Source organism: Pseudarthrobacter sp. AG30 (assembly GCF_003116525.1).
GTDB lineage: Bacteria > Actinomycetota > Actinomycetes > Actinomycetales > Micrococcaceae > Arthrobacter.
On record NZ_QEHL01000008.1, the window covers coordinates 116,128 to 172,904 of the forward strand.

54 protein-coding genes (1 of these 54 running past the window's edge) are annotated in these 56,777 nt (G+C 67.0%); 9 read left to right on the plus strand and 45 right to left on the minus strand.

The features are described 5' to 3' along the window. The first annotated feature begins 42 nt into the window (after positions 1-42). Positions 43-777, plus strand: coding sequence for an IclR family transcriptional regulator (locus tag DC347_RS08305; RefSeq protein ID WP_018760082.1), 735 nt, complete (start codon positions 43-45; stop codon positions 775-777). Between the two features lie 31 nt (positions 778-808). Here the strand turns inward: DC347_RS08305 and DC347_RS08310 are convergent, their stop codons facing one another. The 4 genes from DC347_RS08310 to DC347_RS08325 all read right to left on the minus strand — a co-directional run bounded on the left by DC347_RS08310 (position 809) and on the right by DC347_RS08325 (position 7,583). Then, a complete protein-coding gene (locus DC347_RS08310; protein ID WP_109045039.1) occupies positions 809-2,149 on the minus strand; it encodes an MFS transporter in 1,341 nt (446 codons plus the stop codon). Positions 2,150-2,232: 83 nt separating this feature from the next. Further along, the gene (locus DC347_RS08315) at positions 2,233-5,334 is read right to left on the minus strand and encodes an AAA family ATPase (RefSeq protein ID WP_109045040.1); all 3,102 of its coding nucleotides are present in this window, start codon (positions 5,332-5,334) and stop codon (positions 2,233-2,235) included. Then, positions 5,331-6,509, minus strand: a complete 1,179-nt coding sequence (locus DC347_RS08320) for an exonuclease SbcCD subunit D (protein WP_109045041.1) — start codon at positions 6,507-6,509, stop codon at positions 5,331-5,333. The genes DC347_RS08315 and DC347_RS08320 overlap by 4 nt, the downstream gene beginning before the upstream one ends. Before the next feature lie 57 nt (positions 6,510-6,566). After that, the gene (locus tag DC347_RS08325; protein ID WP_109045042.1) at positions 6,567-7,583 is read right to left on the minus strand and encodes an MIP/aquaporin family protein; all 1,017 of its coding nucleotides are present in this window, start codon (positions 7,581-7,583) and stop codon (positions 6,567-6,569) included. A 208-nt stretch (positions 7,584-7,791) separates the two neighbouring features. On the opposite strand from DC347_RS08325, the gene DC347_RS08330 reads away from it, so the two are divergent. After that, positions 7,792-8,871 (plus strand): ADP-ribosylglycohydrolase family protein, encoded by a 1,080-nt coding sequence (locus tag DC347_RS08330; RefSeq protein ID WP_109045043.1) that lies wholly within the window; start codon positions 7,792-7,794, stop codon positions 8,869-8,871. On the opposite strand, the gene DC347_RS08335 is transcribed toward DC347_RS08330, so the two are convergent. Together DC347_RS08335 and DC347_RS08340 are read right to left on the minus strand one after the other, a co-directional pair. Beyond that, positions 8,852-9,331, minus strand: coding sequence for a DUF4395 domain-containing protein (locus DC347_RS08335; protein ID WP_026264232.1), 480 nt, complete (start codon positions 9,329-9,331; stop codon positions 8,852-8,854). The genes DC347_RS08330 and DC347_RS08335 overlap by 20 nt on opposite strands. An 80-nt stretch (positions 9,332-9,411) precedes the next feature. Further along, positions 9,412-10,479: an exonuclease domain-containing protein gene (locus tag DC347_RS08340; protein WP_018760089.1), complete on the minus strand. Its 1,068-nt coding sequence runs from the start codon at positions 10,477-10,479 to the stop codon at positions 9,412-9,414. 98 nt (positions 10,480-10,577) lie between these two features. Here DC347_RS08340 and DC347_RS08345 point away from each other — a divergent pair, with 98 nt between their 5' ends. Next, the gene (locus DC347_RS08345; RefSeq protein ID WP_043423662.1) at positions 10,578-11,372 is read left to right on the plus strand and encodes a VTT domain-containing protein; all 795 of its coding nucleotides are present in this window, start codon (positions 10,578-10,580) and stop codon (positions 11,370-11,372) included. A 77-nt stretch (positions 11,373-11,449) separates the two neighbouring features. Here DC347_RS08345 and rdgB read toward each other — a convergent pair whose 3' ends face one another. The 6 genes from rdgB to clpS form a co-directional block, all read right to left on the minus strand. Beyond that, the gene (gene rdgB / locus DC347_RS08350) at positions 11,450-12,097 is read right to left on the minus strand and encodes an RdgB/HAM1 family non-canonical purine NTP pyrophosphatase (RefSeq protein ID WP_109045044.1); all 648 of its coding nucleotides are present in this window, start codon (positions 12,095-12,097) and stop codon (positions 11,450-11,452) included. Then, entirely contained in the window at positions 12,094-12,852 is a 759-nt protein-coding gene (gene rph / locus DC347_RS08355; RefSeq protein WP_026264233.1) for a ribonuclease PH, read from the minus strand. The genes rdgB and rph overlap by 4 nt, the downstream gene beginning before the upstream one ends. Before the next feature lie 29 nt (positions 12,853-12,881). Further along, positions 12,882-13,679, minus strand: coding sequence for an MBL fold metallo-hydrolase (locus DC347_RS08360; protein ID WP_018760093.1), 798 nt, complete (start codon positions 13,677-13,679; stop codon positions 12,882-12,884). Further along, positions 13,676-14,704 (minus strand): glutamate racemase, encoded by a 1,029-nt coding sequence (gene murI / locus DC347_RS08365; protein ID WP_240617734.1) that lies wholly within the window; start codon positions 14,702-14,704, stop codon positions 13,676-13,678. The genes DC347_RS08360 and murI overlap by 4 nt, the downstream gene beginning before the upstream one ends. Positions 14,705-14,809: 105 nt before the next feature. Continuing rightward, a complete protein-coding gene (locus tag DC347_RS08370; RefSeq protein ID WP_018760095.1) occupies positions 14,810-15,376 on the minus strand; it encodes a DUF2017 domain-containing protein in 567 nt (188 codons plus the stop codon). Then, on the minus strand, positions 15,369-15,752 hold the full coding sequence (gene clpS / locus DC347_RS08375) for an ATP-dependent Clp protease adapter ClpS (RefSeq protein ID WP_109045045.1): 384 nt from the start codon (positions 15,750-15,752) through the stop codon (positions 15,369-15,371). Before clpS ends, DC347_RS08370 begins: the two co-directional genes overlap by 8 nt. A 91-nt stretch (positions 15,753-15,843) precedes the next feature. Between clpS and DC347_RS08380 the strand changes: the two genes are divergently transcribed. Then, entirely contained in the window at positions 15,844-17,172 is a 1,329-nt protein-coding gene (locus DC347_RS08380) for a nicotinate phosphoribosyltransferase (RefSeq protein ID WP_026264234.1), read from the plus strand. 9 nt (positions 17,173-17,181) lie between these two features. Further along, positions 17,182-17,814, plus strand: coding sequence for an isochorismatase family protein (locus DC347_RS08385; RefSeq protein ID WP_109045046.1), 633 nt, complete (start codon positions 17,182-17,184; stop codon positions 17,812-17,814). 3 nt (positions 17,815-17,817) lie between these two features. Here the strand turns inward: DC347_RS08385 and DC347_RS08390 are convergent, their stop codons facing one another. From DC347_RS08390 to DC347_RS08410, 5 genes are all read right to left on the minus strand, one after another. Continuing rightward, positions 17,818-19,596: a DEAD/DEAH box helicase gene (locus tag DC347_RS08390; protein ID WP_018760099.1), complete on the minus strand. Its 1,779-nt coding sequence runs from the start codon at positions 19,594-19,596 to the stop codon at positions 17,818-17,820. Beyond that, positions 19,596-19,934 (minus strand): DUF3039 domain-containing protein, encoded by a 339-nt coding sequence (locus DC347_RS08395; protein ID WP_018760100.1) that lies wholly within the window; start codon positions 19,932-19,934, stop codon positions 19,596-19,598. Before DC347_RS08395 ends, DC347_RS08390 begins: the two co-directional genes overlap by 1 nt. Positions 19,935-20,042: 108 nt before the next feature. Further along, a complete protein-coding gene (nagB, locus tag DC347_RS08400; protein WP_109045047.1) occupies positions 20,043-20,822 on the minus strand; it encodes a glucosamine-6-phosphate deaminase in 780 nt (259 codons plus the stop codon). A 19-nt stretch (positions 20,823-20,841) separates the two neighbouring features. After that, positions 20,842-22,413, minus strand: a complete 1,572-nt coding sequence (locus DC347_RS08405; protein ID WP_109045048.1) for a transporter — start codon at positions 22,411-22,413, stop codon at positions 20,842-20,844. Next, positions 22,395-23,189, minus strand: a complete 795-nt coding sequence (locus tag DC347_RS08410) for an ABC transporter ATP-binding protein (RefSeq protein WP_018760103.1) — start codon at positions 23,187-23,189, stop codon at positions 22,395-22,397. The genes DC347_RS08405 and DC347_RS08410 overlap by 19 nt, the downstream gene beginning before the upstream one ends. A gap of 52 nt (positions 23,190-23,241) precedes the next feature. On the opposite strand from DC347_RS08410, the gene DC347_RS08415 reads away from it, so the two are divergent. Then, positions 23,242-25,119: a Na+/H+ antiporter gene (locus DC347_RS08415; RefSeq protein ID WP_109045049.1), complete on the plus strand. Its 1,878-nt coding sequence runs from the start codon at positions 23,242-23,244 to the stop codon at positions 25,117-25,119. 21 nt (positions 25,120-25,140) lie between these two features. Here the strand turns inward: DC347_RS08415 and DC347_RS08420 are convergent, their stop codons facing one another. Genes DC347_RS08420 through DC347_RS08435 form a run of 4 tightly spaced genes read right to left on the minus strand, consistent with a single transcriptional unit; the run spans position 25,141 to position 29,256 of the window. Next, entirely contained in the window at positions 25,141-25,419 is a 279-nt protein-coding gene (locus tag DC347_RS08420; RefSeq protein WP_018760105.1) for a DUF3253 domain-containing protein, read from the minus strand. A 15-nt stretch (positions 25,420-25,434) separates the two neighbouring features. After that, entirely contained in the window at positions 25,435-26,532 is a 1,098-nt protein-coding gene (locus tag DC347_RS08425) for an NADH:flavin oxidoreductase/NADH oxidase (RefSeq protein WP_109045050.1), read from the minus strand. Next, positions 26,532-27,518, minus strand: a complete 987-nt coding sequence (locus DC347_RS08430; RefSeq protein WP_026264236.1) for a tetratricopeptide repeat protein — start codon at positions 27,516-27,518, stop codon at positions 26,532-26,534. The genes DC347_RS08425 and DC347_RS08430 overlap by 1 nt, the downstream gene beginning before the upstream one ends. Positions 27,519-27,570: 52 nt before the next feature. Next, a complete protein-coding gene (locus tag DC347_RS08435) occupies positions 27,571-29,256 on the minus strand; it encodes a hypothetical protein (protein WP_026264237.1) in 1,686 nt (561 codons plus the stop codon). Positions 29,257-29,544: 288 nt separating this feature from the next. Here DC347_RS08435 and DC347_RS08440 point away from each other — a divergent pair, with 288 nt between their 5' ends. After that, entirely contained in the window at positions 29,545-30,771 is a 1,227-nt protein-coding gene (locus tag DC347_RS08440; protein ID WP_231369829.1) for an AI-2E family transporter, read from the plus strand. Between the two features lie 45 nt (positions 30,772-30,816). Here DC347_RS08440 and DC347_RS08445 read toward each other — a convergent pair whose 3' ends face one another. Together DC347_RS08445 and DC347_RS08450 are read right to left on the minus strand one after the other, a co-directional pair. Further along, a complete protein-coding gene (locus DC347_RS08445) occupies positions 30,817-31,614 on the minus strand; it encodes an alpha/beta hydrolase (RefSeq protein ID WP_109045051.1) in 798 nt (265 codons plus the stop codon). Positions 31,615-31,687: 73 nt separating this feature from the next. Next, positions 31,688-32,035 carry a hypothetical protein gene (locus tag DC347_RS08450; RefSeq protein WP_018760111.1) on the minus strand — a complete coding sequence of 116 codons (348 nt, stop codon included), beginning with the start codon at positions 32,033-32,035 and terminating at the stop codon, positions 31,688-31,690. A 103-nt stretch (positions 32,036-32,138) separates the two neighbouring features. On the opposite strand from DC347_RS08450, the gene nucS reads away from it, so the two are divergent. Further along, positions 32,139-32,834 carry an endonuclease NucS gene (gene nucS / locus DC347_RS08455; protein ID WP_026264238.1) on the plus strand — a complete coding sequence of 232 codons (696 nt, stop codon included), beginning with the start codon at positions 32,139-32,141 and terminating at the stop codon, positions 32,832-32,834. A 306-nt stretch (positions 32,835-33,140) separates the two neighbouring features. Beyond that, positions 33,141-33,344, plus strand: a complete 204-nt coding sequence (locus DC347_RS08460; RefSeq protein ID WP_011692441.1) for a cold-shock protein — start codon at positions 33,141-33,143, stop codon at positions 33,342-33,344. Positions 33,345-33,473: 129 nt separating this feature from the next. Here DC347_RS08460 and DC347_RS08465 read toward each other — a convergent pair whose 3' ends face one another. The 22 genes from DC347_RS08465 to thrB all read right to left on the minus strand — a co-directional run. Then, complete coding sequence (locus tag DC347_RS08465; protein ID WP_240617736.1) at positions 33,474-36,017, minus strand: phosphatidylglycerol lysyltransferase domain-containing protein; 2,544 nt, start codon at positions 36,015-36,017, stop codon at positions 33,474-33,476. 32 nt (positions 36,018-36,049) lie between these two features. Next, the gene (locus DC347_RS08470; RefSeq protein WP_109045053.1) at positions 36,050-37,378 is read right to left on the minus strand and encodes an esterase family protein; all 1,329 of its coding nucleotides are present in this window, start codon (positions 37,376-37,378) and stop codon (positions 36,050-36,052) included. Positions 37,379-37,382: 4 nt separating this feature from the next. Next, the gene (locus DC347_RS08475; protein ID WP_109045054.1) at positions 37,383-37,814 is read right to left on the minus strand and encodes a DUF2550 domain-containing protein; all 432 of its coding nucleotides are present in this window, start codon (positions 37,812-37,814) and stop codon (positions 37,383-37,385) included. 10 nt (positions 37,815-37,824) lie between these two features. Beyond that, positions 37,825-38,109, minus strand: a complete 285-nt coding sequence (locus tag DC347_RS08480; RefSeq protein ID WP_018760117.1) for a F0F1 ATP synthase subunit epsilon — start codon at positions 38,107-38,109, stop codon at positions 37,825-37,827. Between the two features lies 1 nt (position 38,110). Further along, positions 38,111-39,565, minus strand: a complete 1,455-nt coding sequence (atpD, locus tag DC347_RS08485; protein ID WP_018760118.1) for a F0F1 ATP synthase subunit beta — start codon at positions 39,563-39,565, stop codon at positions 38,111-38,113. 82 nt (positions 39,566-39,647) lie between these two features. Beyond that, the gene (locus DC347_RS08490; RefSeq protein WP_109045055.1) at positions 39,648-40,538 is read right to left on the minus strand and encodes a F0F1 ATP synthase subunit gamma; all 891 of its coding nucleotides are present in this window, start codon (positions 40,536-40,538) and stop codon (positions 39,648-39,650) included. A 73-nt stretch (positions 40,539-40,611) separates the two neighbouring features. After that, positions 40,612-42,249 carry a F0F1 ATP synthase subunit alpha gene (gene atpA / locus DC347_RS08495; protein WP_018760120.1) on the minus strand — a complete coding sequence of 546 codons (1,638 nt, stop codon included), beginning with the start codon at positions 42,247-42,249 and terminating at the stop codon, positions 40,612-40,614. 78 nt (positions 42,250-42,327) lie between these two features. Continuing rightward, on the minus strand, positions 42,328-43,155 hold the full coding sequence (locus tag DC347_RS08500) for a F0F1 ATP synthase subunit delta (RefSeq protein ID WP_018760121.1): 828 nt from the start codon (positions 43,153-43,155) through the stop codon (positions 42,328-42,330). Then, entirely contained in the window at positions 43,155-43,706 is a 552-nt protein-coding gene (locus tag DC347_RS08505) for a F0F1 ATP synthase subunit B (RefSeq protein ID WP_018760122.1), read from the minus strand. The genes DC347_RS08500 and DC347_RS08505 overlap by 1 nt, the downstream gene beginning before the upstream one ends. 55 nt (positions 43,707-43,761) lie before the next feature. After that, entirely contained in the window at positions 43,762-43,980 is a 219-nt protein-coding gene (atpE, locus tag DC347_RS08510; protein ID WP_003804776.1) for an ATP synthase F0 subunit C, read from the minus strand. A 109-nt stretch (positions 43,981-44,089) separates the two neighbouring features. Next, the gene (atpB, locus tag DC347_RS08515) at positions 44,090-44,890 is read right to left on the minus strand and encodes a F0F1 ATP synthase subunit A (RefSeq protein ID WP_026264239.1); all 801 of its coding nucleotides are present in this window, start codon (positions 44,888-44,890) and stop codon (positions 44,090-44,092) included. A gap of 81 nt (positions 44,891-44,971) precedes the next feature. Further along, complete coding sequence (locus DC347_RS08520) at positions 44,972-45,310, minus strand: hypothetical protein (RefSeq protein WP_109045056.1); 339 nt, start codon at positions 45,308-45,310, stop codon at positions 44,972-44,974. Beyond that, positions 45,303-45,785, minus strand: a complete 483-nt coding sequence (locus tag DC347_RS08525) for a hypothetical protein (RefSeq protein ID WP_109045057.1) — start codon at positions 45,783-45,785, stop codon at positions 45,303-45,305. Before DC347_RS08525 ends, DC347_RS08520 begins: the two co-directional genes overlap by 8 nt. A 99-nt stretch (positions 45,786-45,884) precedes the next feature. Next, the gene (locus tag DC347_RS08530; protein ID WP_018760125.1) at positions 45,885-46,910 is read right to left on the minus strand and encodes a glycosyltransferase family 4 protein; all 1,026 of its coding nucleotides are present in this window, start codon (positions 46,908-46,910) and stop codon (positions 45,885-45,887) included. Next, entirely contained in the window at positions 46,907-48,700 is a 1,794-nt protein-coding gene (locus DC347_RS08535; RefSeq protein WP_109045132.1) for a nucleoside-diphosphate sugar epimerase/dehydratase, read from the minus strand. Before DC347_RS08535 ends, DC347_RS08530 begins: the two co-directional genes overlap by 4 nt. A gap of 174 nt (positions 48,701-48,874) precedes the next feature. Next, entirely contained in the window at positions 48,875-49,837 is a 963-nt protein-coding gene (locus tag DC347_RS08540) for a glycosyltransferase (protein WP_109045058.1), read from the minus strand. Positions 49,838-49,843: 6 nt separating this feature from the next. Continuing rightward, the gene (locus DC347_RS08545) at positions 49,844-50,755 is read right to left on the minus strand and encodes a glycosyltransferase (protein WP_109045059.1); all 912 of its coding nucleotides are present in this window, start codon (positions 50,753-50,755) and stop codon (positions 49,844-49,846) included. 1 nt (position 50,756) lies between these two features. Next, on the minus strand, positions 50,757-51,509 hold the full coding sequence (locus DC347_RS08550) for an L-threonylcarbamoyladenylate synthase (protein ID WP_109045060.1): 753 nt from the start codon (positions 51,507-51,509) through the stop codon (positions 50,757-50,759). Next, a complete protein-coding gene (gene prmC / locus DC347_RS08555) occupies positions 51,506-52,405 on the minus strand; it encodes a peptide chain release factor N(5)-glutamine methyltransferase (RefSeq protein WP_109045061.1) in 900 nt (299 codons plus the stop codon). The genes DC347_RS08550 and prmC overlap by 4 nt, the downstream gene beginning before the upstream one ends. A gap of 13 nt (positions 52,406-52,418) precedes the next feature. Then, positions 52,419-53,492: a peptide chain release factor 1 gene (gene prfA, locus DC347_RS08560; RefSeq protein WP_018760131.1), complete on the minus strand. Its 1,074-nt coding sequence runs from the start codon at positions 53,490-53,492 to the stop codon at positions 52,419-52,421. A 233-nt stretch (positions 53,493-53,725) separates the two neighbouring features. After that, positions 53,726-55,852, minus strand: coding sequence for a transcription termination factor Rho (rho, locus tag DC347_RS08565; RefSeq protein ID WP_109045062.1), 2,127 nt, complete (start codon positions 55,850-55,852; stop codon positions 53,726-53,728). A 297-nt stretch (positions 55,853-56,149) separates the two neighbouring features. Beyond that, a protein-coding gene (thrB, locus tag DC347_RS08570) for a homoserine kinase (RefSeq protein WP_109045063.1) crosses the window boundary here: on the minus strand, positions 56,150-56,777 show its 3' portion. It continues 347 nt past the right edge of the window; 628 of the gene's 975 nt are visible here — the last part of the coding sequence; the start codon falls outside the window, past its right edge; the stop codon is at positions 56,150-56,152.

A 56,777-nucleotide genomic window follows, 5' to 3' on the forward strand; every position in this document is an offset into this window, starting at 1 on the left:
AAGGGTCCTGTGCCCGCAGTTTCGGCAACCTAGGATGGACACATGACTCCTCCCGCCGCAGCGCAGGCCGGAGCGGCCCTGCCGCAGGCTTCCCCGTCCCAGACCCTGTCGCGCGGTATCCGTGCCCTCGAGATCCTGGCGGCCGCTCCGGGACCGTTGACCATCGCCGAGCTTGCGGACGCCATGGGTGTCCACCGCTCGGTCGCCTACCGGATCCTGCGTACCCTGGAGGACCATTCGCTCCTGGTGCGCGACGATGCGGGCCGGGTGCAGCCCGGCCCGGGCCTCGCGGTCCTGGCCCGCGGCGTCTCCCGCAACCTGCAGAGCGCCGCGCTTCCTGAGCTGACCCAGCTGGCAAACTCGCTGAACATGACGGCCTTCGTAGCCGTGTGGGACCACCATGACTGCATCACCCTGGTCACGGTGGAACCGCGGCACTCCGGAGCCACTGTGGCCCAGCACCCGGGAACCCGGCATCCCATCAACGCCGGGGCACCCGGGATCGCCATCCAGTCCGCCCTGACGGAGGCCGAGTGGAACAGGCTGGGGACCGGGATTCCCTACCGTCCGGAGGCCACCGAGGCGCGCCGGAAGGGATACTCCGCCAGCCATGACGAGGTCATCGCCGGAGTTTCCTCCCTGGCGGCGCCTGTCCGGGTGCCCGGCGGCCGGCCGGCCGCCCTCGCCGTCGTCTACATCCGGTCGGCCCACGACCCCGAGGCCGTGGGTACCGCCATTGCCGAGAGCGCGGCCCGGATCGAGAGCCAGCTGGCCTGAGCCGGTGGACCGCCGGCCACGGGTTCGGCCGTCAGCGCCGCCGGCGGAGTGCGACGGCGGTCCCCGCACCAAGCAGCGCCAACGCTGCGGCCGCGCACACCGGGACCAGGAACGCCGCGCCGGCCCCATGGATCTGGGCCAGCTGCCCGCCAATGGCTGAGCCCACCGCCGTACCGGCGACAATGCCGCTGGCCAGGCCGGTCATCACGGTGCCCAGGCGGCCGGCGGGAGCCAAAGTGCCGCCGACGGCAAACACCGTGACCATGACCGGCCCGACCGGAAGCCCAAGGACCAGCAGGACTGCCGCCATCATGGGCAGGGACGATGGCAACAGCAGCAGGACGGCAAGCGCGGCCATGATGACTGCGCACACCACCCAGCGCAGGGCCAGGCCTGCCTTGCGCGGCCAGTAGGCAACCGAGAGCGCAGCGGCCGCAGAGCTTAGGCCCATGACCGCGTACAGCAATCCCGCGATCTCCGCACCCGCCAGGCCGGCGGAGAAAGCACTGAGGGCCGCTTGGGTGGACCCAAAGAACGTGCCCATGCAGACCATCGCCACCACGGGCAGTGCCACGGCCAAGGGCAGCTTTCGGGATGTCTCAGCGCCCGCGCCTTTCCTGCCCCGGGCGTGCCGGGTGACCGGCACGGCCCGATGGGTGGGGTGAACGGCAAACGCCGGGACAAGCGTGATGGTCAGGGCAGCGGCCAGGGCCAGCGGCAGCCAGGGCGCCACCAGGCTGGCAAGCGCCCCCACGAGCGCGGGCCCCAGGACAAAAGTCACTTCGTCAGCAGTACTTTCGTAGGAGAGCGCGGTGTCCAGGTCGCGTTGGCCGCGGACGTCGGCGCCGGCACCGGCCGCGGCACTTGTCAGTGACATCCACCGGACCCTGGCCAGCGGACCCACCTGCGGGCACGTTGCTCCGGCAGCAAAGGCCGCTGCCAGGACTCCCAGCGGGAATCCGCCGGTTTTTCCGGCGGCAAGGGCGGCCAGGACCAGCACCAGCACGGCCACTGTGTTGAGCACTGCCGATACCAGCAGCACGGGGCGTTGTCCACGCCTGTCGGCCAGTGCCCCAAGGAAGGGAGCGCCCAGTGCCGAGCCAATGCCTACTGCGCCGGCGGCCGTCCCTCCGACGGCAAAGGAGCCGCTGACGGAGGTCACCAAGGTCAGGGTGCCGACGGTCAGCATGGCCAGCGGCAGCCTGGCGAAAAGTCCCAGCGGAAGAAAAGTCTTGCCGGCGAGTTCGGGGAGGCGCGCGAAGCGGCCTGCTGCCGTTCCACCGGAATCCCGGGCAGAGTCGTCCCTGGCGGAAGGGCCCGTGCTTCGGGCCGGAGCGTCGCGGGTGGTTGAAGGGGTGGTATGAGGTGTCAATTCCGGGCTCGTTCAATCCATGCGCATCGTCCCTCCTCCCGATGCGCGCAACCCGGTAACGCGGTCCAGTATATCCGCCGGGGTCAGGAAAGTGCGTCCACGCTTTCAGATATCCGCAGCGTGGAGCCGTTCCGGCTCTTGAGCACCTGCAGTTGGGTGCCAATCCGCTGTTTCATCTCGGCCACATGGCTGACCAGCCCCACCACGCGGCCGCCGTCGCGGAGGCCTTCGAGGGCGTCCATGACTTGTTCAAGGGACTGTTCATCCAGGCTGCCGAAGCCTTCGTCAACGAACAGGGTCTCAATTTCAACGCCGCCTGACTCCTGCTGGACCACATCCGCCAGGCCCAGGGCCAGCGACAGCGACGCCATAAAGGATTCGCCGCCGGACAGTGTGGACGTGTCGCGGCGGAAGCCCGTCCACTGGTCCACCACTTCAAGGCCCAATCCCGATTTGGCACCGCGGGCCGCCTTGGCATCGGTGTGCTGCAACAGGTAGCGGCCATCGCTCATGGCCACCAGGCGCTCCGATGCGGCGAGGGCGACCTGTTCCAGCCGCGCGGCCAGGACGTAGCTGTTCAGGCTCATCCGGTAGGTGTTCTCCCCCCTGCCCGCGGCCGCTTCGGCCAGCCCGGCGAGCATCTGTGCCCGCTCGGCCGGTTCCCGGGACGAGGACGCCAGGGCCTCATATTCCGCCGCTATCGAGGTAAGGGCCGCCAGGCACCGGCGGGCCAGTCCTGCGGCGAGATCAGCCTCCCGGGCGTCATGGTGCGCGGCAGCAGCCTGGCTGCGGAGTACCTCGAGCCGTTCATCGTCGGGTAGGAAGCCGTCTCCTGCTTCGGCCATGGCCAGCACCAGGTCCTCCGACTCGAACAGCCCGGCTACCCGGGCAGCTTCTTCCCCGGCCGTGCGGACCTCAGCTTCGAGTGCTGCCACTTCCGCAGCTCCCAGCAGTTGGCTGCGAACCTCGGCGGCAGAGGCGAAACCCGCCCCCGGCAGGGCAAGCTCGAGGTTCTCCTCCGCTTCGGCGGCCTGCGCCCTGGCGGTGTCCAGCCGTAATTGCGCTTCAACAGCCTTATCCAGGACCGCCACGGCGTCTTCGAGGACCCGCAGCCGCCGGTTCAAGGTGCGGTGGTTTCCGCGCAGGCCGGCAAGGGCCCCGTCCAGTGCGGCAGCCTGTTCGGCGAGGTCGGCGAGCAGGACAGCGGTGTGGGACAGCTCAGCCTCCGCGTCTGACAGCGCGGAGCGGGCCTGTTCGATACCTGCATCGAGTGCCTCCAGCCGTTGCCGCTGTTCCTGGAGCTCTTCCGCGGCCTGTTCGGCGGCCTCTGCCGCAGCCAACGCCTCCTCGGCCCCTGTGCGGGCCTCGGCCACGGGGATGGTCCCGCCTTGTCCGGCGAGGACGGCCACCGTTTGCTCGGCTTCGGCGCGTTCGGCGCTGACAGCGCTGTGGGCTGCCTCGGCCGCTTCATAGGCGGCGTGGGCCTCTTCCTCGGCCTGGGCCAGCGACGGTCCTTCCGTGCCGGATCCCGCCGGCGCCGGATGTTCTCCGCTTCCGCAGACCGGGCAGGGCTCACCGGCCACCAGTTTGGCCGCAAGCTCGAATGCGGCATTGGCGAGCCGGACCTCCCGCAGGTCCAGCCACCGGCCTTTCGCCTCCAGCAGGCTTTCCCGTGAGTCGTCGTATCGGGCGTTCACGAGGTCCCGGCCCTTCATGGCCGTCCCGTACCGCCGGACGACGTCGAGAAGTTCCGTGGCAGCGGCCGCCTCCTTGCGGCGGAGCGCGGCGTCGGCGGCACGGAGCTCCAGCTGGCCCATGGTTCCGGCCAGCAGCTCCCGGTCCGCCAGCAACTGCGCAACCCGGCTTCCCAGCGTCTCCACGTCCAGCCTGAGTTCGTCCTGCCGGCCGGCCAGGCTGCGGTGGCGTCCATACAGCTCCTGCAGCCTCTGCTCATCCGGCAGCCGTGCTTCGACGACGGCCAGCAGCGACCGAAGCCGGGCCAGCTCCTGGGCGGCCCCCGGCACGATTTCCGCCGTATTGTGGCCTGCGGAGCCCTTGTGGGTTTGCACCGGCGGCACGGCGGCTTCATCCGCGCCCAAGTTGAGCTGGGCGAGTTCGGTACTGTCCGCGGCAGCCATCCTGAGGAGGGTCATGGCGGCCTCAGCGGCGCCCCCGGCGCTTTGCACTTTGCCGGCCGCCGCATCCACGGCGCGCAGCTGTCCCTGGAGGACTTCCGCCTCGCGGTGCCGGCCCAGCCGGGCAGCGAGTTCTTCCTGCCGTGCTGCCCCGTCCTTCACGGCCTGCTGCCGCACGGTGGCCGCTTGGAGTTTGCGGGCCCGCTCGTGCCGTGCGGTTTCCCGTTCCACGTCACTGCGGCGTTCCTGGCTGAGGGATGTCGCGCCCGCTGCGTGCTCCGTGAGCTCTGCCAGTCGCGCAGCAACAGCGGCCTGCAACCAGCCAAGCCTGCCTGCGGTATCCTCTGGCGCCGGTGCCTCGTCCTGCGGGAGCTGGAGCGGCGCGGCCTCGGCTTCGGCACGGGCCGACAGCATACCCAGCTGGCCGACCAGGGCGGCAACGTCATCCCTGGCCGCGGCGGCCTGGCGGGACAGTTCCTGTTCCAGGGCTTCAAACCGCTGCGTCCCGAAGAGTTTCTGCAGCAGGTCAAGGCGGTCCGCAGCTTTGGACCTGAGGAACGCGGCGAATTCCCCCTGCGGCAGCATGATGACCCGGGTGAACTGTTCACGGTCCATGCCCAGCAAAGCCATGATCTCTGCTCCGGCCTCGTCATTGCGGGCAGATTTTTCCACCCAGGTTCCGCCGACGCGTTCACGGAGCAGGGTTTTGGCCTGCTGGGTGGTGAAACCGTTCCTGCCCCGTGCACTGGGCTTGTCCCATGCGGGCGAGCGGGTGACCTCGAAGCGGCGCCCCTGGGCGGAGAATTCGCAGGTTACGGCCGGCTCCTGGCCGGGCTCCGCATGGTCGCTGCGGAGCCGCTTGCCGTCCTGCCGGGCACCCGGAACGGATCCGTACAGGGCAAAACAGATGGCGTCGAGGACGCTGGTCTTGCCCGCACCGGTAGGCCCGTTCAGCAGGAACAGGCCGTGGGCGCTGAGCCGGTCGAAATCGACGTCTTCTGTTCCGGCGAACGGGCCGAAGCCTGAGATGCGCAGATGGTGGATCCTCACCGCGAGGCCTCCAGCAGGCGGACGTTCTCCAACGCGGCGGCGAGCGCCTCTTGTTCATCCTGGTCCGCGCTGCGCCCGCGCACGTGGTCCAGGAAGCCGCAGCACACGGCGAGGTCGTCCGGGGCGTGGGCAAGCCTGCTGCTGTAGCTTGCCTGGTCCGGGTCGTTCCCGCCTTGCGGGTCGAAAGCCAGGACCAGGGTCTCAGGGAACCGCGCACGGAGCCGCTCCATCGCCCGCACGGGACGCTGGGCATCAGTGAGGGTGACCTGGCAGTAGGCGGTCTCGGCCCAGGCATGCCCGGGCTCATCAAGGAGCTCGGCCAGGGTGCCGCGCAGCACAGCGAGGGTTCGCGGGGCATCCCACTCGATCTCCTGCACCGAGGTGACTCCATCCGGCTCCAGGTCCACGAGCCAGGCACCTTTCCGCTGCGTGGACTCGGAAAAGGAATAGGCCAGCGGGGAGCCCGAATAGCGCACGCGCTCAGACAGCGCCTGGCGTCCGTGGAGATGGCCGAGTGCGGTGTAGCCGAATCCGTCGAACAGGTCCAGGGGAACGGCACCCACGCCGCCGATGCTGAGGTCCCGCTCGCTGTCCGAGCTGATGCCGCCGCTGGCGAAGGTGTGGGCCAGGACCACCGAATGGACGGTGGCGGCGTTTGTACGCCGTGCGATGTCGGCCCGGATAAGGGCGGTGGCCGCCCGGGTCACCTCGAAGTGGCTTGCCGTTTCCACGCCCAGCTGGTCGGCAACGAGCCGGGGTTCAAGCCAAGGAATGCCGTACAGGGCCAGGACGGCGTCCCGGCCCGCGGCGTCCTGCCCGAGCGGCAACAGCAGTGGATGGTCAAGCTCAGCCACCTTGGTGCGCAGGTGGACTCCCCCGCGTTCCAGCAGCCGCGAGGCAAAACCCAGCCGAATTGCGGAGTCGTGGTTACCACTGGTGATCACCACCTTGGCTCCGGCGGAGGTGAGCCTGACCAAGGCGTCATCGAGCAAGTGGACCACGTCAACCCCTGGCAGTGCCCGGTCGTAGACATCGCCGGCAATCAGGACGACGTCGATGCGCTCCCGTTCCACCGTTGCCACCATCTGGTCGATGAAGGCCCGCTGGGCGTCCAGCATGCCAACGCCGTGGAAGGACCGGCCCAGGTGCCAGTCCGAGGTATGAAGTAACCGCATATAACTACGCTATCGGCAGCCACTGACAGTCGCGGAAACCGCCGCGGCCCGGACTGATCAGGATCGCTTGCCCTCGAAGAACTCCTGGGCCTCGCTGACGTTGCGTGCCTGCCCCTCCGGTGCGGCAGTGCGTGCCGCCGGGAGTTTCGGCTCCGCACCCGGAGCGTCGGCGTCATCGTCGATCCGGGACTGGACCGGCGAAGACCCGGCCCCGGCGTCCCCGCCACCTGCTTCCACACTCGCGTCGTCGTGGGTGGCAGCGTCCGCCGCTGCGGCGCTGTGCGGGGCGTCAGCCGTGCCTGAAATCCGGAACACCAGGCCCGCGATGGCGGCGCCGGCCAGCGGGGCCACCAGGAATACCCACACCTGGCCCAGCGCCGCACCGGAGCTGAAAACGGCAGAGGCGAGGGCCCGGGCGGGGTTGAAAGGCAGGTTGCCGACGGACTGGCCCACCTGGAGCAGCGCCGCGAAGGACAGGCCCACGGCAACGGCGGCAACCGTCCGGCTGCTGCCCTCCACGCCGGCGTTATCGCGCAGGCCGCCGTTGTCCCGGCCGGCAGCGCCCAGGAAGATTGCCACGATGATTGCGGCTCCCAGCAATTCCAGCAGCACAACCGCGGCAAGGGGTGCCTGGATGATGGAATGGTCGCCGAAGCCGGCGGCCACCGTATCGAAGGCGGTCCGGCTGTCGGGAATGCCGGGCAGGGTACGCAGGATGCCGAACAAGGCAAGGGCACCCACCAAGGCGCCCACGAGCTGGGCGGCGGCGTACGCTGCGGCCGCCCCGGCCCGGATCCGGCCGGCCAGGAGATGGCCCAGGGTGATGGCCGGGTTGAAGTGGCCACCGGAGATATGCCCGAAAGCGAGCATGGCGGCCGTGATGGCGAGGCCGGCAGCCAGGGCCGCGGGTACCGGGCTGGACTGCGGAATGCTGAACAGCGGTACGCCCAGCCCGGCCACCGCCAGGAAGAGGCTGCCGAAAGCCTCGGCTGCCAGGCGGGGCAGCAGTGCCCGGCTGGCGGGATCCGTGCCGCCGGGCTGCAGTGCGTCGCGGGCTGGGACAGGGGTGCTCATGGCTGGACCTTTGCTCGTCGGGTGCTTTCTGGGGTTGCGGAGCCGCCCCGGCCGGCAGGGGCGGCGGGCAGCGCAGGCAACCCGAGCAGTATTCCAGCCCAGTCTGGGCGTTTGCTGGACACCTGCTGTCCACACCCGCTTCCCGGTTCCCCACCGCCGGACGCGCCCCCAACCGTTCGGTGTGCGTCCGGACGGTAAATTTGTCTCCATGAGCATCGACCACGGCACGCCCACTCCCAAGTCCCGGATCCACGGCTCCCTCTTGGGCGGGGCCCTGGGCGACGCGCTGGGCTACGCCGTGGAGTTCGATTCCATCGACGAGATCAGCCGGCGGTTCGGCGCCCACGGCCTGACAGGCTTTGAAGACCTCTCCGGCCCCTGCCATTTCTCCGACGACACGCAATTGACCCTCTACACCGTGGACGGCCTGGTGGAGGCGCTGGAGTGGGCCAACTCCGGTGTGGGCGCGGACGTGAATGCGTGTGTCTGGCTGGCCTACCTGCGCTGGCTGGCCACCCAGGGCATAGACGCCGGGCCGTCCGCACCGGCTCCCCGGCCGCGCTGGATCGACGGCAACGACGTGCTGCGGCAGCAGCGCCACCCGGAGCAGGACTGCATCAGCGGCCTGGCCACCGGTGAGATGGGAACGTCGGTGCGGCCCGTTAATCCGGACTCGAAAGGTGCCGGCACGGTGATGCGCTCGGCGCCGTTCGGGTTGATCCCGCACATCTCGCCCGAGGCGGCCTATAAGTTGAGTTCCGATGCCGCGTCACTGACCCACGGCCACCCGGCAGCACGCCAAAGTTCCGGTGTCTTCAGCCTCCTGATCCACCGCCTGGTCGCCGGAGAGGAGCTCCGGGAAGCCGCCGCCGCCGTGACCGCGCACGCGGCCGCCATCCCGCACGTGGCACCGGAGCTGCCCCACCGGCTTGAAGCGGCCCTGCGGCTCGCAGAGACGGCAGTTCTTCCGCCCGAGGAACTGATCCAGGCACTGGGCGAGGGCTGGTTCGCGGAGGAGGCTCTCGCCGTCGCACTCTACGCCGTCCTCGCCACGCTTCCGGCCGGGGGCGCCCCGGTGCTGCCGGAACAGCACTTCCGGGACGCCATGGCCGTGGCGGTGAACCACAGCGGCGGCAGCGACACCGCCGGCTCCCTGGCGGGCAACATCCTGGGCGCCTGGTACGGCGAGGACTGCCTGCCCGCCCCATGGCTCGGCGCCTTGGAAGGCCCGGAGGTGGTCCGTGGGATGGCGGATCAGCTGGTGCGCGTCACGACCGGCGAAGGCTGATGTTGCTGCAGGCCTCACAAACATCCTCGGGGATCACTCCGCGGCGCTGCAGGAAGCCGAAAATCGTGCAACCCAGGCAGAATCCGGCAAACGCTTCAAGCGATGCCGCCACTACCAGGATCCCCAGCAGCAACCACGCTGCCAGGCCCAGGCCGGACGCGAACAGCAGCAGGGCGGCCGTGGAGACGGCCGCGCCGATGCCCTGGGCAAAGCGCTTTGGCGGCCCCGGAACGAGCTTCACCTTTCCCAGCCGCGGGGTGATGACCTTCACGGAGAGGACGGCCAACGGTGAGATCCGCGGGCCGAAGAGCAGCCGCAGCCAGAACCCGACGGCGATGGCCAGCAGGCCCCACACGGAACCAGTCACTGCCGTGACCACCGAGAGCAGTACCACCAGGGCGGCTGTGGTGCGGGCCGCATACTCGTTGACCGGGTTGGGGAAAGCGAACAAGGAGCTCATCACGCAAGGCTAGGAGGGTAGCGCCCGGCGGCCAAGATTTGTTGCGCCCGATGAACCCGGGAGGATACCGCGAGGCCGCCTCAGGCGTTGAGGGCCGGCGCGAAGGCATCCGCTCCGGCGGGTGCGGTGGGGGCGTTCAAGCGGGCCCCGGGGACGGCTGCACTGCCCACCATCTGCAGGAACTCGCCCTCGGACAACACCTCGATGGCCTGCCCGCGGTCATGGAGCTCCAGGACACGCCGCGCCTTCCCGGTCAACCGTCCGGAGCGAAGGTCCGAGGCCACAAAACCATCCCCCACCACCAGGACGGTGGTGCGGCCGGTCACCCGGCTCTCGGTACGGGCACCGTGGTGGGCCGAGCGGAGTTTGGCGTCCGGGCGGCCGATGGAAAGCTGCCCGGTGAACACGACGGTCTGGCCGTACAGCGGGTGGCCGGGCTCGGCGTCGGCGTTTGGTTCGGGATTGAGCCCTTCTTCGGGCCAACCGGACTGGAACCGCCGCACCAGCGCCGCGCCGTTGCCTGAGGCGCCGGACATGGCCGCCAGGCTGGGCTTCGACACTTCGCCGGTGGCGGGATCAAACGCCTGCTGGCGCGGCATGGCCAAACCCAGGGAAAGGTACAGTTCGGCGATGCTGTTGGCACCGTTGCGGGCTGCAATGTCGATCAGGATGCCGGCGCAGGCCCGGGCATCCTCCGCAGCATCGTGGTGGTTCACCAGCGGCACGCCCGCTTCCTCTGCGGCAAAGGGAAGCGAATTGGAGACCAGCGAATAGCAACGGCGCGACAACATGACCGTGCAGACGTAGTCGTAGGCCGGGCCCGGCAGCCCTGACACTTCCAGCGCAGAGCGGATGACGCCCAGGTCGAAGGCTGCGTTGTGCGCGGCCAGTACGTCCTCGCCGATGAACGCCCCGATTTCAGGGAACAGCTCCCCGAACCGCGGCTGCACCGCAACGTCGGCAGGGGTGATTCCGTGGATCCGGACATTGTGGTGGTCAAAGTGGTCGTAGCCGGCCGGCGGCCGCATCAGCCAGGAGGCCTCGTCGACAATTTTGCCGCCCCGTACCTTTGTCAGGCCCACCGAGCAGGGGGAGCCCCGGAAGCCGTTGGCTGTTTCGAAGTCGATCGCCGTAAAGTCCAAACCCACGGCCCCCACCTTACCGCCGACGGCGGCCCCGGGCCGGGAGGGACAGGCCCGGGAGGCGCAGGCCGGTCAAGTACGCTTGAGGGGTGAACTTTCCTGTGATGAACCACCTCGCTGTGTCCATGCTGGGCGGCGCGGGTCCGGTGCAGCCGCCAATGGCCTCCTTCCTGCCCGACTGGCTGAACCCCCAGGTCTTCCTGGCCGATCCGGCGCTCGCCCCGTGGGTGGTCCTGCTGGTATGCGGCATCGTCTTCGCCGAGACCGGCCTGCTGGTGGGGTTCTTCCTTCCCGGCGACTCCATGCTGTTCACTGCCGGCCTGCTGGTTGCCACGGGCACCATCAAGTTCAACATCTGGATCCTGGCCCTGCTGATCGTGGTCTCCGCCATCATCGGCAACCAGGCGGGATACCTGATCGGTTCCAAAGCGGGCCCTGCCCTCTTCAACAAGCCCGACTCCAAACTCTTCAAGCGCGAGAACGTCGAGAGCGCGCACGCGTTCTTTGAAAAGCATGGCGGCAAGGCGCTTATCCTGGCCCGTTTCGTTCCCATCATCCGGACCTTTGTCCCCGTGATCGTCGGCGTGGCGCAGATGAGCAAGCGCAAATTCTTCATCTACAACGTCATCGGTGCGGTGCTCTGGGGTGGCGGCGTGACACTGCTCGGGTTCCTGCTGGGCGACACCGTTCCGTGGGTCCGCGACAACCTGGACATCATCTTCATCGCCATCGTGCTGGTCTCCGTCGTGCCCATCGGCATTGAACTCCTGCGCGGCATGTCAGCCAGGCGCCAGGCGCAGGCCTACGGCACCGACGCCGTCGACGAATTTATCGAGGAGCACGGACCCGAAGCGGAGCAGAAGACTCCGCGCAAGCTCCCCGGCGGCCGGCAGGAATAGTCCGGCCCCACATCCGGAAAAAGGTGCGCACCCCGGCGGGATGCGCACCTTTTCTGTTGTGCGGCGTGCCGCTGCCTTCAGCCCGCTGCTTCCAGGGCTGCCACGATGGCGGGAAGCAGGGCACGGAAGGCCTTGCCGCGGTGGCTGATGGCGTTCTTCTCGTCGGCGGAGAGCTCGGCGCAGCTGCGGTTCTCGCCGGCCGGCTGCAGCACCGGATCGTAGCCGAAGCCGCCGGCACCCCGTGGTTTGCGCAGGAGGACGCCCTCCAGCTGGCCGTACTCCACCACCTCGCGGCCCGGCCCTGCGGTGCCGGCGGGCACTGCCAGGGCAGCCGCGCAGACGAACGCCGCGCCGCGATGCTCATCGGGAACGTCCGACAGCTGGTTCAACAGCAGTTCAAGATTGGCGGCGTCGTCACCGTGCCGTCCCGCCCAGCGGGCGGAGAAGATGCCCGGCGCCCCGCCCATGACATCCACGGCAAGCCCGGAGTCGTCGGCGATGGCCACCAGGCCGGTGGCCTCGGCCACCGCCCGGGCCTTCAGCAGCGAATTCTCGGCAAAGGTCACCCCGGTTTCGACGACGTCCGGCGCACCTGCCGCCGCAGCGTCCACCACCTGGGTGTCGACGTCGAGCCCGGGCACCTGCCCGCGCAGCAGTTCACGGAGTTCGCGCAGTTTCCCGGCGTTGTGCGTGGCGAGCACGAGCTTGGGTGAGGGTGCACTCACAGGGCGTCCGCCAAGGTTTCGCGCTGGATGGCGGCCAGCTGCGTGGTGCCCAGCAGGGCCAGGTCCAGGAGCTGGTTCAGCTCCTCCCGGTCAAACGGGGCGCCTTCCGCTGTGCCCTGGACCTCGACGAATTTGCCGGAGCCGGTGACCACGACATTCATGTCTGTTTCGGCCCGGACGTCCTCCACGTACGGCAGGTCCAGCATGGGAACGCCGTCGATGATTCCGACCGAGACGGCGGCAATGGTGTCGAGGAGTGGCTGGGCGTTCTTGGCGATGAGCTTGGTGTCGCGGGCGAACCGGATGGCGTCCGCCAGCGCCACATAGGCCCCGGTGATAGCGGCGGTGCGTGTGCCGCCGTCGGCCTGCAGCACGTCGCAGTCCAGGACGATGGTGTTTTCGCCCAGCGCCTTGGTGTCGATGATGGAGCGCAGCGAACGCCCGATCAGGCGCGAGATCTCGTGGGTGCGGCCGCCAATCTTGCCCTTGACCGATTCCCGGTCCGAGCGCGTATTGGTGGCACGGGGCAGCATGGCATACTCGGCGGTGACCCAGCCGCGGCCTTCGCCTTTGAGCCAGCGGGGAACGCCGGCAGTCAGGGAGGCCGTGCACAGCACCCGGGTGTTGCCGAACTCGATCAGTGCCGATCCCTCAGCCTGGTTGGACCATCCGCGGGTGATGCTGATGGGCCTGAGCTGGTCGGGGGCACGGCCGTCGGCGCGCACGATGGGCACTGCAGTTGCTTCAGATGTCATGCCTTTAGCTTATCGAGTGCGGCCCGCCGCTAGATCGCGTAGTGGACACCGGCCACTGCCACGGCCACGTCGCCGGGAAAAACCGGCCGGGCCTCGGCCATGACGGTGGTGGGCGATGTCCACACCGGAATGTGGGTCAGCAGGAGCCGGCGGGCCCCGGCCACGGCTGCGGTCTCCCCCGCCCGCTTTCCGGTCAGGTGCACGTCCTTGATGCCGTCGTCGCGGCCCTCTTCGAAGGCTGCCTCGCACAGGAACAGGTCCGCGTCCTTGGCGGCTTCCTCAAGCCCGGCGCAGGAGTCGGTGTCGCCGGAGTACGTGAGCGTCCGGGTGACGGGGACGCCGTCCTTGCCGGGTTCCACCACCTCCACCCGCAGGGCGTAGGCCTCTTCGATGGGGTGGTTGACGGCGAAGGGCGTGACGGTAAACGGCCCCACGGTCACGGGTTCACGTTCGGTCCAGTTGCTGAAATCGAATTCCTCGTGCATGCCGGGATCCGGGTCCAGGCCGTAGGCGGTGGCCATCCGGTTGGCCGTCGCGGCAGGGCCCCACACCGGGATGCGGCCGCGGCCCCAGCCGCCGGGCTTCCAGCGGATGGCGACGTGCAGGCCGCACAGGTCCATGCAGTGGTCCGGGTGCAGGTGGGTGAGGAAGATGGCGTCGATGTCCTCCAGGTCGGTGTACCGCTGGATGGCGCCCAGCGCACCGCTGCCGAGGTCCATCACCACCTTCCAGGTCCGTTCGCCGTCGGTGGCGGTCAGCAGGTAGCACGACGCCGGGGAGCCGGGCCCGGGGAAGGAGCCAGTGCACCCCACGATGGTCAGCTTCACGGGCGGGGTCCTTCGGCTCGGCCTGCGTCGGCGAGTCCGCCGCCTACGAAATTGGAGATCCGGGGGCGTCCGCGCGCGGCCTGTGCGGCGGCAATCATTTCCGGCGTGATGCGGGCGAGGCTGCCGGTGGGGTATTGCGCGGCGACGTGGTCCACGTGCCGGACGGAGAGGACCTCGGGGCCCAGGAACCTCCGGGCGAGCGCCTCGAACTGGCCGGCGTCGCCGGTGGCCACGAAGTGGTGCTCGGGCGGGGTGCCGGACGGGCGTTGCAGGTTGTGGGTGGCCAGCGCGCGGTAGACGTCTTTGGCTGTCTCCTCGGCGCTGGAAACCAAGGTGACGTCCGCGCCCATCACGTAGGAGATGACGCCGGTCAGCAGCGGGTAGTGCGTGCAGCCCAGGACCACCGTGTCCACCCCGGCGGCCTTGAGGGGCGCCAGGTATTCCTCTGCGACGGCCAAGAGCGCCGGCCCGGTGGTGATGCCGGCCTCGACATAGCTGACGAATTCGGGGCATGCCACGGACGTGATGTCCAGGTCCGGCGCGGCGGCGAAAGTGTCCTCGTACGCGCGCGAGCCCACCGTGGCGGAGGTGCCGATCACGCCGATTTTCCCGCTGCGGGTGGCGGCGACGGCGCGGCGCACGGCGGGCTGGATGACCTCGATGACGGGGATGCCGTATTTGGCGGTGTACCGCTCGCGGGCGTCCCGAAGGACCGCGGCCGACGCCGAGTTGCAGGCGATGGTGAGCAGCTTGACACCGGAGTCCACCAGTTCGTCCATCACGCCCAGGGCGTTGGCGCGCACCTCGGCGATGGGCAGCGGGCCGTACGGTCCGTGGGCGGTATCGCCGACGTAGAGGATCGATTCGTTGGGCAGCTGGTCAATGATGGAGCGGGCCACGGTGAGCCCGCCAACACCGGAGTCGAAGACGCCGATGGGCCGGGTTTCCGGTGCGGCGGCCGGGAGGTCGCCGTCGCCGGCAGGCTGCGCATCCAACGTCGGGTCCGTGCTCGAGGCTGTTGTCATGATTATTCGAGGATAGGTCTTCCCGGAAGGCTCAGCCATCATCTTGTGTCCAGCGACTCATGTCGAATGTGTCACAACCAACGGCCTCCCCCTGGCCGCCGCAGCTCACCGGCGGGTTTCCAGGGACTGCAGCATGGCCTGGACCACGGACTCTTGAAGCCACGTGGTGAAGTTGTAAACCAGGGCCAGGTAGCTTTCCACATCCTCGGCCTGGGACCAGTCCTGCATGCGGTGGACGTGTTCGGCGTCGGCCTCGTCGCGGATGTCCAGCCGCTCTGCCAGGACGAGCCGGACGTCATTGAGCGCCATGGACCAGTGCTTTGCCCCCTCCGGCGTCAGGACGATCTCATCCTTGTCCAGGTCCAGCGCCGCCGCACGGAGCGCCCCGATTTTTGTTTCCCGCAGCGAGCGCTCGGTGAGCTGGCGGAACTCCAGGGACGCGGCGTCGTCGTTCTTCGAGATGTTGGGAAGGAGCCGCTTGACCGCGCGGTCCGTAGGTTCGGCAACGTCCATGTCCAGGCCAATGAGGGCAGCCAGCGGGTCCTGTCCGTCGCGTTCCTCCGGCTGGAGCATGGAGATGACGTCATCGATCAGGCTGCGCAGCAGGTCCCGTTCGGCAGGTTCCAGGAACCCGGTGATGCCCTTGAGGCCGTATTTGAATGCCTTAGCCACGCTTCCCCTTACCCTGGCCCGGACCGCCGGACTTCCCGGTTTTGCCGCCGTGGCCGCCGCTGGCCTTTTCCACCGTGGCCCACAACCCGAACCCGTGCATCGCCACCGCGTGGCGTTCCACCTGTTCCTTGCTGCCTGCGGCCACGATCGAGCGGCCCTTCTTGTGGACCTCCATCATGAGCTTGTTGGCTTTGGTCTCGGAGTAGCCGAAGTAGCTTTGGAAGACGTAGCTCACGTAGCTCATGAGATTGACGGGATCGTTCCAGATCACCAGGTTCCAGGGGATGTCCGGAGCGGCGAGGGAGTCGGTGGACTCCGCTGTGCCGGTCCGGACGCCCTCCCGTGTATCGGGGCCGGGCGCAACGCTTATGGTCATCTGTCCATTCTATGGGTGGGCCCACACCGGCGAGGGCCCCACGGCGAAGCGAAGCGAGACGAGGGAGCCGGTGGGGACTAGAGTGACTTTCGTGAGCACCTCCGCCGGCTGGGACCATCCCCGCACGTCCTTTTACACCGACCATTACGAGCTGACCATGCTGCAGGCGTCCCTCCATTCGGGGGCGGCGCACCGCAAATCGGTGTTCGAGGCCTTCGCCCGGCGGCTGCCGGACGGCCGGCGCTACGGAATTGTGGCGGGTACCGGCCGCCTGCTGGAGGGCATCGCAAGCTTCCGGTTCGGCGAGGCTGAGCTGGACTTCCTGGAACGTACCAGGGTGGTCAACCGGGAAACCCTGGAGTACCTGGCCAACTACAGGTTCTCCGGGGACATCTGGGGCTACGCGGAGGGCGAAGCCTACTTCCCGAACTCCCCCATCCTGATCGTCGAGGCCTCCTTCGCCGAGGCGTGCATGCTTGAAACATATCTGCTCTCCGTCCTGAACCACGACAGCGCCATTGCCTCCGCAGCGTCCCGGATGGTCAGCGCGGCCGGCGGCCGGCCGTGCATCGAAATGGGTTCGCGCCGGACGCACGAGGAGGCTGCGGCGTCCGCCGCGCGGGCTGCCGTGATCGCCGGCTTTGACAGCACCTCCAACCTGGAAGCGGGCGCACGCTACGGCATCCGCACGGTGGGTACGGCCGCGCACTCGTTCACGCTGCTGCACGATAACGAGCGGGCGGCTTTCGAGGCCCAGATCGCGTCGCTGGGCGAAGGCACGTCCCTGTTGGTGGACACATACGACGTCGAGAAGGCAGTCCGCACGGCAGTGGACCTGGCAGGGCCACGGCTGGGCGCGGTCCGGCTGGACTCCGGCGACCTCGTCGCCCAGGCACAGTGGGTACGCCGGCTGCTCGACGACCTCGGTAACGAGCACACGAAGATCGTGGTCACGTCGGACCTTGATGAGTACGCCATCGCTGCGCTGCAGTCCGCTCCCGTTGATTCCTACGGCGTGGGGACCTCACTGGTCACCGGCTCCGGGGCTCCCACGGCCAGCATGGTCTACAAGCTGGTCAGCAGGACGGACGACGCCGGAAACTTCGTCTCCGTGGCCAAGGCGGCCAAGAACAAGGCCAGCGTGGGCGGCCGGAAGTATGCGTTGCGGAAACTGGACGAGCGCGGCACCGCCACGGCCGAGGTTGTGGGGGTGGGCCACCGGCCGGAGGATGACGGCAACGACCGGCCGCTGCTGCAGCAGTTCATGAAGAACGGCGAACTGCTACCGGGATGGACCGGGCACGAAGGCGTGGTCCGCGCACGGCAGCGGCACGCCGATTCCATGGCGGAGCTCCCCCCGGTGGTGAACCGCCTTCAGCGGGGCGAGCCCGCCATTCCCACGTTCTATGAAGACCACTGAGGAGGACTGATGTCCCGCGCACTGATCATCGTCGATGTCCAGAACGATTTCTGCGAGGGCGGCTCGCTCGCCGTGGACGGTGGTGCGGCCGTGGCCGGCGCCATCAGCGAGTACCTGGACGCCCACCACAACGAATTCGACTTCGTGGTGGCCACCCAGGACTGGCACATCGATCCGGGCAGCCATTTCTCCGACACGCCCGATTTTGTTGACAGCTGGCCCCGGCACTGCGTGGCCGGAACCCGTGGCGCCGAACTGCACCCGGACCTGGACACCGAGTACATCGACGCGTATTTCCGGAAGGGCCAGTTCGCGGCCGCGTATTCAGGGTTCGAGGGCCTGTTGGCTCCCGAGGACGCCGTTCCCACCGGCGAGCGCCAGGCCGGCGCAATGGCCGGGTCCCTGGACGCGTCGGGAGTGGACGAGGACGCGATCGGGCTCGATGACTGGCTGCAGAGCCATGACGTCGAAGACGTGGTGGTGGTGGGCATCGCCACCGACTACTGCGTGAAGGCCACCTCGCTGGACGCGGTCCAGGCGGGCTACGGCGTCACCGTGTTGCGGTCCCTGACGGCAGGGATTGCCGCCGACCTCGAAGACGCCATAGCCGAAATGGAACTGGGCGGCGTGGATATCGCCTGAGGCCTATTTACGGCCGATGAACCAGTCCTGGAGCTTCCGGAGCCTGGACTGCAGCTGTTCCTCGTTGGCCTGTGCCACCGGGGGGCCGCCGCACACGGTGCGCAGCTTGGTATGGACCACGCCGTGCGGGGTGCCCGTCCGGGCGGCCCACGCCGCCACGTTCTTGGCCAGCTCGTTGCGCAGGTCCATCAGCATCCGGTGGTCAGGGACGGCGGGAACCTGGCTTTCGACGGTTGGGGCCTTCCGGTTCTTCCGGTTCAGTTGTTCGTGCTGGCGCTGGCGCAGGAGCGTCCCCACCTGCTCTGCATCCAGCAGGCCCGGAATTCCCAGGAAGTCCATTTCGTCGTCGGACCCTACCTCGCCGCCGGTGCCGAACTCGCCGCCGTCAAAGAGGACCCGGTCGAAGGAGGCCTGCGAGTCGAGTGCCTCGAACTTGCCCTTGGTGAGGCTGTCGGAGGCCTTTTCTTCCCGGTTGGCCTCTTCCATCAGCGAGTCTTCGGGGTTGAAGAGTCCGTCGCCGTCCTCTTTTTCCGGCCGGTCCAGCGCGTGGTCGCGCTCCATTTCCATGGAGTTGGCCAGCGCCATCAGCTGCGGCACGGACGGCAGGAAGACCGACGCCGTTTCGCCCCTCTTGCGGGCACGCACGAAACGTCCCACGGCCTGGGCGAAGAACAACGGGGTGGAGGTGGACGTTGCGTAGACGCCCACGGAGAGCCGGGGCACGTCCACGCCTTCGGACACCATGCGGACCGCAACCATCCAGCGCTTCTCGCCGGCAGAGAATTCCTCGATCTTGCTGGAGGCCTTGGCATCGTCCGACAGGATGACGGTGGGCGATTCACCGGTGATCCTCTTCAGCTGCCCGGCGTAGGCACGCGCATCTTCATGGTCCGTGGCGATGACCAGGCCGCCGGCGTCCGGTACGGTGCGCCGGACTTCGCTGAGCCGCTTGTCCGCGCCGGCCAGGACAGCGGGGATCCACTCCCCCGCCGGATTCAGCGCGGTTCGCCAGGCGTGGCTGGTGATGTCCTTGGTGACGGCCGCCTCACCGAGCGAGGCGGCCATCTCTTCGCCCGCGCTGGTGCGCCAGCGCATCTGGCCGGAGTAAGCCATGAACATCACCGGCCGGACCACGTGGTCGCGCAGGGCGTTGCCGTAACCGTAGGTGTAGTCCGCCTTGGAGCGGCGGATGCCTTCCCGGTCCTCCGCATACTCCACGAACGGGATGGGCGAGGTGTCCGAACGGAAGGGGGTTCCGGTCAGGGACAGCCGCCGCACCGCCGGATCGAAGGCCTCGCGGAGGCCATCGCCCCAGGACAGGGCTTCGCCGCCGTGGTGGATCTCGTCGAGGATCACCAGCGTCCGGGCGGCCTCGGTCTTGGCGCGGTGCAGCAAGGGCTTGCTGGCCACCTGCGCATACGTAACCGCAACACCGATGAATCCGCGGCCGTGCTGGCCGTCGGAGTTCTTGAAGTTGGGATCGATGGCGATGCCCACCTTGGCGGCGGCGTCAGCCCACTGCCGCTTCAGGTGGTCGGTGGGCGCCACGATGGTCACCCGGTTCACGGCACCGGAATCGATCAGCGTCGAGGCAATCCGGAGCGCGAAGGTGGTCTTACCGGCGCCGGGGGTTGCCACCGCAAGGAAGTCGCGGGGACTTTTCGCCAGGTAGAGGTCGAGTGCTTCCTGCTGCCAGGCACGGAGTTTGGGCGCGGTTCCCCAGGCTGCACGTTCCGGATAAGCCGGAGGCAGGGTGGGGCCGCCAAAGAGCGTCTCCGTCACTACTTATTGTTGCCCGAGTCGCCCGGACCCTTCCCGCCGTCGTTGCCCGGCCGGAGGCCCTCATAGACTTCCTTGCACTCGGGGCACACCGGGAATTTCTGCGGGTCCCGGCCCGGCGTCCAGACTTTGCCGCACAGCGCGATGACGGGCTCGCCCGTCAAAGCCGACTCCATGATCTTTTCCTTGCGCACATAGTGGGCAAAGCGCTCCCGGTCGCCCGGTTCCACCTCTTGGCGCAGCTCCTCGCGCTCGATGGTGGCCGTGGACGTTCCAGCCCCGGAAAGCTCGCGCATCGGGTCGTTTTCGAGAGGGTCCGTCATGCTAGTCATGGCATCCATCTTAGCCTTTCCGGTGGCCGGGCGTTCGACGGCGGCACGCCCGCGCCGGGGTGCGGCAGGGGCCGTCGTCGTCGCGTTCTGGGACGCACGCGACGGCCGGTACATCGCCTACAAGCCTTGCCAGCCGGGCTTGTTCTCATAGGTGTGGCGATAGAAATCCGCGAGTTTCAGGGCGGATGCCGCGGCCTCGTCCAGCAGGACCGTGGCATGGGGGTGGAACTGCAGGATCGAGGCCGGGCAGATGGCCGCCACCGGGCCTTCCACGAAGTCGCGGACGGCTTTGGCCTTTTGCGCGCCGGTGGCGAGGAGGATCACATGCCGTGCTGCCATGATGGTGCCCAGGCCCTGGGTGAGTACGTGGTGCGGGACCTCGGCGAGGCTGTTGAAGAACCTGGCGTTGTCCCGGCGTGTCTGTTCGATCAGGCTTTTGATCCTGGTCCGTGAGGCAAAGGACGAGCCCGGTTCGTTAAAACCGATGTGGCCGTCGGTGCCCACGCCCAGCAGCTGCAGGTCCACACCACCGGCCGCGGCGATGGCTCGCTCATACGCGGCGCAGGCTGCCGGGATATCCTCGGCGGTTCCGTCCGGTCCGTGGACGTTTTCCGGCGCGATGTTCACCCGGTTGGTGAATTCCCGGCGGATCACCTCCCGGTAGGACTCAGCGTGCCCGGCGGGCAGGCCCACGTATTCGTCCAGCGCGAACCCGGAAGTCCTGCTGAAGTCCAGGCCCTGCTGGTGCCGGGCTGCGAGTTCGTCATAGACCGGCAGCGGTGAGGAACCGGTGGCGAGGCCAAGTACCGCATCGGGTTTGCGCCGGACCAGTTTCTCGATGGCGTCGGCCGCGAGCCTTCCGGCTTGCCTGCCGCTGCCGAGGATGACGACTTCCATGCTCTTCCCTCCGGGGTTGTCAGCGGTTGACGGAAACCTGTGCCAGGAGTTCCGGGCCTCTGGCGTCAAGCCATTTGCCGCCCAGGCGGACACCGGCCGCGAAAAGGACCAGGCCCAGGAGGAGGCCGACGGCCAGGTTGATCCACCCGAACAAGGCGCTGCCCGTCACGGCCTGTGCCACCAGCAGGGCTGCCTCGGGGAGTACCAGGACCAGCAGGACCAGCATCCCCACAAACTGCACGGCGAGGGTCTGGCCGACGTTCCCGGGCGGCTTCTTGAACGGGCTGTCGCCGGGCAGCGGAACCGTGACTGTGTACCGGGCAGACACCACCGAAGACAAGCCAAGGCCGCTGAACAGGATCCCCAAACTAAGCCCCAGCTGGCCGGGCAACGCAGCCCAGTCGCGGGTCAGCGCCGCAGCCCCCACCGCGAACACCAGGACCACCGGCAGGGCGAAGGCAAGGCACGCGAGGGACCGGCCCAGCCGGTCCGCCACGCCGCGGACCCCGGTGGCCACGTGCAGGGCGAACGCGGTGTTGTCGTAGGACACGTCGGCGGAGATGGACCAGGCAAGGATGAACGCCGAGACCGGGGCGAGGAAGGCCACGCCCCCGTAGTGGCCTGTCTGCGCACCCTGGAACAGCATGATCACGGGAAGCAGAGGGATCACCACGAGCGAACCGGAATACCGCGGGTCCCGGAGCCAGTAGGTCAGTGACCTCGCCATCACGGCGCCTGCCGGGGTGGGCGGAAGGACCCCGAGCAGCCCAAGGCGGCCGCCTTTCCGTTTGCCGGCACCGGTGTACGGCGGCGTGACGAGGGCCCTTTCCAGCAGCAGCTTCCAGCACCAGGCCAGGCCGGCCAGGACCGCCACCGACACCAGCAGTTTCACGGCAGCCGCTGCCGGCCGGCCGGCAGCGACGTCACCGCCGAGCGCCCATGGCGCGCCCAGCGGGGTCCAGGACAGGGTCCCGGCGACATCCGGCAGGAACCCCGTGGAGGCCGACACCCCGCGGCCGACGGCCGCCACGATGGGACCGAGCAGCACCAGGGGAACCATGAAGGCGATGGCGCTGATGTCCTTGAACCGCCGGGACGCGGCGAGGCCCGCCGTGGCGGTGGTGACAACCTTTGCCAGCACGACGCACGTCATGACTCCCAGGCACGCGCCCACGAGGGCCGCGAGCGCGGGCAGGACACCGCGGGACCAGGTGGCTACCGTGGCCAGGGCGACCAGGGTGGTGGCAAGGCCCGGAATACCGATCAGGCCACCAAGGGCAAGGCCTGCCAGCAGCTGCCTCATGGGAATGGCGAAGGTCGTGAAGCGTGCCGGATCCAAGGTCATGTCCGTGGCGGAGGCCACCACCGGGATGACGCCCCAGCCGAGCACGGCGGCAGAACCGCCCAGCACCACGGCCGTGTAGGCGGTTCCGGTGCCGGCGTTCCGCAGCAGGACCAGGGCGATGACGAGCATGGCCACCAGGCCCAGCGCATAGAGCCCCGCGATGGCCATACCCACCAGCTGCCAGGGGCTGCGGCGCAGTCCGTTTCGCAGCAGCGTGAGCTTGAGCCTCAGAAGGTGCGCAACCATTCGAGCCCTTCCGTGTGGCTGTGGCCGCCCACGAGCTGCACGAACCGGTCCTCCAGGGAAGCACCGGCCCGGACCTCGTCAACCGTCCCCGCGGCCAGGACCCGGCCGCGGGCCACGACGGCCACGTGGTCGCACATGCGCTGCACCAGGTCCATCACATGGCTGGACACGATGACGGTGCCCCCGGAAGCGACGTACCGGTCCAGGATGGAGCGGATGTTAGCGGCGGAGACCGGGTCCACTGCTTCGAATGGTTCGTCCAGGACCAGGAGCCGCGGGGCATGGATCATGGCGGAGGCAAGGGCGATCTTCTTGGTCATGCCGGCGGAATAGTCCACCACCAACGTCCCGGCGTCCTGGGCCAGGTCCATTGCCGCGAGCAGATCCGCCACCCGGGCCGCCACCACGGCCTTGTCCATGCCGCGCAGCAACCCGGCGTAGGTAATGAGTTGTTCGCCGGTGAGCCGGTCGAAGAGGCGGACACCGTCGGGCAGGATTCCCATCAAGCGCTTTGCCTCCAGCGGATGCTGCCAGACATCCACCCCATGGACCACGACGGTGCCAAAGTCAGGGCGCAACAGCCCCGTGGCCATGGACAAGGTTGTGGTTTTGCCCGCACCGTTGGGACCCACGATGCCAAAGAATGAGCCGGCCGGAACCTCCAGGCTGATGCCGTCCACCGCGATCTTTCCGCCGAACCTCTTGGCCAGCCCGCGGATGGACAGGGCCGGGATGGGCCCGGAATTCGACGCCTGGTCAGGGAGCGGAGCAGTCATGGTGCCAGCCTAGCCCGCGGAAGCGCGCTGTGCGGGGTGGGAGACTATCGTCATGGACATTGCGCTGGGCCTGCTGGTCATCGCTGCTGTGGTGTGCGCCGCCAGCGCCATCGGCCGCAGATTCAATATCCCCGTGCCGCTGCTGCTGGTCCTGGCCGGCGTGGCGGGCTCGTTCCTGCCTTTCATTCCCCCCGTTGAGCTGAATCCCGAACTGGTGCTGGTGGGCCTGCTGCCTCCACTGCTGTATGCGGCGGCGTTCCGGACATCACTGTTCGACTTCACATCGAACCGCCGGTCCATTGGCCTCCTGTCCGTCGGGTATGTCATCTTCGGCACCCTGGCCGTCGGGCTGGTGGTGTGGTTGCTGTTCCCGGAGATCCCGTTGGCCGCCGCCATTGCGCTGGGCGCGGTGGTGGCACCCCCGGACGCGGTGGCCGCCACCGCCATCGCCCGGAAGGTGGGCATGCCCCGGCGGATCGTCAACATCCTCGAAGGCGAATCGCTGCTCAACGACGCCACCGCGCTGGTCTGCCTCCGGGCCGCCGTCGCGGCCATCGCCGGCTCCGTCTCAGCCCTGGACGTGGCCGGAGGGTTCGTGCTGGCCGCCGGCGGCGGGCTGGTGGTGGGCCTCGCCGCCGCGTACGTCCTCACCGAAATCCGGAAACGGATCAGCAACGTCGCCATCAACACCTCGGCGTCGCTGATGGCTCCGTTTGTTGCGTTCCTCCCCGCCGAAGCCATCCACGCATCAGGGGTGCTCGCCGTCGTCGTCACCGGCCTGGTCATGGGCACCAAAGCACCCTCGATGCCCAACGGTGCAGCCCGGCAAAGTGCCCGGAGCAACTGGGACACCGTGCAGTTCCTCCTGGAGAACGCGGTGTTCCTGCTGATCGGGTTGCAGGTCCGGACCATTATCGACAGCGTCCAGGACGACTCCCTGGGCGCCGGCCGCGTGTGGCTCGGCTGCGCCGTGATCCTGCTGGCCGTCCTGGTGCTGCGCCCGGTCTGGGTCTTCCCCGCCACCTACCTGCCGCGCCTGATCCCCTCTGTACGGCGGGCGGACCCGGCGCCGCCCTGGCAATTTCCGGCCATCGTGTCCTGGGCGGGCATGCGCGGTGTGGTCACGCTGGCCGCCGTCCTGACGCTGCCCGATGACCTGGAGCACCGCAACGTGCTGGTCCTGGCCGCCATGGTGGTAGTGGCCGGCACCCTGGTGCTGCAGGGATTCACGCTGCCTGCCTTGGTCCGGGCCCTGGGCCTGCCCGGACCGGACAGGCGTGAGGATGCCTTGAACCAGGCCTCACTGATGCAGCTGGCCACCGCCGCGGGAATGGAACGCCTGGACCAGCTGCGGCGCGAGAGCGATCCCCCGGAGGTCATGGACATGTTGCGGCGCCGGACGCAGGAGCGGGGCCTGGCCGCCTGGGAACGCCTGGGCCGGCCGGGGGCGGAGTCCACCACGCCCAGCCAGCGCTACGCCCAGCTGCGGATGGCCATGCTGGAAGCCGAACGGGACAAGGTCCTGGAACTGCGCCGCGGCGGGGACTTCGCCCACGAAGTCCTCAGCGAGGTCCTCGAGCGGCTGGACATCGAAGAGTCCATGCTGGACGCGTCCCTCAACGAGCTCGATTCCGCCACTGACGCCGGCGGCGGCGAGGGATTGGCCCAACCCGGGGGCGTTTGCGACCACCTGACGGCGGCCATGCTGTCCCCGGTCCCCGACAACCCTGCCTGTGCGGGTTGTGAACGGGAGGGGACCACACCGGTGCATCTGCGCATGTGCCTGGCATGCGGCCAGGTGGGCTGCTGCGACTCGTCCGCCGGACGGCACGCCAGCCGCCACTTCAAGGAAACCGGGCACCCCGTCATGCGGAGCATCGAACCCGGCGAACAGTGGCGCTGGTGCTATGTGGATGACCTGCTGGGCTGACCCCGTACCGGTGCGTTGCGCTTACCGGGCCCTGCGGATGCGGATAGGGCCCTTGGCCGACGCCGGATCCACGACGGCACCGCCTTGGGTGACCTCCACCTCTCCCGCTTCCACCAGCCGGCGCGCGGCCTGGCGCGCGGCCTCCATCAGTCCCCGCCAGTCGGCCCCGCCCACCGCGCGGGCGGCGTCGGACGGGCAGATGCTGGACGTCGCGGCGCGTGACGCCAGCAGCTCAAGGATGCCGGCTTCAAGCGCGCGGTCAGCGGATGACAGGCTGTGGTCCGGCTGCCGGTTGTCCATGGGCTCAGGCGGCCGTCAGAAGGAACGCCGCGGCACGGCGCGCTCGTACTGCGGCGGCCACGTAATGTCGTAGCCGAGTTCGAAGGCCGCGCGCAGCCACCAGTGCGGGTCCCGGAGGGCCGCCCGGGCGATAAAGACCCCGTCTGCCTGTCCGGTGGCAATGGTATGCTCGGCCTGGCCAGGGGTGGTCAGAAGTCCCACCGCCCCCGTGGCCACGTGCGCCTCCTGCCGGATGGCTGCGGAGAATCCTGTCTGGTAGCCCAGGCCCGGTTTGATCTGCTGGTGCGCGACCGCCCCGCCGCTGGAGACGTCCACCAGGTCCACGCCACGGGCCGCGGCCTCTCGGGCCAACCGGACCGAAGCGGCCAGGTCCACCCCGCCGGGCGCCCAGTCGGTGGCCGAGATCCGGAGCAGCAAGGGCATGGAATCCGGAATGACGGCACGGACGGCGTCGATCACCGCCAGGGTCAGCCGGTTCCGGCCGGCTTCGTCACCGCCCCACTCGTCGTCGCGTTTGTTGATCAGCGGGCTCTGGAACTGGTGCAGGAGGTAGCCGTGCGCGGCGTGGATCTCTACGGTGTCAAAGCCAGCGTCCACGGCGCGGACCGCCGCGGCGGCGAAGTCGGAAATGACACCGCGGATGTGCTCCACGGTCATGGCCGCAGGGGCGGCGTACCCTTCGAAGGCGGTTTCGGAGGGGCCCAAGGTCTGCCAGCCGCCATCCGAGGCCGGGACACTGCCCTGCTTGCCGGAGAACGGCCAATACGTGGACGCCTTCCGGCCGGCGTGGGCCAATTGGACGCCGATCTTGGCCTCGGCGGCGCCGTTCCGGTGGACGAACGAGGTGATCCGCTGCCAGGCTCCGGCCTGCTCGTCGTTGTACAGCCCGGCGTCGCGGGGGCTGATCCGGCCCTCGGCGTTCACGGCTGCCGCTTCGGTGAGAATCAGCGCCGCGCCGCCCGTCGCAAAAGCCCCCAGGTGCACCAGGTGCCAGTCGTTCGGAACCCCCGGGCCGTCGTCGGGATCGCAGCTGTACTGGCACATGGGCGATACCCAGCCCCGGTGCTGCAGCTCGAGCGACCTCAAGGCCAGGGGCTGGAACAGGGCAGGCACTAGAACAGCACTCGTGCGAGCGCCTGGCGCGCCTTGGCGACGCGCTCGTCTCCGGCGCCCACGACGTCGAACAGTTCCAGCAGCCGGACGCGGACTGTTTCCCGTTCCGGGCCGAAGTTTCTGCCGATGAACGCAACGAGGCGGTTCAGGGCATCGTCCACATGGCCGCCAGCCACGTCCAGGTCCGCCACCGCCAGCTGCGCATCAAGGTTATCCGGCTCGTTCGCCGCCCGGGCGCGGAGGGCCTCGCTGTCCTGGGCGGACAGCGGCTGCAGCCGGTCCATCAGCTCCACCTGTGCCAGCCCGGCTTTGGCCTCGTGGTCCGAGGGCATTTCCCGCAAGGCCTGGCGGTAAGCCTCCGCGGCGGCGGCGTAGTCGCCGGCTTCGATGGCATCGAAAGCGGCTTGGTGCAGCGGCGGAAGCGGCGCGGGCTCCTGCTCTCCCGCCGGACCGCCGTCGAGACTTCCGGTCACACCGTTGGCGGCCGCCACCTTGAGGAGCTCGTCGAACAGGCTGCGCACCTGCTGTTCGTCAGCGGCGCCCTGGAAGAGCGGCACCGGCTGCCCCTTGAGGACGGCGACAGCGGTGGGGACGGCCTGCACCTGGAAGGCCTGGGCAAGCTGCGGGAAGGCTTCGATGTCCGCGGCGCCCAGGACCAGGCGGCCGCCGAAGGAGGCAACCACGCGTTCGAGGGTCTCCAGCATCCTGCCGGATTCCGGTGAGTAGGAAGCCCACAGGGCAAATACGACCGGAACCTGGGCGGAGAGTTCAACGAGTTGCTGGAAGTTCGCTTCGGTGACGTTGACCGTGAGCTCCGCTCCGCCTGCGGGCGCCTCCTGGCCAGGCGCCGGGCCCGAGCCGGCTGCCGGGCCGGACGGCGCCGCGGGAGCTGCGGGCCGCTTCAGCGAGGAAAGGTCGACGGCGCCGCGCAGGTTAAGCAGGCTGGCAGCGGCAGGAGGGACTGGGCGGGAAGCTGGCGAACTCATGTTTCCCACTCTAGCCACTCCGGCCGCTGCCGGTGGTAATACGGTCGAGGGCCTACTTGAAGCTGGCGCCTACCAGGCCGCGGGTTGCGGCGACGAGCTTCATCGGGTCCGAGGATCCTGCCGGCGGCACGTAGACGGCCATGGATTCGGCGAAGCTCAAGACCATGCCGGTACTGGTTTCCTTGCCGCCGGCCAGGGCTGCCGCATCGTCGCCGATGCTGAGCTTGTCACCGGCAGCCTTGGGGGTGCCCTCGAAGCCGAAGTTGATGCGGCCCAGGACGAGGGCCCCGCCGTCGGAGGTACGGAACACCACCGTGCTTTCCGGCACCACCTTGTGGGTGAAGGAGAAGTTGCCGTTCTCGCCGGCCTTCACCACCTCTGCCTGGTAGGACAGGGTGTCGGCGATGTACGGCGAGGACTGGCCCTCGACCAGCTTGTCCTTGAACGGGGAGTCCGCTGACGTGAGCCTGTCCGCCAGGCCGGACATGGCTTCCTCACCGCTGTAGAGCAGTCCGGTCTTGTCCGAGGCGGCCAGCGTCTCGGTCCCTCCGCGGCTGATGTTAGGGAACGTGGTGCCCGGCTGGAGGGGGGTGGTCTCCATCAGCTTGTAGTTCTCCCGCGGGGACTGCTGGACCAGCGTCAGGATTTGCGGCACGACGTTGCCGTCGCCCTGGGTCACGGCCAGCACTTGCCGCGGCCAGTCCCGGTCGCTGGTGATCACGGTGGTCAGCAGCTTGGTGGAGCGGACAGGCATGCGGGGCTCGTAGGAGCCCACCTGGGAACGGATCTTGTAGTTCTGGGTCCGGATCTCCAGCTCGGGTCCGGCCACGCGGTCGGCAAGCTTCGCCGCATCCTTGGCGGCGTCCCCTGCGTCGGTCGCGCTCGAGACCTGCTCCAGGATGCGCCGGAACTGGGCTTCGAGGAGGACCGGAGAGCCGGTGCCGTCCTTGGCCGCCGGTGACGACGCACTGCCCGACGGCTGCGGGCTGGGGCTTGCCGCCTGTGCGGCGGTGCCGGATCCCGCCAGGACCACAGCTGCCACACCTGCGGCGACCATGGTGGCCTTGGTGGTGGACTGCGCCTGCGAACGGGCGCGGGCCCGCCGGGCGTAGCCGCTGCCGCCGTCGCGGCCTTCGCCGTCCTTGGTCCGCGCAGACACCAAAGCCAGCACAATGCCGCCCACCATCAGCAATCCGCCGATGACCATCAGCGGAACGGCCCACGGGGTGGATGTGTCGTTCGGGAAGGTCATGGACACCGATGCCGGGGCCGCCTTGGTGCCGTCGGAGGCAAGCAGGAGGCTCCAGTCGCCGTCAGCCGGCGGAGTCCAGGTGTAGTCCAGTTGACCGCTGGCATTCTCGGTGGATGCCCAGAGGTCCGAGCCCGCCGGGTTGGGCGCAGTGGCGTCGCCGTCGGCATGCTCAACCTGCAGGGACTTTCCGTCCTCGGAGACCCCGTTGATGGTGTTGTGGGCGGTCTTGCCGACCCACGCGCTGACGTCGTCGGGCCGGCCCGTTGCCAGCATGAAGTTGCCGTCGCCCTGGACCGAGATCTTGACGGTTCCGCCGTGCAAGGTGCGCAGCTTCTGGTCAATGACAGTCAGCGGGGCCGCGGCGGCGTTGGCCGGCAGGGACGCGGTGAAAGTCTCGGATGGAGCCCAGATGGTTCTCTGGCCAATGCCGGCCAAAAGTGTCAGGAGGCCGAGCAGCACAAGTGCGGCTGCAGTCTTTAAACGCAAGGGAAACACCTATCATCAGCGGGGGTTTACCTTCAATAGTAACCTTTTTGTTACCAGGGACCCCGAATCCTGGGTTCAAGCGGGCAGTCCGGAGGTGCTCCGGCGGCGCCGTCGGCTGGTGCTGACAAGCCTGCTGATAGTGTTTGCGATGATCATCACAGCGGCCCGCGAAGGCGGTGCCACACACGGAACAGGCCCCAAAAACCAGTGACTGACAAGACGGACCCGTCCTCCCCGGCAGCCGAAAATTCCGGGGATCCGGGCAGGGCTGTCCCGGCTCCGCATGCCATGGCAGCGGCCCGACGGCGGGGCGGCGCCGCAGCGGCCCTCGGCCAGGTGGTCCGCCGGCTCCGCCAGCCGCTGCCCGGCGCCCAGCCCCGGCTTCGGTTCGAGATGCCGCCGGAGTTCGGCGGCCAGGCTCCCGAGCGGGAGTACGACGACGAGGACGAGCCGCAGTTCGGGCATCCCGGGCCGCGGATGTCGCCCCAGCATCCGCTGTACATGGGATTCATGGGAACAGTCGGTGTGGGCCTGGCCCTGCTGGTGTATTGGATCGGATCCCACACCACGCAGCTGCTGCTCTGGATTGTTGCCGCGCTGTTCATCGCCCTGGGCCTGGAACCGGTGGTGGGTTGGCTTGAGAACCGGAAGATTCCCCGGCCCGCCGGAATCCTCGTTTCGGTGGCCGTGCTGATGGGCGCCGTCGTCGGGTTTTTCGCCACCCTGATCCCCACGATCGTTGAGCAGGTCTCCGAAATCGTGCGCCAAGCACCGGACTGGGTGCGCAGCTTCATGGATTCGGATTTCTTCCGCAGCGTCGATGACCAGTTCGGGGTCAGGGACCGCATCACCGAGGAACTGAACAAATTCGTGAACGATCCGGCAGCCATGGGTGGCATCTTCGGCGGCGTCGTCGGATTTGGTTCGACCCTTGCCAACAGCCTTTTCGGCACCCTCATCGTGCTGGTGCTGAGCCTGTATTTCCTGGCGGCGCTGCCGGCCATGAAAAAGTGGGGCTACCGCCTGGCACCGCGATCCCGCCGGAAGCGGGTGGCCGCCCTGTCGGAGGAAATCACCCGTTCGGTGGGCAACTACGTCATCGGCCAGGCCTGCGTCGCCTTGCTCAACGCCACATTCGCCTTCATCGTGATGTCGATTGTCGGTGTACCGTTCGCCTTGCTGCTGGCGTTTGTGGTGGTGCTGCTCGCCTTCATTCCACTGGTGGGCGGCATGATCGCGGGCATCGTGGTCACCCTGGTGTCACTCACGCAGGGCTGGCAGACAGCCGCGGTCTATGCGATCTGCTATTTCGCCTACCTGCAGTTCGAGGCCTACTTCATCTCGCCGCGCATCATGCAGAAGGCAGTGGCGGTCCCGGGGGCGGTGGCGGTGATATCGGTCATCGCCGGCGGCAGCCTGCTGGGAGTCCTGGGCGCCCTGATTGCGATCCCCACGGCGGCCGCCGTGCTGCTCCTGCTCCGCGAAATCTACATCGCGCGCCAAGACCAGCACTAGCGGACCCCGACGCAATCCGGGGGGCGGAACCGCCTGGACGCGACCTCAGGACGCGGCGGTCGCCGTCGGGCCATCCCATTCCTGCGGAAGCGGCGTTGCTGATCCCTCGGGACTGACCCGGGCAACGATGTCGTTCAAGACACGTGCGGCGTACTTCTCGCCCACCCACAGGTGCTTGGCGCCGGCAACGCCCACGACGTCCGCCTGGGGCACCAGGCTGAAGCGCCCGGCGGCCTCCGCCGGCTGGAGGAAGTCATCGTGCTCCGGCACCAGGACGGTGAGGGGCTTGCCGGATTCGGCCCATTGCTGCAGGTGCTTGTCCGTGGCCCGGTGCAGCGGAGGCGAGAGCAGGACCGCACCTTCAATCTGGCTGGCCACCGGCTCAACGGCGCCGTACATCAGCGCCAGTTCCGTTCCAAAGGACCAGCCCACCAGCCACCGGTTGGGCAGCCCGCGGTCGACGGCGAAACGTACGGCCGCCTCGACGTCGTACCGTTCCCCGATGCCTTCCTCGAATCCGCCGCTGCTGGTGCCGCGGGGTGAGGCCGTGCCGCGGGTGTTGAACCGAAGGACGGCGATGCCGGCCAGTGCCGGGAGGCGGTAGGAGGCCTTGCGGTAGACGTGGGAATCCATGAATCCGCCGTGCGTGGGCAGCGGGTGGAGGGTAATCAGCGTGGCGATGACCGGGCCGCTCTCGGGCAGTGCCAGTTCGCCCACCAGGGTGTGGCCGTCCGCGGTCTGCAGCTCGATGTTCTCCCGCCGGGCGGGCAGGACCGTGGAAGCACGGATGGGTGCGGGACCCTGGGCTTGGGTGAAGTGGAACGACGCCGGATCAAAAGTCATGATTTCCAGCTTAGCGACCAACGGGTGGCCGAAGCCCGGACGGCGGGGTGCGCAGGCGGCGCCGCCCGCGCGGTCAGCGGTACCGGTAGCTGCGGGACATCCAGCAGTTGGTGTGCCAGTGCCGCCGTTCGGCAAGGCCGGCCGCCGCCCCGAAGAGGTGGTCGTCTTTCCAGACCACCAGGTGCGCAACGCCGGGCAGGACGGCCGTGGAGCACTCCGGGCAAATGTAGGTTTTCTCCGCGTTTTTGGCGGTCATGGTGCGGACCATCCATTCGCCGTCCGGGGCGCTCTCCCGGCGTGCGATGCCGGCCCGGGCCCGTTCCAGGTCAAGTTCCGGGACCTCCTGTCCCTTGCGCCCTGCTCCCCTGGCCGAAGCGCCCTTACCGGATACAGGACGGCGGGGACGGTTCGAACGCGGCATGCATCCATTCTGCCCCAGCCGCCCGCCGGTCCGCGCCTCCACGCACTCCCGGCCGTCCGTCGTCGGCATGGCCCGTACGGTTCCACGCGGTAGTCTGTACGGCGTGCGACTCGTCATAGCCCATTGCTCCGTTGATTACGTTGGCCGGCTCAAAGCCCACCTTCCCCTGGCCACCAGGCTCCTGCTGGTCAAGGCCGACGGCTCGGTGCTGGTGCATTCGGACGGCGGCTCCTACAAGCCGCTGAACTGGATGAGCCCGCCGGCCACGCTGCGGGTTTCCTCCCCCGATGAGGTGGACCTGGAACTTGGCGTGGTGGAGCAATGGACCGTGCAGTCGGCCAAGACGGACGACCGGCTCATCATCAATATCCACGAGAAGATCACAGAGTCCTCCCACGACCTCGGGGTTGATCCGGGACTGATCAAGGACGGCGTCGAAGCAGACCTGCAGCGGCTCCTGGCCGAGCAGATAGAGACGCTCGGTGAGGGGTATTCCCTGATCCGGCGCGAGTACTTCACCGCGATCGGACCGGTGGACATCCTGGCCCGGGACGCCGATGGCGCCACCGTGGCCGTGGAACTGAAGCGGCGCGGCGACATCGACGGTGTGGAGCAGCTGACGAGGTACCTGGAGCTGCTCAACCGCGATCCCCTGCTGGCGCCGGTCCGCGGCATCTTTGCGGCCCAGCAGATCAAGCCACAGGCCAAGGTGCTCGCCAATGACCGCGGCATCGCCTGCGTGACGCTGGACTATGACGCCATGCGCGGGGTGGACGACAGCGAATCCCGGCTTTTCTGACCCGACGGCCCGTTGCTTTGGGCACCTAATACTCGGTCTGAAATCCCGGAGCATCATTGTCACCTGGTTTTTACCTAAATTTTATGCATTTTCGTGTTCGGGCCGTTGACCTGCGGGAACGGGCATGAAATTCTGGTCTCAGTCTTTGTGTAGGTGTTTTTCATGCTCGCAAGACATGTTGCGAGCGCGAAGCTCCTGCAGCGCCGGACCTTTTGTGGCAAGGCAATCCAGGATTCTTCTCGCGGAGTGACCAAGGTCGGCACGAGGTGTGCCGTTCTTAAAAAGTTCCACAATGAGGAGAAATAAATGGCACAGGGAACTGTGAAGTGGTTCAACGCTGAAAAGGGCTTCGGCTTCATCACCCCGGATGACTCCGACGGCGATGTCTTCGTTCACTACTCCGAGATCCAGACCGGCGGCTTCAAGACCCTCGACGAGAACCAGCGCGTTCAGTTCGAGATCGGCCAGGGCGCCAAGGGTCCCCAGGCTACCGGCGTAACGCTCGTCTAGTCACCCGGCGCGGCCGCATGGCGGCCGTCCAGCAATGCAGATGATCCCCGGCAGGAATGCCGGGGATCATCTGCATTTGCGTACGTGGGGAGCGTCGAGGTGCCCGGCGGCCGCCCGCCGTATTCGCGCTCAGGTGACCAGTTTGCGGACCAGGCGTGCACCCTGCGCCAGCGAGAGGCCGGGAAGGTAGGCCCGTGTCAGCGCCCTGCCAATGGCCGGCAGGTGGAGGGGGTCCTGGTAATACAAGTAGAGCGCGCGGTACTCCGGCTTGAACCGGGACTTGAACGCTGCCAGCGACCGGAACCCGTAGACCGGCTCCAGCGCGTGGCCCACCAGGTCCAGGATGCGCACCAGGTTCTGTGCCCCCTCATCGGTGGCGCCGGCGTCTGCTTCGGCGTCCTCCTCCGCATCGGCCTGCCTTCCCTGCTCCTCCGGCCGGCTGGCCAGTGGCGAGCCGGACAGGGAAATGACGTCCACCGAATCCTTCAGCTCCAGGACCGCGGATGCAATCAGGAACTCCATCACGCCCGGGAAACCCTCGCTGCCGCGGCGCATGACATCAAGCGTCCTGCTGACCAGCCGGCCGTCGTCGTACACGGGAAGCCAACTGGTAACGCCGTGGACGGTACCATTGCCGTCCACCGCCAGGCAGCACAGGACCTCCTCGTCGTCGAGCTCGTCCACTCCCCCCAGCGTGAAGCCCATTTCCGGCACGGATTTCCCGGCCGCCCACTCTTCCGACACCTCATTGAGCCGCGAACGCAGTGCGGCAGGCAGTGAATGGTAGGAGCCCCACACGGCGTGGACGCCGAGCTTCGAGGCCCGGTTGAGCGCGGTCCGAACGTTCTGCCACTCCTTGCCCTTGAACTCGAGCTCATTGAGCCGCAGCCGCGTTTCCTGCGCCACTGCCACCCGCGAGAAGCCCCGCTCCCGCAGCGCCGGCCACAGGGTGTCGTCACAGGAATAGAGCGCAGGGATCAGCGCCTGGGTGCGGCAGTAATCCAGGAACCCTTCGGTCACGCTTTGCTCGGCCCCGCGGTCGCCGATGGCTCCGCCCAGGGTCAATGCCACGGTCCCGTGCTGCTGGAAGGCCATGGCGCCGGCGCCGTCCGGACTGAACCAATACGTGTTGGGCTCCCACAGGGCCATCCAGGACAGGGGTCCGCCGCCTTGGTGAAGCAGCTCGCGGGCACGGTCCCGGTCCTGCCGGCCAAAGCCGAGGCCGTGGTGCCGCCCAATGAGGACCCACCACACAGCCACCAGGGCGACAATCCAGAACACCGGTCCGGAGTAAGCGAAGAGCAGCGTCTCGGCGCTGTCGCGCTCCGCGAAAACGCGGCGGAAATGCTGCGGAATGGGAACCGGCACGTACTGCCGCGCCAATTCGGCGAAGAGTCCCAGCAAACCCCCGTCACGGGCAAGGCCACCCGAGAGGAACCACGCCACGGTGTAGGAGCTTGCCAGGGCGAGCCAGGTGCCGCAGACCACCGCAGCGAGCGTCCGCCGGGCGCCGGGCCGCGTCTGCACGCGGAACTGGCGGCGGTTAAGCCACAGGATGATTGCGAGCAGCAGCGGCACGATGACGAGGGGAAGCACGTGGGCAAAGGCCGATGACAGGGGCGTCGAGTGGGTGCCCTGAAGGCGTGACGGAACCAGGGCGAAAAGGGCCAGGTAGACAGCTGCCAAGGCCGTCACGGCCAGCTGGATGGCAAGGGCAATGTTGAGGGCCAGCCGGCGGCCGCGGCGCATGCCGTCCGCGCAGATCAGCAGCAGGATGACCGGCACCACCGCCAGCGCCAGGCCGAACGGCCCGGCAAACCCTGCCCTGCCGGTTTCCAGGCAGGAGGCATCCACCGTTGCCCCGCAGTTGAACACCAACTGGCTGAGCGTGGGCATCGGGCTGAGGACGACGTCGCGCAGCAATGCCAGCGGGCCGGTGGGAGCCCGTGTGATCCCGGTCAGGATCGGCCCCACGGCAAAGACCGCGACGGTCAGGGCCAGGAGGTTCCTGGTTTCGCGGCCGGTGGAACGGTGCCGGTGGAGCCGCCCCTGGTCGCCCTGGATCCACCAGCCCGCCAGGAGGCCAAGGAGGGCCCCGATGAGGCCGATCACCGTCTCCGCGTGGCCAACGTAGAGCACCAGCAGGATCGACACGGACAACACCGCGGTCCGGAGCCTGCGCTGCCACAGCAGAGTGATCCGGGCACTGGCCGCCAGCCCGGCGGTCAGGATCGGGGCGTAGGGGCCGATCAGGATATCGTCCGCCATCTGGTCCAGCCAGCCGTCACCAACATATACGGCCACCTGGGTGACCAGGAGGAAGACGGTCACTGCCGCGAACTGGCCGCCGAAATAGAGGCCGACGGCGGCGCGGCGTCCCAGCTTGCGTTCGGCCAGGCCCAGCAGCAGGATCATCATCAACGACGCCGTGAGGTAAGCCAGCGGGTTGGTGGCAAAGAACATGCTGGTGAAGAGGGACCACCATTGCCCGCCACGAAGGCCGGGACCGCTGACCGAGGCAAGTCCCAGGAGTTGTTCCGGCGGGCCGTCCAGGAAGCTTCCCGTCACGGCGGCTGCCGCCAGGAACACAGCCACGACGCCCAAGGTGAACGGCATGGATTTGAGGGTTTCAAGGGTTTGGTGCATTGCCGGACGGCCCACAGTGGCCCACATCAACGCTACCGTGCGGTCCGGTTTCGTGGTGCTTACCACTTCAGCCCCCATTGGCTGCCGAGGAATGCCAAGGCGTCACCGAAGCGCTTTGAGGACGTGTCCCAGGAATGTCCGGTGTGTTCCACCTCGTAGGCCTGCACGGTAAAGCCGGCGTCCTTGGCCGCCGCCGCGAGCGTGTGGAGGTTCCCCACGAACTCCGGATCGTTCTGGCCTGCGGTCAGGTACATGCCGCTGGTCTCAAACCGTTGGTGTTTCATGATCTCCAGTGGAGTCTGCTTGATGAATTCGTCCGGGTTCCCCGGAAAGGCTGCGTCAATGGTCTTTTGCCGCTCCTTGGCGATGGCGGGCTCGGCTTCGCTGGAAAATCCGAGCACGTCCGCGAAGACATCCGGGTGCCTGGTTCCCATTTGGATGGCACAGGTGCCGCCGAAAGAGAATCCACCCACGGCCCAGTGGCTGTGGTTGGTGTCAACGGCAAGGGTGGAACTGATCCATCGCGGCACGTCCTGCGAGAGGTAGGTGTCCGCTTTCGCGATCTTGCTGTCCATGCACATGGTGTTGGCGGACTGTGATCCGTTGGGATCGGGGATGACCACCACCGGGGCCACTCCCCCGTGCGCCGCGGCAAACGAATCCATGTGGCCACGGATGGCGCCGCCCGTCAGCCAGTCCGCGGGGCCGCCGGGCTGGCCCGCCACCAGGACAAGCACCGGCAGGGCGGGACGGTTGGCAGCGAAGTAGGCCGGCGGAAGGTAGAGATAGGCATCGCGGTTGCTCATCCCGGACAGCGTTCCCGGGATGGCTGCCTTACGCAGGACACCGCCGGCAGGCAGGTCGCCGGCAGGCTTCCAGCCCTGGAGGGACACGCCATCGGATTCACCGGGGTGGCGCATGAGCTCCTGTTCCAGCGCGGGTATCCGGGCCAAAGCGGTTCCCAGCAAGTCGCTGACAGTCCGGTTCAGTCCGAAGTAGGCATTGATTTGGAGGGTAGAGAGGGCCACCACCAGGAGCGCCGCGAGGAATCCGCTCCCGTAATGGGTCCAGGAGGTCCGCGGCAGCCTCATGATTCCAAGGATGACGGCCGAAACACCCGGCACGAACCACAGCAGAACGGGCTCCGGGATGTCCTCCGGAAAGACGGTAAGGACGTTGATCATGATCCAGTGGACGGTTGCCACCAGGACGAAGGCTGAGGCGATGGCAACAAAGACACGGATTGCCCAGGCGCGGATCCGTAGGTCCGCTGTTTCCCAGGCGCGCGAAGGTGGTACCAGGAGGTAGGCCGCCCCGCCTAATCCCAATACCAGGACAGTCCCAAACAGGGGCCCGTCCGTAAGCCGAATGTCTGAAAGCCAGTCCACGTGGCTAGCGCCAGGTCCCTACGCCGATGACGGGGCCGGCTTCGAGCCATGAGGAAAGGCCCGTGTACGCGTCGAACTTCATGGCCAGGTGCAGGTCCTGTCCCTCGTAGCGGAGTTCGACGATAACCACATCCGGTTGGACCTTGACGGCCTCGGCCTCGGTCGGCTTTCGCCTGCCCAGGAGCTCCAGCGAACTGCGCTTGAAGGTGTATTTCGGGCGGACGCTCAGTGAGATCAACCGGAACCACTCAAGGTCATTGTCCTGATAACGACAAACCCCCATTTGCCAGCTGTTACCAGCAACGCAAATGGAGGCGTCCACCGTGCCGAGGGCGCGCCGCAAATTGAAACGGCGCACCCCCGAAAGGCACAGTGCAAAAATCAGCAATCCGAACACGATTGCCAGTGCGATGAACGAAATACCCGGTGCGTCCATCAAGGTCGTGCTAGCGGATCCCAGCGGTAGCCGAGCCGCCCAGCTGGGCGTTGTCAGCAACGATGACCACGCGGTTGTTGTCCACGGAGAAGAACCCGCCGTCAACATCTACCGCAATCCGGTCCCCTGACACTGGCTGGATGGCCAGTTCACCTTCGGCCAGGATCGCCAGCAGGGGCGAGTGGCCGGGCAGGATTCCGATTTCACCATCACTGGTGCGGGCCTTGACCATCTTGGCCGCTCCGGACCACACAAAGTGGTCCGCTGCGACAATCTCAACCTCAAGCTCAGCCATATTACTTGGTCTGTTCCTGGATCTTGGCCCACTGGCGCTCAACGTCATCGAGGCCACCGACGTTGAAGAACGCCTGCTCCGCGATGTGGTCGAGTTCGCCGTCGCAGATCGCCGAGAAGCCTTCAACGGTGTCCTTGATGGAAACCGTGGAGCCCTCAACACCGGTGAACTGCTTGGCGGTGTAGGTGTTCTGCGAGAGGAACTGCTGGATGCGGCGCGCACGCGACACCACGATCTTGTCTTCTTCGGAGAGCTCATCGACACCGAGGATGGCGATGATGTCCTGGAGTTCCTTGTTCTTCTGCAGGATCTGCTTCACGCGGACAGCCGTGTTGTAGTGGTCCTTGCCGATGTACTGGGGATCCAGGATTCGGGACGTGGACGTCAGCGGATCAACGGCCGGGTACAGGCCACGGGATGCGATTTCACGGGAAAGTTCCGTGGTCGCATCCAGGTGCGCGAAGGTCGTCGCCGGAGCCGGGTCGGTGTAGTCATCAGCGGGAACGTAGATGGCCTGCATCGAGGTGATGGAGTGGCCCTTGGTGGAGGTGATGCGCTCCTGCAGGAGGCCCATCTCGTCGGCAAGGTTGGGCTGGTAGCCCACGGCGGAGGGCATGCGGCCCAGCAGGGTCGATACCTCGGAACCGGCCTGGGTGAACCGGAAGATGTTGTCGATGAACAGCAGCACGTCCTGGTTCTGGACATCGCGGAAGTACTCCGCCATGGTCAGGGCGGACAGGGCTACGCGCAGGCGCGTTCCCGGGGGCTCATCCATCTGGCCGAACACAAGGGCGGTGTCCTTGAGGACGCCTGCCTCTTCCATTTCCACCCAGAGGTCGTTGCCCTCACGGGTACGCTCGCCAACACCGGCGAACACGGAAGTACCACCGAAGTTGCGGGCAACACGGGTGATCATTTCCTGGATCAGGACGGTCTTGCCCACGCCGGCGCCGCCGAAGAGGCCGATCTTTCCACCCTTGATGTACGGGGTGAGGAGGTCGATGACCTTGATGCCGGTCTCCAGCATCTCGGTGGAGCCTTCGAGCGAAGCAAAGCTCGGGGCCTTGCGGTGGATCGGCCAGCGTTCGCTGATGTCCAGTTCCGACTCGGCAACGTCCAGGGGCTGGCCCAGCACGTTGAAGATGTGGCCCTTGACTCCGTCGCCGACAGGCACGGAGATCGGGGCACCGCTGTCCACCACGGAGGTGCCGCGGACCAGGCCGTCGGTTGCCTGCAGGGAGATGGCGCGCACGAGGTTGTCGCCCAGGTGCTGGGAGGTCTCGAACGTGATGGTCTTGGTCTCACCGTTGAGAGTGATCTCGGTGGTGAGGGCGTTGTAGATCGACGGGATTGCGTCAGCCGGGAATTCGACGTCGACAACCGGGCCGATTACGCGCGCAATACGGCCGGTTGCACCGGACGTTGCGGCTACGTGTTCGGTAGCAGTGGCAGTCATCTCTCTCACTTCATTCAGTAGATGGCGTGGGGTTAAGTTTATCTGTGGTGGTGCTGGTTACGCGGAACCGGGGAGGTGCAGGCTAGGACGCGAGGGCGTCCGCGCCGGCAACGATCTCGGAGAGTTCCTGCGTAATCTCGGCCTGGCGGGCCGTGTTGCGCAGGCGCGTGTACTTCTTGATCAGGTCCGTTGCGTTGTCGCCTGCGGACTTCATCGCCCGCTGGCGGGCGGCGAGCTCGGAAGCTGCTGCCTGCAACATGGCTGCGAAGATACGGGATTCGATGTAGCGCGGCAGCAGGGCGTCAAGGACACGCTCCGCTTCCGGTTCGAACTCGTACAGCGGCAGGAGATCCGATTCGGATTCAGCCTGCTCTTCCACTACTTCAAGCGGGAGCAGGCGGATGACCGTCGGCTCCTGGGTGACCATGGACTTGAAGCGGGTGTAGACAACGTGGATCTCGTCCACGCCGCCGTCCTCGAAGTCGGTCGCGAATTCTGCCAGCAACGCTGCGCCGACTTCACGGGCAGTAGCGAACTCGGGTGCGTCGGTTCCTCCGGTCCAGACCCGCGCGTACTCGCGGTTCCGGAAATCGAAGTAGGCCTGGGCCTTGCGGCCCACGACATAGGTCTTGACTTCCTTGCCTTCGGCGCGGAGCAGCTCGTTGAGACCTTCCGCCTGCTTGAGGACGCTGGCCGAGTATGAACCTGCCAGGCCGCGGTCCGAGGTGATTACCAGGACTGCGGCGCGGCGGATCTGCTCCGGCTCAGTGATCAGCGGGTGGTCGATTTCGCTTTGGCTGGCGACAGCAGAAACGGCGCGCGTGATCGCGTTCGCGTAAGGCAGTGAAGCTGCTACGCGCGCACGGGCCTTCCCGATGCGCGAGGTAGCGATCAGTTCCATCGCCTTGAAGATCTTGCGCATCGACGTGGTCGAGCTGATCTTCTGGCGGTAGACCCGGATCTGGGCTCCCATACTTATCCTTTCCTAACATTCCGTCGCCGGGTGTGCCGGGCCTTTGCGGCCCGGCACACCCGGCGGTGCGGAACTAGCGCTTCTGCTTGACGATCTTTTCCTGGTCGACTTCGCCCTCGGAGATAGCGTCGTGCTCCTCGTGGCCGGCGCCTACCAGGTGGTTGTCACCCTCGCCGAAGAAGCCCTTCTTGAAGTCCACGATCGAGGACTTCAGAGCTGCAACGGTGTCATCGTCCAGGACGTTGGTCTGTGCCAGCGTGGTCAGGATCGAGGACTTGTGGCGAAGGTGCTCAAGGAACTCAGCCTCGAACCGGCTGATGTCCTCGACCGGAACGTCGTCCAGGTAGCCGTTGGTGCCGGCCCAGATGGAAACAACCTGGTCCTCGACCGGGAACGGTGAGTACTGGCCCTGCTTCAGCAGTTCCATCAGGCGGGCGCCACGGGTGAGCTGCTGGCGTGACGCAGCATCCAGGTCGGATGCGAACATGGCGAACGCCTGCATGTCGCGGTACTGGGCCAGGTCCAGCTTCAAAGTACCGGAAACCTTCTTCATGGACTTCACCTGGGCGGCACCGCCAACGCGGGACACCGAGACGCCAACGTCCACAGCGGGCCGCTGGTTGGCGTTGAAGAGGTCCGACTGGAGGAAGATCTGGCCGTCGGTGATGGAGATGACGTTGGTCGGGATGTAGGCGGAGACGTCGTTCGCCTTGGTCTCGATCAGCGGCAGGCCCGTCATGGAGCCGGCACCGAGCTCGTCGGAGAGCTTGGCACAACGCTCCAGCAGACGGGAGTGCAGGTAGAAGACGTCACCCGGGTAGGCTTCGCGTCCCGGCGGGCGGCGGAGCAACAGGGACACTGCACGGTAGGCCTCAGCCTGCTTGGACAGGTCATCGAACACGATGAGGACGTGCTTGCCGCCGTACATCCAGTGCTGGCCGATGGCCGAACCGGCGTACGGTGCCAGGTACTTGAAGCCTGCGGGATCAGACGCGGGAGATGCCACGATGGTGGTGTACTCCAGCGCGCCGTTGTCCTCAAGGGTCTGGCGGATGGCGGCAATCGTGGACGCCTTCTGGCCGATGGCAACGTAGATGCAGCGGACCTGCTTGGTGACATCGCCGGAAGCCCAGTTGGCCTTCTGGTTGATGATGGTGTCGATCGCGATCGCGGACTTGCCGGTCTGGCGGTCGCCAATGATCAGCTGGCGCTGGCCGCGGCCGATCGGGATCATCGCGTCGATGGCCTTCAGGCCGGTCTGCATCGGTTCGTGGACCGACTTACGCTGGGTCACGCCGGGAGCCTGGAGCTCCAGCGCGCGGGTGGTCTCGGCCTTGATCTCGCCGAGGTCGTCGATGGGCACGCCCAGCGGGTCGACAACGCGGCCGAGGAAGGCGTCGCCAACGGGAACGGACAGAACCTGTCCGGTCCGGTGGACTTCCTGGCCTTCTTCGATGCCGGTGAAGTCACCGAGGATGATGACGCCGATCTCGCGGACGTCAAGGTTCTGGGCCAGGCCCAGGGTGCCGTCCTCGAAGCGCAGCAGCTCGTTCGCCATGACCGAGGGAAGGCCCTCAACACGGGCGATGCCGTCACTTGCGGTGGTTACGCGGCCGACCTCTACGCGCTCTGCGTTCCCGGGTTCGTAGGACGCCGCGAACTCGTTCAGCGCATTACGGACGTCGTCGGCGTTGATGGTCAATTCGGCCATCTGCAGTCCCTGCTCTCCTGTTTGTGATCACCGCAAACGGTGACCGGGGTTTCTATCAGTTTGGTTGTGCTTGTCCGGCTAGCCGGCCAGCTGGCGTTGCAGTTCTCCCAGCCGGGTAAGGACCGAGGCATCGAGTACCTCGTCGCCCACCTGGACGCGGATTCCGCCAATGAGCGACGGGTCAACAATGACGTTGACCTTCAATTCCCGCCCGTACAGTGCGTTCATGCCCGCCTGGAGGCGTGCCAGCTGCGTCTCCGACAACGGCCGGGTCACGCTGACTGTTGCAATCCAGCGCTGCTGCCGCTTGGCCGCCAGTTCGGCAAACCGTTCCACCAGCCGGGTGGGCTTGATGCCGCGGGGCTGCGTGACGGCCTGGGTGATAAGCACCCGGGCTTCTTCGCTGGCGCCGGGCGCCAGCCGCTCCGCGAGGGTGGCTTTGGCTGCCGCGCTGGCCTGCGGTTCGGACAGAGCACGTTGTACCTCGTGGCTGGAGGCAACAGCCTGGTTGAAGGAAAACAGGTCGTTTTCCAGCTCTTCCAGGCCAGTGATTCCGGAGGCAGAAACGGCCGACTTGTTTTCAGCAACGGAAATGACCACCGTTGCGGCAAGAGTCTCGAGTGCATCGCCGATGTCGCGCGCCGATGCCCAGCGTGAGCTGGCCAGTCCGCCCGCGATTTCAGCCGCATCAGCGGAGACTTTTCCGCCAACCAGCTGCCTGACCAGCGCCGATTTCTCGTCGCCGCTGCGGGAGGGGTCAGTCAGGGCACGGCGCAAACCAGCCGAGCTGTCCACCATTCCCAGAATTCCGAAGAGTTCCTTTGCCAGCTGCAGCGACGCGGTCGGAAGCTTCGCTTCCAAGGCGGCCAGGGCTGTTGCCAGCGATTCGCTCGATACGCCTGCCATTATTTAGCTGCACCTGCGTTCTGGGACTCCAGATCTGCCAGGAAACGGTCCACGACCCGTGCTGCACGGGCGTCGTCATCGAGGGACTCGCCCACGATGCGGCCTGCCAGGGTGGTGGCCAGGGTGCCGACCTCGGCACGCAGGGACACAACGGCCGCCTGGCGCTCTGATTCGATCTGTGCGTGGGCCTGCGCAGTGATGCGGGCAGACTCTGCTGCCGCCTTCTCCTTGAGATCCGCGAGGATCTGGGCACCTTCGGCGCGGGCTTCCTCACGGATGCGGTTTGCTTCGGTGCGGGCGTCGGTCAGCTGCTGCTTGTACTCTTCGAGTGCAGCAGACGCCTCAGCCTGGGCCTTTTCAGCCTTGGCGATGCCGCCTTCAATGGCCTCGGCACGCTCGGCGAAGGTCTTCTCGAACATCGGGACAACGTACTTGACCACGATGAAAAAGAGGATGGCGAAGCCAACGAAGACAACCAGCATTTCCCAGCCATTGGGAACAAGGGGGTTGACGTCGCCCTCAGCGGCGGCTGAGATGTTCAGCTGATGCATATTTCACCCGTCCTTTATCTACTCGGTTCTGAATGTTCGCTGAAGTTCTCTGGGTTTACTTGAGAACGAAAGCGAAGACCAGGCCCAGGATGGCGAGTGCTTCGGTCAGCGCCAGGCCAAGGAATGCGATGGGCTGCAGGACGCGCTGGGCTTCCGGCTGGCGCGCAACGCCGTTGATGTAGGCAGCGAACACGAGACCCACACCGATACCACCGCCGATAGCCGAGAGGCCATAGCCGATGAGGTTGAGGGAGCCGTTGATGGAGCCTTCCATTTTTTTTCCTTTCAAGATGCCACTTGTGTGGCAGGTTGTTTGGGTTGCTTCATCCCCGCGAGGGGAATTCTGTGTGTGCCGTCAGGGACATGGCGCCCCGCCGGCGTGCCTAGTGGCTGTCGGCGTGCAGTGCGCCTTCGATGTAGATCGCGGTCAGCAGCGTGAAGACGTAGGCCTGCAGGACCATGATCAGGGCTTCAAGCATGTACATGGCGATCGCACCGGCCAGGACCAGGACCGACGTGCCCTTGAGCAGGAAGTTCTCCTGCATGATCAGGTACTCGATGCCGGAGCCTGCGATCATCACGATGAGGTGGCCGGCGAGCATGGTCGCGAACAGACGAAGGCTGTGCGTGACGGGCCGGACAACGAAGTTGGAGATGATCTCGATCGGGATGACGATCGGCAGGATGTACCACGGAACGCCGGAGGGTACGGTGGCCAGCTTGAAGTAGCGCAGGCCGTTCTTCTTGATGCCGATGGCGATCCAGGTCACGTAGACCAGGCCGGCCAGCACATACGCTCCACCCACGTGCGAGAACGTGGGGAGCTGGAACACCGGAATGGCGCCGTAGATGTTGTTGACCAGGATGAAGAAGAACAGGCTGAACAGCAGCGGGACGTACTTGATGAAGTCCCTGCCGCCGATGATGTCCTTGGCGATTCCGTTGCGGACGAAGCCGTAGGCGGCCTCGCCGGCGAACTGGAGCTTGCCGGGTACCAGCTGCTGCTTGCGTGCGGCGAGCACGAAGAAGACGGCGATAAAGACGACAGAGAGGAGGACCAGCAGCATCTGCTTGGAGAATCCTTCTGCGGCACCCCACGGCAGGATTGCCGGCAAATGCATTTCGTTAATTCCAGGAGGAGTGAACTCTCCTGAATCTTGGGCCGGGAGCGCAAGCGCGATCAACGCGTTTCCTCTCTGCAGTGTCCATCATTGGGCGTTGGGCGGGGTCCGGCAGCCTGACAGCCTGCTGTTCCCCCTGTGAAATTATTTGGCATTAGTGTTGCCGTCCTGGGACGGCCCGCTGGCAGCATGGCGATCACCAGCGTTTGTGCGAGAACTGGTAAGGCCATGCATATGGGAAAGGTAAAAACCTCCGACGGCTCCAAGCAGAGCGCCTGCGAGCACGATCCAGCGCGTTCCCCACACGTAATCCAGTCCCCACCCTATCAAACTCCAGACGATGATTCCGCCAATGATGTAGCTGAATACCGCCATTCCAGCGTTGTAGCCGCCGTCGTTCGACGCGTCGGAAACACCGGGTGCGGAGCCGATGGATCGGCGCTTGGCTTTCGCTGCAACGTCGGATTTCTTCGGGTTACGCATTGGTGGGTCCCTTCTCTTCCGGATCGTTGTAGATCTGGAGGCGGGCTTTGCTGAAGCCATGGATCTCCGCAGCCTGCCAGAGGACGACGGCGACCACGGCACCTATGACGAACCAGCGTCCGTGCAGCCACGCCGGAGCCCCGACAACGAACAGGACGACCGCGAAGCCAACCACCTTGATGAAGTAGGTGGCTACGAACACCCCAATCGCGCCGGACGGATTCCGGCGTCCCACGAAGTGGCCAACCAGCAGGCTGATTCCGAAGAACAGCATCACCAGCAGGCCCCCGAGGAAACTGGAAACTGCCCCGCTTGCTCCATTGAGGAGCGCGGCAGGGATGGCGCACAGCGCCAGTCCGGCCGTGGCGGCAATCGAACTGCGCTTGAGCAGGTTCAGCCAGAGCGAGCGTGTGGGACCCGAAGAGCCAACGTGTCCATGGCCGGACACAGGTCCGGACTCGGCGTTGGAGGTCATTCGATCCCAATCGTCGGCACCTCGTGGCTCAGCGCCAGGAGGTAAAGGGTGGAGGAGCAGCTTGGGCTGCCCCTAAATTCTACACGAGATAGAACATGGCTAGGTCACCGGCAGCCGTGTGACTTTGGACCTGCGGCGGCGGCGTCCAATCAGGTCCGGGCTGGCCAGGTACACGACGAGGACCAGGACGGTGCCGGCCACGCACAGGGCCACCACCGGCAACGACGCGGTGGCGGCGACGAAGCCGAGGATGATCACGGCGACCGTGCAGGCTGTAACGGCGGCAGCCGACTGCAGGTGCGAGAAGCCGACATCCGTGAGCCGCTGGTAGACGTGCTCACGGTGCGATGCGTACCAGCGCTCCCCCGCCTTGATCCGCCGAAGCAGTGTGTAACCGGTGTCCGCGGCATACACCAGGATGGGTGAGAGGACGTATTCCACGTAGACACCGCCAAGGAAGCCGGCGACGGCGAGGGCGGCTACGGATGCGCCGAGCAGGTAACTGCCGACGTCGCCCAGGAAGACCGAACCCCGGCCCAGGTTCCACGGCAGGAACCCGAGGAAGGACATCGCGAGCACGGCTCCGCCAGCCGTGAGCCAGGGTTGTTCGGCCAGCGTTCCGGCCAGCGCGTAGGCCCCGCCGGCAGTGACCCCGTGCAGGCCGGAAATACCATTGACGCCGTCCATGAAGTTGGCAATGTTGACATACGCCGCGATCGCCAGCGCCGCGAGGGGCAGCCACCAGAACGACTGGCCGGTCAGCACGATCAGGACCACCGACCCGGCGGCCCCGATGCCGAGCTGGGCAGCTGCACGGCCGCGGATGGACAGGCCGCGCAGGTCCTCGACCCAGCCGACAACGGCGCAGGCCACAATGATCGCCAGGACGACGGCGGACACGGACCGGTCAACGGTGACCACGCCGAGGAGGACGGCTGCCGCGTAGCCGATGACGGTGGCGAGGGCGGCGGCGACCCCCATGCCGCGGATGGTTGCCTTGGCGTGCGACGAGCGGGCAGAGGGAACGTCCACCACCCCCATCCGGACCAACCAGGGCTTCACTGCGAACGGGAGGAGGAGGCTCGCCAGCAGGGTTGCCAGTGCCACCAGCAGCAGCGGCATCATGAGGCAACCCTGATGGCGCCCGTGTCATCGGCCTCATCGTCGGGAATGTCGCTGATGCTGACGCCCTGTTCCGCTTCACAACGGGCCAGCCAGACGTTGAGGTCGAGCTTGTCCGGATCCTGCTCGGTGGCCCGGGTGTGTGAAATCTTGGGGTGCAGCGGGCGTTTGTCCAGTTCCCCGGCGCCCACCAGTTCCTCGTGCAGCTTCTCCCCCGGCCGCAGTCCGGTGTAGATAATCTCCACGTCCTTGCCGGACATGGCGATCATGCGTTGCGCCACGTCGAGGATCCGGACCGGTTCGCCCATGTCAAGGATGAGGACGTCGCCGCCGGCACCGATCGCACCGGCCTGGATCACCAGCTGGCAGGCTTCGGGAATGGTCATGAAGAAGCGCGTGACATCGGGGTCGGTGACCGTGACCGGACCGCCGACGCGGATCTGTTCGGTGAAGAGCGGCAGCATGGAGCCGCGACTGCCCATGACGTTGCCGAAGCGGACGGAGACGAACTTCTTTTGCGTCTGCCCTGCCATCCACGCGGTCAGCTTTTCGGCAACCCGCTTGGAGTGGCCGAGGGCGGTGGTGGGGTTGGCGGCTTTGTCGGTGGAAATGTTGACGAAGTTCGAAACGCCTGCCCGGCGGGCGGCGCGCAGCACGTTCAACGTGCCGCACACGTTCGTCTTCCAGGCCTCCACAGGGTACTGCTGGAGCAGTGGAGCGTGCTTGAGAGCTGCCGCGTGGAACACCACTTCGGGCTGCCGGTCAGCGAAGATCTCCTGGAGGGCTTCGCCGTCGCGGATGTTGGCCAGGACGGTGTCGCGGCCGGCCAGCAGGCCGCGGCCGGTGATGGAAATCTGGGTCTGCTGCAGCCCGGTCTCGTCGTGGTCCAGCATGATCAGTTCCGCGGGGTCGAACTGCACGATCTGGCGGCAGAGTTCCGAGCCGATGGATCCGCCGGCGCCGGTTACCAGCACCCGCTTGCCCTTGATGTAGCCGGCAATCTCGTCGACCTTGATGTCCACGGGCCGCCGGCCGATCAGGTCTTCGACCGCCACGTCGCGGAAATCGGAGAACCCCGCGGGCGCTCCGCTGCCAAGCATGTCCCTCAGCGGCGGCAGGACCAGGACGCGGACGTTGAGCCCGGCCACGGCGTCGGAGATGCGGCGCACCAGTCCCGCTTCGACGTTGGCGAAGGCCACCACCAGGACGGTTGCCCGCGTGCGCCGGATGATGGCGGGGAGGTCGTCCCCGCGGCCCTGGACCTGGACACCGGAAAGGCGCAGGTGCTTCTTGGCAGGATCGTCATCCACCAGGCCTACCGGGAAGTAGGGCGAGTCCGGGTCCTGCAGCATCCGGGTTACCAGGGAGTTGCCGAGGAACCCCGCGCCGTAGACCAGCGTGTTTTGGGCCCCGTCCCCGGGCCTGGTCTTGCTTTCGGCGTAGAGGCGCTTGGCATAGCGGGCGGCGCCCATGAACAGGCAAGCGAAAGGGAAAGCGATGAGGCCGACGCTGCGGCCGATGTTGATGGCCTCATACAGGACCAGCAGGCTGGCGGTGATGGAGGCGGCCACGATGACCGTGACGAACACCAGTGCCCGGGCTTCCTGGAAGCTGCCGAATGGATAGCGGCCCCGGTACAAGGCGAGGGAGTATCCTGCCAGCATCTGGACGACGACGGCGATGGCAGCGATGGCGAAGGCACCGGCGAACTGCTCCACCCGGATACCCATCTCATAGCGCAGCAGCAGCGCCAGGACGATGGCCACGACCCACGACATGGAGTCGAGGAACATCTGGATCCAGATCCAGATGGCGGGTTTCTCGTCCCGTACGGCGGCGGATGCGCGCGTTTCAGATTTTGTACTCAACAGAAGATGCAACCGACTTCCACTACCACGGCGGCCAGCGCCTTTTTCACAATGCCCCGCCGCAAAAACCGTCGGACGGCGTCGGGACCTAGAACGATACTAATCTCTTCGGCTTCCACTTCCCGGATGCGCGGGCAGTGGAGGCATGGGTTTCCATCCGGTGTCCGAGAGGATCGTGCGTGATTCGCGCCATCCGCGCCACAGTGCGCCGGAGCCCTTGAGGGTGCGTTCCACCAGGACCAGGCGGGCTATCTCCTTGAGGAAAGTCAGCGCCGTCCCGGCAGCGAAACCGGCCCTGTTGTACTTGCCGTACGCCTTCAGGTAGTGCGCCACGTGTCCCCGGTTGCGCATCACGTAGCGCCGGCTGAGGTCGGAGGAATCGTTAAGGTGGCGCAGTCCCAGGTCCACCTGCCGCTGGGCACGGACCTTCTTGATGACGAAGGCGTTGACGTACACCACCGGCGTCCGCTGTGCCGCGAGCCAGCCGTAGATGAGGTCGTCCCAGGTGATGAAGAAGCGCGGGTCCGGCAGGCCAATCTCACGGGCCACGGAGGCCTTGACCAGCATGCCCTCAAAATTCCCCACGTTGGTGCGGAACACGTCCGAATGCTTGAACACGTCCCGGGACACCGGCAGGAAGACGCCCAGCGATTCCACGAAATGGTGCTGCCAGAAGAAGGGCTTGCCGTTGGCGTCGTACCGGCGGCCGATCATGCAGGAATACTCCGGCGTGAATTTCGCCAGGGCGTCCACGGCGCCGGGAAGGACCTCGACGTCGTCGTCCATCAGCCACAGCCACTCGGCACCCGACTCGAGCGCGAGTTGGACGCCGTGGGAAAACCCGCCGGCGCCGCCCACGTTCCGGTCCAGCCTCTCGTACCGGATGGGCGGCCCACCGGCAGACATCGCCTGCGCCACGACGTCGGCGGTGTGGTCGGTGCTCGCGTTATCCACCACCAGGACCTGTGCGGGAGCGCTGCCCGGACCGGTGAAGGAGCGGAGCAGGTTGCGCAGGAACTCGGCACGGTTGAACGTGACGACGACGGCGTACAGGTTGTCCACGGCGGCCTAGCTCCTGGCGGACATCAGTTCCGCGGGCGAGCCGAAGCCCTTGCCGCGGAAGCCGGTGGAGTAGGCGCCGAACCAGTGCGCGAGGCCCTTGAAGTCTCCGGTCTTCAGGAAGTAGTACGGGAAACCGACGATGTCGGCGCTGAACCAGCGCAGGTTGCGGTATTTCCGGGTCAGGTAGCCGCGGTTGCGGAAGTAGCAGTAGCGCTTGAAGTCGCCCTCCGGGATGACGGGGGTGATGAAGCCGCCGAACACCGGCTTCATCTCGGTCCACGTGGCGGGGTGCTGCACGGCGACGGTGGCCAAGGTGCCGTATTTCAGGCCTGCCTTCTTCACCCGGGACAGGAAGTCCACCTCATCCCCACGGATGAAGAACTTTACGTCGGGTATGCCGATCTTGTAGAAGACCTCAGTCCGGATCAGCGCGCCGTTGAAGAAGTGGACCATGTCCGGGAGGTAGCCCATGGGAGCGAGCCGGGACCTGTCGTTGGTCAGCAGGCCATTGATGCGGAAATTGAAGGAGAGCCGGTTGGGGTCTGCGGTCGCGGCAACCAGCGGGCTGATGATGTCCAGCTGGTGCTCGTCGGCGCTGCGGAGCAGTTCGGCAAGGCAGCTCGCGTCCTCCGGGTGGCCGTCGTCATCCATCATCCAGATCCATTCCGCGCCGCTGGCCATGGCGGCAAGGATGGCGTAGGCGAACCCGCCGGCGCCGCCGAGGTTGGCTTCGGAGCGCAGGTAGTTGATGTTGTCAGCGCCCATGGCGTTGACGACGTCGGTGGCCGGGACGGTACCGGAGTCCACCAGGGCGATGGAATGGATGGGAGCGGTTTGGGCGGCCAGGCCTTGCAGGAGCAGGGCCAGCTCCTCGTGGCGGTCGAAGGTGACGGCGGCTACGGCGACTTTGGGCTGCATGTCAGTTTTCCGGAGCGGCGTCGGGGTTGCCCGCAACGCTGGCGTCCGGTGCACCGGTGTTGTCGGCGTGCGGTTCTTCCTCTGCCATCGGGATTTCGCCGAGCCCCAGGACGCCGGGGACGTGCTCGCGCAACCGGTCGAGGCTGACCGCCCCGTTGCGGACCACGCGAAGGACGGGGCCGGTGGCGTCCACGATGGTTGACGGGACGCCGGCGTCACCTTCAAGTGGACGCGGGCCGCCTTCCAGGTACACCTCGACGGAGTCGGCCAGCTGTTCGCGCGCCGCTGCCGCCGTTTGCGCAGGTGCCTGGCCGGTGCGGTTGGCAGAGGAGACGGCGAGCGGGCCCGTCAGGGTCAGCAGCTCCAGGGCTACCTCGTCGGCAGGCATGCGCAGCGCCACGGTTCCCTTGGTCTCGCCGAGGTCCCAGTCGAGCGAGGGCTGGGCGTGCAGGATCAGGGTGAGGCCGCCGGGCCAAAAGGCTTCGGCGAGCTTGCGCGCGCCGGCTGACACGTCCGTGGCCAAGCCGTCCAGTGCGTTGATACGCGGAATCAGGACCGGCGGCGGCATGGTCCTGCTCCGGCCCTTTGATACCAGCAGCATGGTGACAGCATGCGGCGAGAATGCGTCCGCGCCGATCCCGTAGACGGTGTCCGTGGGCAGAACCACGCACTTCTTTTCGCTGATGGCACGCTGGGCGTGTTCCAGGCCCTGTGCCCGCTCGTCGTCGATGGTGCAGTTGTAGGTTGTGGTCACTGGCCCATTCTTTCATTCGGTGTGGACTGGTCCGCGAGCACGGCGCTGGTGGCGCGCTCCTTGCCGTTGAGGTCCAGGTGCGTACTGATGCTTGTCCAGGCGCCGGTCCGGTCGAGCATGGCGGCAATCCAGCCGGCCTGGACTTCAGCGTGTTCCATGACGAAGTAGCCCCCGGGACGCAGGAGCCGGGCAGCCGAGGCCGCTGCCGCCGTCGGGAGTTCCATGCCGTCCGCTCCCCCGCCGTACAACGCCTCGGGCGGGTCATGCAAGGCCACTTCGGGTTCATTGGGGGTGGCGGCGGCCGGGATGTACGGCGGGTTGGAGATCACGACGTCGACTGTTCCGTTGAGCTCCGGCAGCGCGTTGCGCAGGTCCCCCAGGACGAGGTTGACGCCGAGGGGCGCCAGGTTCTTCGCCGCCCAGGCGTGCGCAAACGGGCTGAACTCTACCGCGTGCACGTCGGCACCGGGCACCTCGTGCGCGACGGAGCCGGCGATGGCGCCCGAGCCGGTGCCCAGGTCCACGATCCGGGGCGCCTGCATGCCCTTGACGTGGTCAATGGCCAGCTGGACCACGGATTCGGTTTCCGGCCGGGGGATGAACACGCCGGGACCGACCGCCAGCTCAAGGTAGCGGAAGTGCGCCACCCCGGTGATGTGCTGCAACGGAACGCGGCGGACGCGTTCAGCCACCAGCTCGGCATAGCCCGCGGGCGCAGCCGCATCGCCGAGCATCAGTGCGCGGAGGCGTCCCAGCCCGACATTGAGGAGGTGGTCCGCCAGCAACTCCGCGTCGGCCCGGGGGCTGGGGACACCGGCCTCGGCCAGGCGTTCCGCGGCCTCGCGTACGGCTGCGGCCAGGGACTGGGCAGGGGCCGTCTCGGTGGGCTCACTCATGGTTGGCTTCCGGTCAGTCGCCGATGGCGTCCAGCCGCGCCTGTTCGTCCATCTCGATGGCGGACTGGATGACCGGTTCGAGGTCGCCGTTCATCACCTGGTCCAGGTTGTACGCCTTGTAACCGGTGCGGTGGTCCGCTATCCGGTTTTCCGGGTAGTTGTAGGTGCGGATGCGCTCGGAGCGGTCCATGGTGCGGATCTGCGACTTGCGCTGGGCCGAGTTCTCGGCGTCGATCTGCTCCTGCTGGTGCGCCAGGATGCGCGCCCGGAGCACGCGCATGCCGGCTTCGCGGTTCTGCAGCTGGGACTTCTCGTTCTGCATGGCCACCACGATGCCGGTGGGAAGGTGCGTAATGCGGACGGCCGAGTCCGTGGTGTTGACGGACTGGCCGCCGGGACCGGAGGAACGGTAGACGTCGATCTTGAGGTCGTTCTGGTTGATCTCGAGCTCTTCGGGCTCATCGACCTCAGGCAGGACCAGGACGCCGGCAGCGGAGGTGTGGATGCGGCCCTGGGATTCGGTCACGGGCACGCGTTGGACGCGGTGCACGCCGCCTTCGAATTTGAGCCGGGCGTAGACGCCTTCGGCGGGGTCGTTGGAGTTCCCCTTGACCGCTACCTGGACGTCCTTGTAGCCGCCAAGGTCGGATTCCGTGGCGGAGATGATTTCGGTCTTCCAGCCGCGGGATTCGGCGTACCGGGTGTACATGCGCAGCAGGTCGCCGGCGAACAGGGCGGCCTCATCGCCGCCTTCGCCGCCCTTGACTTCAAGGATCACGTTGCGGGCGTCGTCGGGATCGCGCGGAATCAGGAGGCGCCGCAGCTTGGCGGCAGCGGTCTCGAGCGAGGCTTCCAGTTCCGGCACCTCGGCAGCGAATTCGGGGTCCTCGGCAGCCATTTCCTTGGCAGCGGCGAGATCGTCCCTGAGCCCCTCCCACCGGTGGTAGGCCTCCACGATGCCATTAAGCTGAGCCGACCGCCGCCCCAGCTTCCGGGCAAGCCGCTGGTCAGCATAAACAGCAGGATCCCCCAGCTGCGCCTGGATAGCGTCATGCTCATCAAGCAGGCCCTGTACGGACTCAAACATATTTCAAAACCTTTCGTTCTGTGCCCATCTTAAATCAGGCACAGGAAGCGGCGCGCCATGGTGAGCGAGCCCGCAACTGCCGCGCGGATGTTCCGCCCCGGGAGTGGCATCGGGCCTGTCGGAGCGTTGCAGTTGACGTACGCAGTACGTCAACTGCAACGCGAAGGGGCGGGGGCGGAACATCCGCGCGGCACCCACCGCACGAACGCACCAGCGCCCGCCCCTAAACTCAGCTACTTGTCGTTATCCGACTTCGCACCAAGCGTCGTCTTCTGGACCTGCATGAGGAACTCAACGTTGCTCTGGGTTTCCCGGATCTTGTTGGTGAGCAGTTCAAGGCTCTGCTGGGTTTCGAGTCCGGAGAGGACGCGGCGCAGCTTCCACATGATCTTGACTTCTTCGGGCGAGAGCAGGTTCTCCTCGCGCCGCGTGCCGGAGGCGTTCACGTCAACGGCGGGGAAGATGCGCTTGTCGGCCAGCTGGCGGGACAGGCGCAGTTCCATGTTGCCGGTGCCCTTGAACTCTTCGAAGATGACCTCGTCCATCTTGGAGCCGGTCTCGACGAGCGCGGTGGCCAGGATGGTGAGCGAGCCGCCGTTTTCGATGTTGCGGGCGGCACCGAAGAAGCGCTTGGGCGGGTAGAGGGCGGCAGAGTCGACGCCACCGGACAGGATGCGGCCGGAGGCCGGTGCTGCCAGGTTGTAGGCGCGGCCCAGGCGGGTCATGGAGTCCAGGAGGACCACCACGTCCATGCCCATTTCCACGAGGCGCTTGGCGCGTTCGATGGAGAGTTCGGCCACGGTGGTGTGGTCGTCGGCGGGACGGTCGAAGGTGGAGGCGATGACCTCGCCCTTGACGGTGCGCTGCATGTCCGTCACTTCTTCAGGACGTTCGTCAACGAGCACCATCATGAGGTGGACCTCAGGGTTGTTGGTGGTGATGGCGTTGGCGATGGACTGCAGGATGAGCGTCTTTCCGGCCTTGGGCGGGGAGACGATCAGGCCGCGTTGGCCCTTGCCGATCGGGGCCACGAGGTCGATGACGCGGGGACCGATCTTCTTGGGGTCGGTCTCGAGGCGCAGTCGCTCGGACGGGTAGAGCGGCACCAGCTTGGCGAACTCGACGCGGTCCTTGAGTTCTTCGGCGGTCTTGCCGTTGACGGAGGTGACGCGGACCAGGGCGTTGAACTTCTGGCGGTTGGACTGCTGGTTGCGGTCTTCGCCTTCGCGGGGGGCGCGGATTGCGCCGACGACGGCGTCACCCTTGCGCAGGTTGTACTTCTTGACCTGGGCGAGTGAGACGTAGACGTCGTTGGGGCCGGGCAGGTAGCCGGACGTGCGGATGAACGCGTAGTTCTCCAGGACGTCCAGGATGCCGGCGACCGGAAGCAGGACGTCGTCCTCGGTGACCTCGACGTCGTCGACGTCGGGTCCCTGGTTGCGCCCGCGGCGGCGGTCGTTGCGGTCGCGGAAGCGGTCGTTGCGCGAGTTGTCGCGGTCCTGGCCGCCGGAGCGGTCGTTGCGGTCATTCCGGTCCCGGCGGTTCCGGCGGTTCCGGCGGCTGCCGCCGTCGGTGTCGTCGTTGTCGCGGTTGCCGTCACGCTGGCCGGCGTCGCGGCTGCCTGCGTTGTCCCGGCCGCCGTCGGAATCCCGGGCGGTGGTGTCGCGGCCGCCGCGGGTGCGGCCGCCGTCACGGCGCTCGGTGCGCTGGCCGGCGTCGCCGGACTCGGCTGCGGGGGTTTCGGTGCGCTGCTCGCCTGCCCGCTGTTCCGTGGCCGGCTGCTCTGCCGGGGTTTCCACCGGAGCCTCCTGGATGGACGCTGCAGCGGCCTCGCTGCGGCGGCGGTTGCGGGTGCGGGGCTGGCGGCGCTCCGAGGCGCCTTCCGTGCCCTCGGTGGCTTCTGCGGACACCGCAGACGGCGCTTCGGCGGCCGGTGCAGCAGCGGTTTCGACGACGGGAGCCGCGGCTGCCGGGGCAACCACACCGTCACTGACCGCGCGGCGGCTGCGGCCGCGGCCACGGGCGCGGCTGCCTTCTGCGGCGGGGGCCTCGGCGGCGGGGGCTTCCGTAGCCGCCGGGGCGGCTGCTGCGGCCGGGGCCTCGACGCTCTCCGGTGCCTTGACGGTTGCCTTGGCAGGAGCCTTGGCGGTGAGGGTTCCGGCACGGTGGGCGGAAATGGCCGAGACCAGGTCCCCCTTGCGCATGCGGGAGCCGCCGGAGATGCCGAGCTGGCTGGCCAGGGCCTGCAGCTGGGCGAGCTTGAGGCCTGCAAGGCCGCTGCTCTTGGCGGGTGCAGCCGATGATTCGGCAGCAGAAGATGTGTGGTCCACAGCTGGTGACAGCTCAGTGGTTTCGGTCACGAAGGATCCTTCCCCCTCGACGGCGTCCAGACGAGGAGCTGGACGCGATGATTTGATCTGGGCCGCAGTTCAGATCTGCAGCCGGGATTTTTCGGCCTTGCCGGTTGGATTTCGGCCAGCAGGGCCGGATACTGATTCACCTTGCGCTGCACTCTTGGAGCAACGCCGGGCTGACGGTTCAGGGGCAGTTGGATGCTGCAATTTCCTGCGACAGACCAAGCAGGCGGCACCGGAATACATTCACAGTCGGTAGATCAAAACAGCAACTGAATGCACGAGCAGATCAGATAGGCGGAATTACCGCCGGTGCATGTCCACCTTAGCACCTTCAACGTCCACTGCGAGCTTCAGTACGCGCCAGCCAATATCCGGCGTGTTGTTTGCGGTGAAGGACTCGATGAAGGCCAGGGCATCCCCTGCCTGGGCCGCGCCGTTTGCCAGCACCAGGACGGTGGGACCGGCGCCGGAGACAACCGCGGCGTAGCCGGCTTTGCGCAGGGCGCCGATCAGCGCCGCACTGGGCCGCATGGCCTCTGCGCGGTAGCTCTGGTGCAGGTAGTCTTCGGTGCCCGGCAACAGGAATTCGGGTTTTTGGGTGAGCGCGTGGATCAGCAGTGCTGCACGGCCGGAATTCATCGCGGCGGCGTGGTGTCCCACGGACGCCGGGAGCAGGGCCCGCGCGGCCTCCGTGGAGAGTTCGAAGTCCGGTACTGCGACGATGGGAATGACGTCCCCGGCCACGGTGGCACTGGTGCTGCTGTACTGCTCACTGTCCTGCCATGACAGCGCCAGTCCGCCGAATATGGCGGGTGCGACGTTGTCCGGATGGCCTTCCAGTTCGCTGGTGAGCTGGAGGATCCAGTCCTTTCCGCGCCGGCTGCCGGCAGGCACCATGGCGTTGGCGGCAGAGACGGCGGCCACCACG

Excerpts from the sequence above, each read along its gene's own strand:
- prfA (WP_018760131.1), bottom strand. The coding sequence starts at position 53,492 with ATGTTTGAGTCCGTACAGGGCCTGCTTGATGAGCATGACGCTATCCAG.
- DC347_RS08405 (WP_109045048.1), bottom strand. The coding sequence starts at position 22,413 with ATGGTTGCGCACCTTCTGAGGCTCAAGCTCACGCTGCTGCGAAACGGA.
- prmC (WP_109045061.1), bottom strand. The coding sequence starts at position 52,405 with ATGAGTGAGCCCACCGAGACGGCCCCTGCCCAGTCCCTGGCCGCAGCC.
- DC347_RS08465 (WP_240617736.1), bottom strand. The coding sequence starts at position 36,017 with ATGTGGGCCACTGTGGGCCGTCCGGCAATGCACCAAACCCTTGAAACC.
- DC347_RS08330 (WP_109045043.1), top strand. The coding sequence starts at position 7,792 with ATGAGCATCGACCACGGCACGCCCACTCCCAAGTCCCGGATCCACGGC.
- DC347_RS08415 (WP_109045049.1), top strand. The coding sequence starts at position 23,242 with ATGGACATTGCGCTGGGCCTGCTGGTCATCGCTGCTGTGGTGTGCGCC.
- DC347_RS08475 (WP_109045054.1), bottom strand. The coding sequence starts at position 37,814 with ATGGACGCACCGGGTATTTCGTTCATCGCACTGGCAATCGTGTTCGGA.
- DC347_RS08460 (WP_011692441.1), top strand. The coding sequence starts at position 33,141 with ATGGCACAGGGAACTGTGAAGTGGTTCAACGCTGAAAAGGGCTTCGGC.
- DC347_RS08410 (WP_018760103.1), bottom strand. The coding sequence starts at position 23,189 with ATGACTGCTCCGCTCCCTGACCAGGCGTCGAATTCCGGGCCCATCCCG.
- DC347_RS08480 (WP_018760117.1), bottom strand. The coding sequence starts at position 38,109 with ATGGCTGAGCTTGAGGTTGAGATTGTCGCAGCGGACCACTTTGTGTGG.
- DC347_RS08520 (WP_109045056.1), bottom strand. The coding sequence starts at position 45,310 with ATGCGTAACCCGAAGAAATCCGACGTTGCAGCGAAAGCCAAGCGCCGA.
- DC347_RS08525 (WP_109045057.1), bottom strand. The coding sequence starts at position 45,785 with ATGACCTCCAACGCCGAGTCCGGACCTGTGTCCGGCCATGGACACGTT.
- DC347_RS08535 (WP_109045132.1), bottom strand. The coding sequence starts at position 48,700 with ATGTTCCTCGACTCCATGTCGTGGGTCGTGGCCATCGTCCTGGCGCTG.
- atpE (WP_003804776.1), bottom strand. The coding sequence starts at position 43,980 with ATGGAAGGCTCCATCAACGGCTCCCTCAACCTCATCGGCTATGGCCTC.
- murI (WP_240617734.1), bottom strand. The coding sequence starts at position 14,704 with ATGACAACAGCCTCGAGCACGGACCCGACGTTGGATGCGCAGCCTGCC.
- DC347_RS08305 (WP_018760082.1), top strand. The coding sequence starts at position 43 with ATGACTCCTCCCGCCGCAGCGCAGGCCGGAGCGGCCCTGCCGCAGGCT.
- DC347_RS08320 (WP_109045041.1), bottom strand. The coding sequence starts at position 6,509 with ATGCGGTTACTTCATACCTCGGACTGGCACCTGGGCCGGTCCTTCCAC.
- DC347_RS08545 (WP_109045059.1), bottom strand. The coding sequence starts at position 50,755 with ATGCAGCCCAAAGTCGCCGTAGCCGCCGTCACCTTCGACCGCCACGAG.
- DC347_RS08445 (WP_109045051.1), bottom strand. The coding sequence starts at position 31,614 with ATGACTTTTGATCCGGCGTCGTTCCACTTCACCCAAGCCCAGGGTCCC.
- DC347_RS08505 (WP_018760122.1), bottom strand. The coding sequence starts at position 43,706 with ATGCATCAGCTGAACATCTCAGCCGCCGCTGAGGGCGACGTCAACCCC.
- DC347_RS08440 (WP_231369829.1), top strand. The coding sequence starts at position 29,545 with ATGGCAGCGGCCCGACGGCGGGGCGGCGCCGCAGCGGCCCTCGGCCAG.
- DC347_RS08335 (WP_026264232.1), bottom strand. The coding sequence starts at position 9,331 with ATGAGCTCCTTGTTCGCTTTCCCCAACCCGGTCAACGAGTATGCGGCC.
- nagB (WP_109045047.1), bottom strand. The coding sequence starts at position 20,822 with ATGGAAGTCGTCATCCTCGGCAGCGGCAGGCAAGCCGGAAGGCTCGCG.
- DC347_RS08385 (WP_109045046.1), top strand. The coding sequence starts at position 17,182 with ATGTCCCGCGCACTGATCATCGTCGATGTCCAGAACGATTTCTGCGAG.
- DC347_RS08325 (WP_109045042.1), bottom strand. The coding sequence starts at position 7,583 with ATGAGCACCCCTGTCCCAGCCCGCGACGCACTGCAGCCCGGCGGCACG.
- clpS (WP_109045045.1), bottom strand. The coding sequence starts at position 15,752 with ATGACCATAAGCGTTGCGCCCGGCCCCGATACACGGGAGGGCGTCCGG.
- DC347_RS08490 (WP_109045055.1), bottom strand. The coding sequence starts at position 40,538 with ATGGGAGCCCAGATCCGGGTCTACCGCCAGAAGATCAGCTCGACCACG.
- DC347_RS08395 (WP_018760100.1), bottom strand. The coding sequence starts at position 19,934 with ATGGATGCCATGACTAGCATGACGGACCCTCTCGAAAACGACCCGATG.
- atpD (WP_018760118.1), bottom strand. The coding sequence starts at position 39,565 with ATGACTGCCACTGCTACCGAACACGTAGCCGCAACGTCCGGTGCAACC.
- DC347_RS08430 (WP_026264236.1), bottom strand. The coding sequence starts at position 27,518 with ATGAGTTCGCCAGCTTCCCGCCCAGTCCCTCCTGCCGCTGCCAGCCTG.
- DC347_RS08420 (WP_018760105.1), bottom strand. The coding sequence starts at position 25,419 with ATGGACAACCGGCAGCCGGACCACAGCCTGTCATCCGCTGACCGCGCG.
- DC347_RS08500 (WP_018760121.1), bottom strand. The coding sequence starts at position 43,155 with ATGGCAGGCGTATCGAGCGAATCGCTGGCAACAGCCCTGGCCGCCTTG.
- DC347_RS08345 (WP_043423662.1), top strand. The coding sequence starts at position 10,578 with ATGAACCACCTCGCTGTGTCCATGCTGGGCGGCGCGGGTCCGGTGCAG.
- rph (WP_026264233.1), bottom strand. The coding sequence starts at position 12,852 with ATGACATCTGAAGCAACTGCAGTGCCCATCGTGCGCGCCGACGGCCGT.
- DC347_RS08530 (WP_018760125.1), bottom strand. The coding sequence starts at position 46,910 with ATGATGCCGCTGCTGCTGGTGGCACTGGCAACCCTGCTGGCGAGCCTC.
- DC347_RS08450 (WP_018760111.1), bottom strand. The coding sequence starts at position 32,035 with ATGCCGCGTTCGAACCGTCCCCGCCGTCCTGTATCCGGTAAGGGCGCT.
- atpA (WP_018760120.1), bottom strand. The coding sequence starts at position 42,249 with ATGGCCGAATTGACCATCAACGCCGACGACGTCCGTAATGCGCTGAAC.